Origin of the sequence: Paraburkholderia dipogonis (assembly GCF_046027395.1) — a bacterium.
Classification (GTDB): domain Bacteria; phylum Pseudomonadota; class Gammaproteobacteria; order Burkholderiales; family Burkholderiaceae; genus Paraburkholderia; species Paraburkholderia dipogonis_A.
This window is the reverse complement of sequence record NZ_JAQQEG010000013.1, coordinates 114,542-171,339: the sequence shown is the minus strand read 5'-3', so window position 1 is coordinate 171,339 and position 56,798 is coordinate 114,542. Positions and strand designations below refer to the sequence as shown.

At 63.0% G+C, this 56,798-nt stretch carries 50 protein-coding genes (2 of these 50 running past the window's edge); 31 read left to right on the top strand and 19 right to left on the bottom strand.

What is annotated here, in order from left to right; genetic code table 11:
• Window positions 1–968, bottom strand: the 5' portion of a protein-coding gene (gene dacB, locus PQR32_RS15505; RefSeq protein WP_459252006.1) for a D-alanyl-D-alanine carboxypeptidase/D-alanyl-D-alanine endopeptidase. The gene continues 712 nt to the left of window position 1, outside the view; only the first 968 of its 1,680 coding nucleotides appear in the window; its start codon is at window positions 966–968; its stop codon lies beyond the left edge, outside the window.
• Between the two features lie 221 nt (window positions 969–1,189).
• Here dacB and PQR32_RS15500 point away from each other — a divergent pair, with 221 nt between their 5' ends.
• The 6 genes from PQR32_RS15500 to PQR32_RS15475 all read left to right on the top strand — a co-directional run bounded on the left by PQR32_RS15500 (window position 1,190) and on the right by PQR32_RS15475 (window position 6,974).
• Window positions 1,190–1,852: a response regulator gene (locus PQR32_RS15500; protein WP_115098934.1), complete on the top strand. Its 663-nt coding sequence runs from the start codon at window positions 1,190–1,192 to the stop codon at window positions 1,850–1,852.
• A gap of 4 nt (window positions 1,853–1,856) precedes the next feature.
• Entirely contained in the window at window positions 1,857–3,158 is a 1,302-nt protein-coding gene (locus tag PQR32_RS15495) for an ATP-binding protein (protein WP_408228135.1), read from the top strand.
• Between the two features lie 158 nt (window positions 3,159–3,316).
• Complete coding sequence (locus PQR32_RS15490) at window positions 3,317–4,837, top strand: DegQ family serine endoprotease (RefSeq protein WP_408228132.1); 1,521 nt, start codon at window positions 3,317–3,319, stop codon at window positions 4,835–4,837.
• Window positions 4,838–5,137: 300 nt separating this feature from the next.
• Entirely contained in the window at window positions 5,138–5,635 is a 498-nt protein-coding gene (locus PQR32_RS15485) for a peptidase associated/transthyretin-like domain-containing protein (protein ID WP_408228129.1), read from the top strand.
• A 151-nt stretch (window positions 5,636–5,786) separates the two neighbouring features.
• Window positions 5,787–6,179, top strand: coding sequence for a DUF427 domain-containing protein (locus tag PQR32_RS15480; RefSeq protein ID WP_408228126.1), 393 nt, complete (start codon window positions 5,787–5,789; stop codon window positions 6,177–6,179).
• Window positions 6,180–6,212: 33 nt separating this feature from the next.
• Window positions 6,213–6,974: an SRPBCC family protein gene (locus tag PQR32_RS15475; protein ID WP_408228123.1), complete on the top strand. Its 762-nt coding sequence runs from the start codon at window positions 6,213–6,215 to the stop codon at window positions 6,972–6,974.
• Window positions 6,975–7,111: 137 nt separating this feature from the next.
• Here PQR32_RS15475 and PQR32_RS15470 read toward each other — a convergent pair whose 3' ends face one another.
• Window positions 7,112–8,113 (bottom strand): helix-turn-helix domain-containing protein, encoded by a 1,002-nt coding sequence (locus tag PQR32_RS15470; RefSeq protein WP_408228120.1) that lies wholly within the window; start codon window positions 8,111–8,113, stop codon window positions 7,112–7,114.
• Window positions 8,114–8,281: 168 nt separating this feature from the next.
• On the opposite strand from PQR32_RS15470, the gene PQR32_RS15465 reads away from it, so the two are divergent.
• Complete coding sequence (locus PQR32_RS15465) at window positions 8,282–8,914, top strand: cysteine hydrolase family protein (protein ID WP_408228117.1); 633 nt, start codon at window positions 8,282–8,284, stop codon at window positions 8,912–8,914.
• 137 nt (window positions 8,915–9,051) lie between these two features.
• On the opposite strand, the gene PQR32_RS15460 is transcribed toward PQR32_RS15465, so the two are convergent.
• Window positions 9,052–9,711, bottom strand: coding sequence for a TetR family transcriptional regulator (locus PQR32_RS15460; protein WP_408228246.1), 660 nt, complete (start codon window positions 9,709–9,711; stop codon window positions 9,052–9,054).
• Window positions 9,712–10,141: 430 nt separating this feature from the next.
• Here PQR32_RS15460 and PQR32_RS15455 point away from each other — a divergent pair, with 430 nt between their 5' ends.
• From PQR32_RS15455 to PQR32_RS15445, 3 genes are read left to right on the top strand one after another with little or no spacing between them, the layout of a single operon-like run.
• Entirely contained in the window at window positions 10,142–11,371 is a 1,230-nt protein-coding gene (locus PQR32_RS15455) for an efflux RND transporter periplasmic adaptor subunit (RefSeq protein ID WP_408228114.1), read from the top strand.
• A gap of 18 nt (window positions 11,372–11,389) precedes the next feature.
• Entirely contained in the window at window positions 11,390–14,611 is a 3,222-nt protein-coding gene (locus PQR32_RS15450; RefSeq protein ID WP_408228111.1) for an efflux RND transporter permease subunit, read from the top strand.
• 1 nt (window position 14,612) lies between these two features.
• Window positions 14,613–16,220, top strand: coding sequence for an efflux transporter outer membrane subunit (locus PQR32_RS15445; protein WP_408228109.1), 1,608 nt, complete (start codon window positions 14,613–14,615; stop codon window positions 16,218–16,220).
• Between the two features lie 157 nt (window positions 16,221–16,377).
• Here PQR32_RS15445 and PQR32_RS15440 read toward each other — a convergent pair whose 3' ends face one another.
• Entirely contained in the window at window positions 16,378–17,787 is a 1,410-nt protein-coding gene (locus PQR32_RS15440; protein ID WP_408228106.1) for a nucleobase:cation symporter-2 family protein, read from the bottom strand.
• A gap of 426 nt (window positions 17,788–18,213) precedes the next feature.
• Here PQR32_RS15440 and PQR32_RS15435 point away from each other — a divergent pair, with 426 nt between their 5' ends.
• The 3 genes from PQR32_RS15435 (at window position 18,214) to fghA (ending at window position 21,835) form a co-directional block, all read left to right on the top strand.
• The gene (locus tag PQR32_RS15435; protein ID WP_408228103.1) at window positions 18,214–19,644 is read left to right on the top strand and encodes a xylulokinase; all 1,431 of its coding nucleotides are present in this window, start codon (window positions 18,214–18,216) and stop codon (window positions 19,642–19,644) included.
• A 217-nt stretch (window positions 19,645–19,861) separates the two neighbouring features.
• Window positions 19,862–20,968, top strand: coding sequence for an S-(hydroxymethyl)glutathione dehydrogenase/class III alcohol dehydrogenase (locus PQR32_RS15430; protein ID WP_132373288.1), 1,107 nt, complete (start codon window positions 19,862–19,864; stop codon window positions 20,966–20,968).
• 15 nt (window positions 20,969–20,983) lie between these two features.
• Window positions 20,984–21,835 (top strand): S-formylglutathione hydrolase, encoded by an 852-nt coding sequence (gene fghA / locus PQR32_RS15425; RefSeq protein ID WP_408228100.1) that lies wholly within the window; start codon window positions 20,984–20,986, stop codon window positions 21,833–21,835.
• A 59-nt stretch (window positions 21,836–21,894) separates the two neighbouring features.
• Here fghA and PQR32_RS15420 read toward each other — a convergent pair whose 3' ends face one another.
• The 4 genes from PQR32_RS15420 to PQR32_RS15405 form a co-directional block, all read right to left on the bottom strand.
• Window positions 21,895–22,677: a metal ABC transporter permease gene (locus PQR32_RS15420; protein ID WP_408228097.1), complete on the bottom strand. Its 783-nt coding sequence runs from the start codon at window positions 22,675–22,677 to the stop codon at window positions 21,895–21,897.
• Window positions 22,670–23,593 carry an ABC transporter ATP-binding protein gene (locus PQR32_RS15415; RefSeq protein ID WP_408228094.1) on the bottom strand — a complete coding sequence of 308 codons (924 nt, stop codon included), beginning with the start codon at window positions 23,591–23,593 and terminating at the stop codon, window positions 22,670–22,672. The genes PQR32_RS15420 and PQR32_RS15415 overlap by 8 nt, the downstream gene beginning before the upstream one ends.
• Window positions 23,590–24,546 carry a metal ABC transporter solute-binding protein gene (locus tag PQR32_RS15410; protein WP_408228091.1) on the bottom strand — a complete coding sequence of 319 codons (957 nt, stop codon included), beginning with the start codon at window positions 24,544–24,546 and terminating at the stop codon, window positions 23,590–23,592. The genes PQR32_RS15415 and PQR32_RS15410 overlap by 4 nt, the downstream gene beginning before the upstream one ends.
• 61 nt (window positions 24,547–24,607) lie before the next feature.
• Window positions 24,608–25,102 carry a Fur family transcriptional regulator gene (locus PQR32_RS15405; protein WP_408228088.1) on the bottom strand — a complete coding sequence of 165 codons (495 nt, stop codon included), beginning with the start codon at window positions 25,100–25,102 and terminating at the stop codon, window positions 24,608–24,610.
• 332 nt (window positions 25,103–25,434) lie between these two features.
• Between PQR32_RS15405 and PQR32_RS15400 the strand changes: the two genes are divergently transcribed.
• The 7 genes from PQR32_RS15400 (at window position 25,435) to PQR32_RS15370 (ending at window position 31,852) form a co-directional block, all read left to right on the top strand.
• Complete coding sequence (locus PQR32_RS15400; protein ID WP_408228085.1) at window positions 25,435–26,217, top strand: L-iditol 2-dehydrogenase; 783 nt, start codon at window positions 25,435–25,437, stop codon at window positions 26,215–26,217.
• Window positions 26,218–26,289: 72 nt separating this feature from the next.
• Complete coding sequence (locus PQR32_RS15395) at window positions 26,290–27,612, top strand: ABC transporter substrate-binding protein (RefSeq protein WP_408228082.1); 1,323 nt, start codon at window positions 26,290–26,292, stop codon at window positions 27,610–27,612.
• A 164-nt stretch (window positions 27,613–27,776) separates the two neighbouring features.
• On the top strand, window positions 27,777–28,712 hold the full coding sequence (locus PQR32_RS15390) for a carbohydrate ABC transporter permease (protein ID WP_408228079.1): 936 nt from the start codon (window positions 27,777–27,779) through the stop codon (window positions 28,710–28,712).
• A gap of 38 nt (window positions 28,713–28,750) precedes the next feature.
• On the top strand, window positions 28,751–29,584 hold the full coding sequence (locus PQR32_RS15385) for a carbohydrate ABC transporter permease (RefSeq protein WP_085966707.1): 834 nt from the start codon (window positions 28,751–28,753) through the stop codon (window positions 29,582–29,584).
• A complete protein-coding gene (locus PQR32_RS15380; protein WP_408228076.1) occupies window positions 29,581–30,294 on the top strand; it encodes an HAD family hydrolase in 714 nt (237 codons plus the stop codon). Before PQR32_RS15385 ends, PQR32_RS15380 begins: the two co-directional genes overlap by 4 nt.
• Window positions 30,295–30,388: 94 nt before the next feature.
• A complete protein-coding gene (locus PQR32_RS15375) occupies window positions 30,389–31,498 on the top strand; it encodes an ABC transporter ATP-binding protein (protein ID WP_408228073.1) in 1,110 nt (369 codons plus the stop codon).
• A 57-nt stretch (window positions 31,499–31,555) separates the two neighbouring features.
• On the top strand, window positions 31,556–31,852 hold the full coding sequence (locus PQR32_RS15370; RefSeq protein WP_106284114.1) for a DUF1330 domain-containing protein: 297 nt from the start codon (window positions 31,556–31,558) through the stop codon (window positions 31,850–31,852).
• A gap of 18 nt (window positions 31,853–31,870) precedes the next feature.
• Here PQR32_RS15370 and PQR32_RS15365 read toward each other — a convergent pair whose 3' ends face one another.
• The 3 genes from PQR32_RS15365 to dalD form a co-directional block, all read right to left on the bottom strand.
• A complete protein-coding gene (locus PQR32_RS15365; RefSeq protein WP_408228070.1) occupies window positions 31,871–32,818 on the bottom strand; it encodes a sugar-binding transcriptional regulator in 948 nt (315 codons plus the stop codon).
• Window positions 32,819–32,908: 90 nt separating this feature from the next.
• Entirely contained in the window at window positions 32,909–34,390 is a 1,482-nt protein-coding gene (gene xylB, locus PQR32_RS15360) for a xylulokinase (protein WP_408228067.1), read from the bottom strand.
• A gap of 158 nt (window positions 34,391–34,548) precedes the next feature.
• A complete protein-coding gene (gene dalD, locus PQR32_RS15355; protein ID WP_408228064.1) occupies window positions 34,549–35,961 on the bottom strand; it encodes a D-arabinitol 4-dehydrogenase in 1,413 nt (470 codons plus the stop codon).
• Between the two features lie 386 nt (window positions 35,962–36,347).
• Here dalD and PQR32_RS15350 point away from each other — a divergent pair, with 386 nt between their 5' ends.
• The 8 genes from PQR32_RS15350 (at window position 36,348) to PQR32_RS15315 (ending at window position 45,712) form a co-directional block, all read left to right on the top strand.
• Window positions 36,348–37,325 (top strand): AraC family transcriptional regulator, encoded by a 978-nt coding sequence (locus PQR32_RS15350; RefSeq protein ID WP_408228061.1) that lies wholly within the window; start codon window positions 36,348–36,350, stop codon window positions 37,323–37,325.
• A 113-nt stretch (window positions 37,326–37,438) separates the two neighbouring features.
• Window positions 37,439–38,392 carry an ABC transporter substrate-binding protein gene (locus tag PQR32_RS15345; RefSeq protein ID WP_408228058.1) on the top strand — a complete coding sequence of 318 codons (954 nt, stop codon included), beginning with the start codon at window positions 37,439–37,441 and terminating at the stop codon, window positions 38,390–38,392.
• 63 nt (window positions 38,393–38,455) lie between these two features.
• Window positions 38,456–39,976, top strand: coding sequence for a sugar ABC transporter ATP-binding protein (locus tag PQR32_RS15340; RefSeq protein WP_408228055.1), 1,521 nt, complete (start codon window positions 38,456–38,458; stop codon window positions 39,974–39,976).
• Complete coding sequence (locus tag PQR32_RS15335) at window positions 39,963–40,970, top strand: ABC transporter permease (RefSeq protein WP_408228052.1); 1,008 nt, start codon at window positions 39,963–39,965, stop codon at window positions 40,968–40,970. The genes PQR32_RS15340 and PQR32_RS15335 overlap by 14 nt, the downstream gene beginning before the upstream one ends.
• Before the next feature lie 37 nt (window positions 40,971–41,007).
• Complete coding sequence (locus tag PQR32_RS15330) at window positions 41,008–42,096, top strand: alcohol dehydrogenase catalytic domain-containing protein (protein WP_168795080.1); 1,089 nt, start codon at window positions 41,008–41,010, stop codon at window positions 42,094–42,096.
• Between the two features lie 44 nt (window positions 42,097–42,140).
• Window positions 42,141–43,685 carry an FGGY-family carbohydrate kinase gene (locus tag PQR32_RS15325; protein ID WP_408228049.1) on the top strand — a complete coding sequence of 515 codons (1,545 nt, stop codon included), beginning with the start codon at window positions 42,141–42,143 and terminating at the stop codon, window positions 43,683–43,685.
• Window positions 43,682–44,419, top strand: a complete 738-nt coding sequence (locus PQR32_RS15320) for an SDR family oxidoreductase (RefSeq protein WP_408228046.1) — start codon at window positions 43,682–43,684, stop codon at window positions 44,417–44,419. The genes PQR32_RS15325 and PQR32_RS15320 overlap by 4 nt, the downstream gene beginning before the upstream one ends.
• A gap of 840 nt (window positions 44,420–45,259) precedes the next feature.
• Window positions 45,260–45,712 (top strand): hypothetical protein, encoded by a 453-nt coding sequence (locus PQR32_RS15315; protein ID WP_408228043.1) that lies wholly within the window; start codon window positions 45,260–45,262, stop codon window positions 45,710–45,712.
• Window positions 45,713–46,214: 502 nt separating this feature from the next.
• Here the strand turns inward: PQR32_RS15315 and kynA are convergent.
• Genes kynA through kynB form a run of 3 tightly spaced genes read right to left on the bottom strand, consistent with a single transcriptional unit; the run spans window position 46,215 to window position 49,075 of the window.
• Window positions 46,215–47,147 carry a tryptophan 2,3-dioxygenase gene (kynA, locus tag PQR32_RS15310; protein ID WP_408228040.1) on the bottom strand — a complete coding sequence of 311 codons (933 nt, stop codon included), beginning with the start codon at window positions 47,145–47,147 and terminating at the stop codon, window positions 46,215–46,217.
• A gap of 10 nt (window positions 47,148–47,157) precedes the next feature.
• On the bottom strand, window positions 47,158–48,408 hold the full coding sequence (gene kynU, locus PQR32_RS15305) for a kynureninase (protein WP_408228037.1): 1,251 nt from the start codon (window positions 48,406–48,408) through the stop codon (window positions 47,158–47,160).
• A gap of 28 nt (window positions 48,409–48,436) precedes the next feature.
• Complete coding sequence (gene kynB / locus PQR32_RS15300; protein ID WP_408228034.1) at window positions 48,437–49,075, bottom strand: arylformamidase; 639 nt, start codon at window positions 49,073–49,075, stop codon at window positions 48,437–48,439.
• Between the two features lie 131 nt (window positions 49,076–49,206).
• On the opposite strand from kynB, the gene PQR32_RS15295 reads away from it, so the two are divergent.
• A complete protein-coding gene (locus PQR32_RS15295) occupies window positions 49,207–49,722 on the top strand; it encodes an Lrp/AsnC family transcriptional regulator (protein ID WP_408228031.1) in 516 nt (171 codons plus the stop codon).
• Window positions 49,723–49,853: 131 nt separating this feature from the next.
• On the opposite strand, the gene PQR32_RS15290 is transcribed toward PQR32_RS15295, so the two are convergent.
• Complete coding sequence (locus PQR32_RS15290; protein WP_408228028.1) at window positions 49,854–50,363, bottom strand: flavin reductase family protein; 510 nt, start codon at window positions 50,361–50,363, stop codon at window positions 49,854–49,856.
• Window positions 50,364–50,619: 256 nt separating this feature from the next.
• Between PQR32_RS15290 and msrA the strand changes: the two genes are divergently transcribed.
• Complete coding sequence (msrA, locus tag PQR32_RS15285; RefSeq protein ID WP_408228025.1) at window positions 50,620–51,168, top strand: peptide-methionine (S)-S-oxide reductase MsrA; 549 nt, start codon at window positions 50,620–50,622, stop codon at window positions 51,166–51,168.
• Between the two features lie 27 nt (window positions 51,169–51,195).
• On the opposite strand, the gene PQR32_RS15280 is transcribed toward msrA, so the two are convergent.
• The 3 genes from PQR32_RS15280 to pdxH all read right to left on the bottom strand — a co-directional run bounded on the left by PQR32_RS15280 (window position 51,196) and on the right by pdxH (window position 54,794).
• Window positions 51,196–52,725 (bottom strand): DUF72 domain-containing protein, encoded by a 1,530-nt coding sequence (locus PQR32_RS15280; protein ID WP_408228022.1) that lies wholly within the window; start codon window positions 52,723–52,725, stop codon window positions 51,196–51,198.
• A gap of 71 nt (window positions 52,726–52,796) precedes the next feature.
• On the bottom strand, window positions 52,797–54,011 hold the full coding sequence (locus PQR32_RS15275) for a class I SAM-dependent methyltransferase (RefSeq protein ID WP_408228019.1): 1,215 nt from the start codon (window positions 54,009–54,011) through the stop codon (window positions 52,797–52,799).
• Window positions 54,012–54,152: 141 nt separating this feature from the next.
• Window positions 54,153–54,794 (bottom strand): pyridoxamine 5'-phosphate oxidase, encoded by a 642-nt coding sequence (gene pdxH / locus PQR32_RS15270; protein ID WP_408228016.1) that lies wholly within the window; start codon window positions 54,792–54,794, stop codon window positions 54,153–54,155.
• 227 nt (window positions 54,795–55,021) lie between these two features.
• On the opposite strand from pdxH, the gene tcdA reads away from it, so the two are divergent.
• Window positions 55,022–55,879 carry a tRNA cyclic N6-threonylcarbamoyladenosine(37) synthase TcdA gene (gene tcdA, locus PQR32_RS15265; protein ID WP_408228013.1) on the top strand — a complete coding sequence of 286 codons (858 nt, stop codon included), beginning with the start codon at window positions 55,022–55,024 and terminating at the stop codon, window positions 55,877–55,879.
• Between the two features lie 83 nt (window positions 55,880–55,962).
• On the opposite strand, the gene trxA is transcribed toward tcdA, so the two are convergent.
• Window positions 55,963–56,798, bottom strand: partial view of a thioredoxin gene (gene trxA / locus PQR32_RS15260; protein WP_408228010.1) — the 3' portion only. The gene runs 13 nt beyond the window's last position; 836 of the gene's 849 nt are visible here — the last part of the coding sequence; its start codon lies off the right edge, out of view; the stop codon is at window positions 55,963–55,965.

The following is a 56,798-nucleotide window of genomic DNA, read 5'->3' as shown; positions in this document are numbered from 1 at the left end:
CCCGCAAAAAACGCCGAGTGATCGAGCACCGCGACGTTGATCGTGCGCGGGCCGCAGCGCATCGAATAGTCGCCGTTGAACGAGGCCACGACGGTGCCGTTCGGCTGCGGCGTGACGGTCGGCGAAACCGAGGCCGCATCGCCGCGGCACGGGCCGTTCACGGCGTGCATCTGGTTGTCGATCTGCAATTGCGCGAGCGCGGGCAACACATCGATCGCGACGCTGCCGTCGGGCGACGGCGTCAGTGTGAACGACAGCGATTTGAACGCATACAGAAGCGGATCGGGGCCGACGTTGTACGGCGCGGTGGCGTCGTCGTCGAACGGCGGCAGGTCGCGCGTGGACGGGTCGAAGTAACGCTTGTCGAGCACCAGCGCGCCGTCAATGCCGGTGATGCCCGCCTTGTGGATCTTCTGCACGAGGTCGATCAGTTCTTCCGGCACGAGCTTCGGATCGCCCGTGCCCTGAATGTAGAGATTGCCGTGCAGCACGCCGTTGGCATCGATGGTGCCGTCCGCGTAGGCGCTCGTGCGCCAACGGTAGTCGGGGCCGAGTATCGAGAGGCCCGAGTAGGTGGTGACGAGCTTCATCGTCGAGGCGGGCATCATCGGCTTGCCGGCGTTCAGTGCGAGGATCGGCGTGCGCTCGCCGACTTTCTCCACGACCACGCTGATCGACGACAAGGGCACGTGCGCGCGCTGCAAGCCGACCATGACCGACTGCGGCAATACCGTGGTGACGTTGACGCTCGGATGCGTGGCCTTGACGCGAGCCTGCGTGGCGAGCGGCAGCGACGCGCCGCACACGAGCGCAGCGCAGGCGAGCAGCCAGGCGCTCGCGCGCGGCGCGAACCGGCGCGGCATCCGAAAGGTAGAAGCGGTGGCAGTGGTCAAAGCGGACGAGGAGCGCGGACGCAGGGCGACAGTGTTGATGTGGCGTGCGAGAGAAGACAGAAAAGCGTGCGTCATGGACGGGCAAAAAAGCAAAATGTCAGGGCGTGGAGCACGCGGCAATCCAGGCGGCGCCGATGGATCGCGTTGGCGCGCGAACGGAAACGCCGGCCGCGCGAAGCAAAGCGCCCATTGTAGAGAGTTGCCGCCAGGCTGCGGTGGAAAATGCGCCACGCGGCGCGCGCGCCGGGAGCGGGCGCTAGAATGCGGCATCATCGAACGATTCGGAACGGATAACCATGCGCATCTTGCTAGTCGAAGACGACCGGATGATCGCCGAAGGCGTGCGCAAGGCACTGCGCGGCGAAGGCTTTGCGGTCGACTGGGTGGAAGACGGCGAAGCTGCGCTCAGCGCGGCGGCCAGCCAGCCTTACGATCTCGTGCTGCTCGACCTGGGCCTGCCCAAACGCGACGGTCTCGACGTGTTGCGCACGCTGCGCGCGCGCGGCCATGCGCTGCCGGTGCTGATCGTCACCGCGCGCGACGCCGTGGCGGATCGCGTCAAAGGCCTCGACGCCGGCGCCGACGATTACCTGGTCAAACCTTTCGATCTTGACGAGCTCGGCGCCCGCATGCGCGCGCTGATCCGGCGTCAGTCGGGGCGCAGTGATTCGACCATTCGCCACGGCAACCTGACGCTCGATCCCGCGTCGCATCAGGTCACGCTCGACGGCGCGCCGGTCGCATTGTCGGCGCGTGAATTCGCGCTGCTCGAGGCGCTGCTCGCGCGGCCTGGCGCTGTGCTCTCGAAGAGCCAGCTCGAGGAAAAAATGTACGGCTGGGGCGAGGAGATTGGCAGCAATACCGTCGAGGTTTACATCCACGCGCTGCGCAAGAAACTCGGCGCGGATCTGATCCGCAACGTGCGCGGTCTGGGCTATATGATCGCAAAGGACGCCTGAGCCGATGCGTTCGATTCGCCGTCAATTGCTGGTCTGGCTGCTGGCGCTGGTGTTGCTCGGCGTCGGCATCGCGGGTTGGCTGATCTACCGGCAAGCGCTTGCCGAAGCCAACGAACTCTTCGATTACCAGTTGGAGCAGATCGCCGCGGCGCTGCCGTCGGAACCGTTCTCGCAAGTGCTCGGTTCGCGCGACACCGGCGACGAAGGCATCGTGCTGCAGATCTGGAATCGCAACGGCGTGCTGATGTACTACTCGCGTCCGCGTGCGCCGCTCGCGCCGCGCGCCGAACTCGGCTTTTCGACCGAGCACACGGATCGCGGCGAGTGGCGCGTGTATGGCGCGATCGTTGGCGATAACGTGGTGCAGCTGGCGCAGCCGGTTTCCGTGCGCAACCGGCTCGCCGCGAATGTCGCGCTGCGTACGCTGTGGCCGTTGATCGTGCTGCTGCCTTTGTTGGGGCTCGCGGTGTGGGTGGTTATCGGACGCGGACTCAGGCCATTGCGGCGCGTGACCAGCGCGCTGGACGCGCGTCACCCCGAGGCGCTCGATCCTCTGCCGGATCAGCGTCTGCCGCTTGAAGTGCAGCCGCTCGTGCGCGCGCTGAACGGTCTGCTCGAACGGCTCGCCACCGCGCTCGATATTCAGAAAGCATTTGTCGCCGACGCCGCGCACGAATTGCGCACGCCGCTCGCCGCCGTGCAGATTCAGGCGCAACTGGTAGCGCGCGCGAAGGACGAAGCCGGCCGCGGCGAAGCGCTCGCCGATCTGCAAGCCGGCGTGACGCGCGCCACGCGACTTGCCGAACAACTGTTGGCGCTCGCGCGTTCCGAACCGGACGGCCTCGCCGCCACCGACGCGATCGATCTGCGCGCGCTGCTGCAGGAGTGCGTGGTGGCTTACGCGCCGCTTGCGCTGAATCGCGGCGTCGATCTCGGCATCGAGGCGACGGAATCTGCCACCGTGATCGGCGACGCCGACGCGCTGCGCGTGATGTTCAACAATCTCGTGGATAACGCAACCAAATACACGCCGCGCGGCGGACGTGTGGACGTTGGCCTGCATGTCGAAGAAGGGCACCCGGTCGTGCGGATCGCCGACAGCGGACCGGGGATCGAACCGGCTGAACGCGATCGCGTGTTCGATCGTTTCTATCGCGCGGGCGCCGGCGCGAATCGCGTGCGGACCGACGTGGCGGGCAGCGGCCTGGGTCTCGCGATCGTGCGCCGCATCGCCGTGCAGCATCATGCTGCCGTATCGCTCGACGAATCGCCCGCGGGTGGCTTGCAGGTCAGCGTGCGTTTTTGAAGGCAAGGCTTTCTGTTCGTAAAGAGACTTAAACAAGGCTTAAACAGGCCTAAATAACTGGATGGAAGCGGATCTGTCGCTGCTTAAGACTCTTTTAAGCGATGCCCCGTACGCTTCGAGACATCCAAAGTCTTTTTTCTCCCAGTCAGGAGTACACGATGAACGCGAAAACCTTGTCCCGCAGCGCTGTTGCAGTGGCTGTCGCCGTGGCGCTCTCCGCCGGCTATGTGGCGGGGCATCGCGACGTGCCCGCGCCGCAGGTCATTTCGCCGGCGCAAGCCGCGATGATGCCCGCCGAAGCCGCTGCCAAAACCGGCATTCCCGACTTCTCGGGCCTCGTCGAAACCTACGGCCCGGCCGTCGTCAACATCAGCGCGAAGCACGTCGTCAAGCAGACGGCGCTGCGCGGCAATCCTGGCAATGGCAACGGCGGCGGCAATCAGTTGCCGATCGATCCGAGCGATCCGTTCTACCAGTTCTACAAGCACTTCTTCGGCGGCATGCCGGGCATGCAAGGCGGCGGCGACGGCGGCGATGCGCCCGATCAGCCGAGCGCGAGCCTGGGCTCGGGATTCATCGTCAGCAACGACGGCTACATCCTGACCAATGCGCACGTGGTGGACGGCGCCAATGTCGTCACCGTGAAGCTGACCGACAAGCGCGAATTCCGCGCGAAGGTGGTCGGCGCCGACAAGCAGTCCGACGTCGCCGTGCTGAAGATCGACGCGAGCAATTTGCCGACGGTGAAGATCGGCGACCCGCGCCAGAGCAAGGTCGGCCAGTGGGTCGTCGCGATCGGCTCGCCTTACGGTTTCGACAACACGGTGACCTCGGGCATCATCAGCGCGAAGTCGCGCTCGCTGCCTAACGAAAACTACACGCCGTTCATTCAAACCGACGTGCCGGTGAACCCGGGCAACTCGGGCGGGCCGCTCTTCAATCTGCAAGGCGAAGTGATCGGCATCAACTCGATGATCTATTCGCAGACCGGCGGCTTCCAGGGCCTTTCGTTCGCCATCCCGATCAATGAGGCGATCAAGGTCAAGGACGACATCGTCAAGACCGGCCACGTGAGCCGCGGACGTCTCGGCGTGGCGGTGCAGGGCATGAACCAGACGCTCGCCAATTCGTTCGGGATGCAGAAGCCGCAAGGCGCGCTGGTCAGCTCGGTCGATCCGGGCGGCCCGGCGGCCAAGGGCGGCTTGAAGCCGGGCGACGTGATCCTGTCGGTGAACGGTGAGCCGGTTGGCGACTCGTCGGATCTGCCGGCGCAGGTCGCGGGTCTCGCACCGGGCAGTTCGGCGACCGTGCAGGTCTGGCGCGACAAGGCCACCAAGGACCTGAAGGTGACCATCGGCTCGTTGTCGGATGCGAAGGTTGCCTCGGACAAGGCCGATCAGCCGACTCAGTTGCAAGGCCGTCTCGGCGTGGCGGTGCGGCCGCTGACGCCGGAAGAGAAGAGCGGCGCGTCGGTCTCGCACGGTCTGCTGGTGCAGCAATCGGGCGGCGCGGCGGAAAGCGCCGGCATCCAGCCGGGCGATGTGATTCTCGCGGTCAACGGCCGGCCCATTTCGAGCGTGGATCAGCTGAAGCAGGTGATCGCCAGTGCCGGCAACAGCATCGCGTTGCTGATCCAGCGCGACAATGCGCAGATCTTCGTGCCGGTCGATCTCGGCTGATGAGTCGCGCGGACTGGGCGGACCGATCGTTCGTCCGGCTGGCAGTTTGACCGACGGTCCGCTGATCCGCCCGCGAATTGAAGTAATGCTTGCCGGTCCGTTGCATTTACTGCCAGCGGATCGGCAATTTTCATTTGCGGCGTGGCATTGAAGAAGGGCGCTGTGCGCCACCCGGTGCGGCGCGCGGCGGTTCCAGATGACGCGGCCGGCAGCTTGGCACGCAGGTTGCGTCTGCCCTGATCCGGGCCCATCGCGGGATACTGGAGAAGCAGGGATAAGACCTCAACAAGGAGCAAACCGATGAAAACCCAACGCAATCAGCGAAGGATCGTAGCCGCTGCGGTATGCGCAGCGCTCACGCTCGGTCTGGCGGGTGGCGCGTATGCACAGCAGGCAAGCGACACGACCGGCGGCACGACCACGGATCAAACCAGCGCGGGCAACGACAATGGCGGCGGCCTGCCGCAAATCCAGCAGCAAGGCGACGTCTCGTTCGTGTCGGGCGGCGTCGGTCTCGACGAATCGAAGGCATTGCAGCAGGCGCAAAGCCAGTGGCCGCTGTCGCTCCGCTTCACGGGCCCGGGCTCCGACTTTCTCGCCGACGTTCACGTGCGCGTGGTCGATGCGCACAACGGCGAGGTGCTGAGCACCACGTCGCGTGGACCGTACATGCTGGTCAAATTACGCCCGGGCCGCTACACGGTGCATGCGCAATACAAGGATCGCGACCAGTCCAAACCGGTGACCGTCCCGGCCAAGGGCACCGTCAAGGCCGCGTTCTACTGGAACACGCAGTAAGCGCGGCGCCGTTCTGCGCGGCGTTGTGGTCGGCGCCGCACGCCGTGCAGGAAGGCCGCGCAATCAGCCGGACTTTGGTCGATAATGAAGCCACGGGCACACCCCGTGGCTTTACTGTTTGCACGACCGCACACCATCACGGAGCCGAGACATGAGCGATGCCTTGACACCCCACGGGAGCCCCGGCGCGAGCGCGGGCGGGCACACCATCGCGATCACCGGCAACAATCACCGGGTGCGCGTGATCCACGGCGGCGTGACCATGGCCGATACGCAGGCGGGACTGACACTGTCGGAAACCGGTCTGCCTGACGTGTTCTATTTCCCGCGTTCGGACGTGAACATGGCCCGGCTCGAACGCTCCGAACACACCTCGCACTGTCCGTTCAAAGGCGACGCGTCGTACTTCCATCTGCGGACGGAAGACGGCCTGATCGAGAACGCCGTGTGGAGTTACGAAACGCCGCTCGAGTCGGCGATGAAGATCAAAGGGTATCTCGCGTTTTACGCATCGCGCGTCGACCGCATCGATCAGACATCCTGATCCCGCTGTCGCGCGTTCATCGGGGAGGCTGCCATGGAACTGAACGACGCGTTACGGATTCCGCTTGCGCCGTCCGACGTCTGGGAGGCGTTGCAAGACCTTGCGCTACTGCGCGCCAGCCTCGACAACTGCGAGTCGTTCACACGCTTTGCGCACGGCGAATACGAACTGATCATGACCGTGCCGCTCGGCCCGCTGCGCGCACGCTACCAGGCGCGTGCCCACGTGGCCGGCCAGGATTCCGGACCGGCGGACGCGCAGCGTCGCACCATCAACTTCAAAGCCCGGGCCGAAGGCATCGGCGCATTGCGCGGACAGATCGAAGTGCGCTTGCGCGCGGACGAAAGCGCGCACGCCGCCGACAGGGAGCGCGGCACGCGAATCGATTACACGATCTGGGCGACCTCGTCCGGCCCGCTCGCCGAATTGCCGACGCGGCAACTCGAAAATGCGCTGCATCAACTGGCTGATGACTTTTTCACCGAGTTCGACGCCGTCGTGCGCGCCAAGCATGGGCAAGGTCCGAATCGCGCGCGGGGTTCGGCGGTGCGCCGCCAGCATGTGTTTTTGCGGCCGATCACACTCGGCAGCATGGCGCGGCGCGTGCGGACGGATCACGGCAATGCGCTGCCTGGGCGCGCGGCCAGCGCGTCGCACGGGACCGCACATGGTGTGTCGCATGGGGTCCCGCATCACGAGCCTAGCCCGCACGCGGTCCCGAACTGGGCGTGGGCCGCGATGATCTTTCTGGTCGCGCTGCTGTTGTATGTGGCGCGTTGGATCAGCGAGCATTGATTCTTGAGCTTTTAGGAGTTGTGGCGCGCGCGGCGGGTTGCGCCGCTGTCGCGCCGATGCGACTACGAAATTCCGGTGGCTTGCTACGAAACGTCGTCGGCTGAGTAGCGTTGCACTCGCCGCGCTCACTCTCACACTCACACTCCGCGAAACTCCCTTCTCCATGCCGACGGCGACGTCCGGAACGCCTCCGCGAAATGTTGCCGTAACGAAGCGGTCGAGCCGAAGCCCGCAATCCCCGCGATCGCTTCCACCGACTCGTCGGTGCTCTCCAACAGTTGCTGCGCGCGAGCGAGCCGCTGCGCCAGCAGCCATGCGCCGACGGTCGTGCCGGTGGCGAGCCGGAAGCGTCGGGTGAAGGTGCGGCGGCTCATCAGCGCGCGCCCGGCCAGTGTGTCGAGCGTATGCGGCAGCGCCAGATTGCCGCTCACCCAATCGAGCAGGCCCGACAGCCGGTCGCCGCGCACGTTCGGCGGCATCGGCTGCTGAACGTATTGCGCCTGGCCGCCTTGCCGATGCGGCGGCACCACCAGCCGGCGCGCCACGTGATTCGCGACCCCAGCGCCGCACATCTTGCGCATCACGTGCAGACAGCAGTCGAGGCCGGCGGCGGTGCCGGCCGAGGTCAGCACGTTGCCGTCGTCGACATAGAGCACGTTGGGGTCGAGCCGCACGCGCGGGTAGCGGCGCGCGAAGTCGTCGGCCCACGCCCAGTGCGTCGAGGCCGGACGGCCGTCGAGGATGCCGGCGGCCGCCAGCACGAACGCGCCCAGACAAAGCCCGACCAGTTGCGCGCCGCGCGCATGGGCGGCGCGAAGCGCGTCGAGCAGCGCCGCGGGCGGTGTTTCGGCCGGGTCGCGCCAGCTCGGCACGATGATCGTGTCAGCATCGGCGAGCGCTTCGAGTCCATGCGTGACGGCGATCGAAAAGCCGGCGGTGGTGGTCAGCGCGCCCGTTTCGGCGGCGCAGACGCGAAAGTCGAAGTCCGGCACGCCACCACCGCTGCGGTCTTCGCCGAACACCACGCACGGTACCGAAAGATGGAACGGACTGATGCGGTCGAACGCGACCACCACGACGATGTGGCGGGCCGGTTCGCCGCGTGTCGCGGCAGAGGAAGCGGAAGCGGGCGCGGCCATCAGTCACCTCGTGAATTCCATCGATGGCCCGATTCTAGCGAATCTTGTCATTCGGGTCGCTGTCCTGAAGCGGGCCGTGGAGGAACAATGCAGTCATCGCCGCTGCTCGTGCTGAGTCCAAACCGGACCCGCCCGCGCGGGCCCGTTACCCGACCAAGGAGTCTTGCCATGACCACACCGCGCCGTGCGCTGATCGTCATCGACGTGCAGAACGAATACGTGACCGGCGATCTGCCGATCGAATACCCGGACGTGCAAAGCTCGCTCGCCAACATCGGTCGAGCGATGGATACGGCGCGGGCCGTCGGCGTGCCGGTGGTGGTCGTGCAGAACTTCGCGCCGGCCAGTTCGCCGTTGTTCGCGCGCGGCAGCAGCGGGGCGGAGTTGCATCCGGTGGTGGGTGAACGGGCTCGCGATCATTACGTGGAGAAGTCGCTGCCGAGCGCTTTCACCGGCACCGATCTGGGCGATTGGCTCGCCGCGCGTCAGATCGACACGCTGACCGTGACCGGCTACATGACGCATAACTGCGACGCGTCGACCATCAACCACGCGGTTCACTCAGGGCTTGCCGTCGAATTCCTGCACGACGCGACGGGTTCGGTGCCGTATGAAAACAGCGCGGGTTTCGCCAGCGCGCAGGACATCCACCGCGTGTTCAGCGTGGTGTTGCAATCGCGCTTCGCGGCGGTGGCGAGCACGGACGAGTGGATCGCGGCGGTGCACGGCGGGGCGCCGCTGGAGCGCGGCAATATCTATGCATCGAACCAGAAGGCGCGAGCCACGCGTGCCGCGGCGTAAAAACGTCGCGGGCGGTGGCCGCGTCGAACGGCTGCTATATAAAGATGCGGCACGACGCCGCTGCGCATAAAACAGAGGCGGCCGGGTTGTTCACCCGACCGCCTTTTTTGCATAGGCCCCTTGCGCCAGACAGATAACTAACCGCCGCCTGTCCGCTGTGCATGGCCGTTGCGCAACGCTGGGCTCAGCTTCAGCGCGTCGAACATACCTTCGACCATCTGCACGGCATGCGCGCCGAAATCCGTGGCGTCGGGCAGAAACAGCATGTCGCGCAGCGAGCCGCTGACAAACGCATGCACCATCGCCGCCGCCAGCTTCGTATCCAGATCCGCGGGCAGTTGCCCTTTGGAGATGGCGTTGCGCAGACCGCCCTCGATTTTCTTGAGTCCTTCGCGCATGTTGGTCTGATAGCGGACCATCACCGGGCCCATTTCCTCGACCAGCTCGCATTTCAGAAACAGGATGTCGAACACCCGCCGGCGACGCGGGTCGTTCGCGGTGTCGCGCAGGCAGACTGTGCAGATTTCCATTAGACGCCCAAGCGGATTGGGCTCGTTGGGATCTTGCGAAGCGGCTTTGAGTTCGTCCAGCGGCAAAAGCACGCGGTCGAACATTTCAGTAAACAGATCGCTTTTATGTGCGAAGTGCCAGTAGATGGCACCACGTGTGACGCCGGCGGCCTGCGCGATGTCGGCAAGCGACGTGCGCGATACGCCTTTCTCGAAGAAAACCCGTTCGGCCGCGTCGAGAATGCTGTTGCGCGTCTCCTGCGCCTCTTCTTTGGTTCTTCTGACCATGTTGGAATGACCTGCCCTGATTGTGGGGTTTTCCCGAGCGTTTTTAAGTACGCCCAGTGACAATCCGTCTACCGTTAAGCGAATTGCGAAGCGATCTTGCAAGCCCCCCGCCAGCAAGAGATATAAACGCACTTTTACATGCATTCGTGAATGTATATATAATAGCATCCCACGATCGGATAGCCCAAGCCGTGACGAAACGTTAATATCCGTCACTGTTGCCTTTCAAAACGCTCTTCGCGCCGTGCCCAGACGGGCGGCGCCGTGCGGCATTTCCCCGGTATGGCGCATTTCGCTCAGGATGCCCTGCAGGTTCGGTTTGCGTCCGCGGGTGTCCGGTCAAGCGTCGCGAGACGCATGTGTGCGCTGTCGTCCCCGGGGTAGGGATGCGCGCACTTTTTCATTCTCAGTCTTAGACAGAGGTCGCTCCATGCGCGTCGAACGGGTTCCATTCCGCTTAATCAGTGCCGCGACGGCTGCCGTATTGCTGGCAGCGTGCGGACCAAAACAATCTGCCCCGCCGCCCCAAACGCCCGAAGTTGGCGTCGTCACCGTTCAGCCGACGGCCGTGCCCGTCGTCACCGAATTGCCCGGCCGCACCAGTGCTTTCCTCGTGGCGCAAGTGCGCGCGCGGGTCGACGGCATTGTGTTGCGCCGCGAGTTCACGGAAGGCAGCCAGGTCAAAGCGGGTCAACGTCTGTACAAGATCGACCCGGCGCCGTACATCGCCACGCTGAATAACGCCAAGGCGACCTTGGCGAAGGCCCAGGCCAACCTCGCGTCGGTCACCGCGCAAGCCAACCGTTACAAGGTGCTGGTGGCGGCCAATGCGGTCAGCAAGCAGGACTACGACAACGCGGTGGCCTCGCAAGGCCAGGCCGTGGCTGACGTCGCCTCAGGCAAGGCGGCGGTCGACACGGCGCAGATCAATCTGGGCTATACGGATGTGATTTCGCCGGTGAGCGGCCAGGTCGGCATCTCGCAGGTCACGCCGGGCGCCTACGTGCAGGCGAGCGCCGCCACGTTGATGGCCACCGTGCAGACACTCGACCCGGTCTATGTGGACCTGACGCAATCGAGTCTCGACGGTCTGAAACTGCGCCGCGACATGCAGGAAGGGCGCCTGAAGACCACGGGTCCGGACGCCGCCAAGGTGTCGCTGATTCTCGAAGACGGCCGCACCTATTCGGAGAAAGGCAAGCTGCAGTTCACCGACGTGACGGTGGACCAGGGCACCGGTTCGGTCACGGTGCGCGCAATCTTCAAGAACGCGGACAAGGTGCTGCTGCCGGGCATGTTCGTGCGTGCGCGCATCGAAGAGGGCGTCAACGAAAACGCGCTCGTCGTGCCGCAAGTCGGCGTCACGCATGACCAGAAGGGTCAGCCGACCGCGCTGGTCGTCGGTAACGACAACAAGGTCGTGTTGCGTCAGCTGGTCACCTCGGGCACGTACGGTTCGAACTGGGTCGTCGAAAGCGGCCTGAATCCGGGCGACCGCGTGATCGTGCAGGGTACCGACAAGGCGAAACCCGGCACGCAGGTCAAGACCGTTGCCGCGCAACTTCCCGCCACACCCGCTTCCGGCGCAGCTGCTCAGGCCGCGCCGGCCGCCAGCGGTGCGCAGACAGCACAACCTGCCTCCGCCGCATCGGGCGCGTAATAACAGGGAGCCCGCCTCATGGCAAAGTTCTTCATTGATCGCCCGATTTTTGCATGGGTGATCGCCATTATTCTGATGCTCGCGGGTATCGCGTCGGTCTTCACGTTGCCGATCGCGCAATACCCGACGATCGCGCCGCCGGCCGTGCAGATCAGCGCAACGTACCCGGGCGCATCGGCGAAGACGGTGGAAAACACCGTCACGCAGGTGATCGAGCAGCAGATGAGTGGTCTCGACCACTTGCTGTATCTGTCGTCCACGTCGGACGACTCGGGTACGGCAACCATCACGCTGACGTTCGCGGCCGGTACCAATCCTGACATTGCGCAGGTGCAGGTGCAGAACAAGCTGCAGCTCGCCACGCCGCTCTTGCCGCAAGCCGTGCAACAGTTGGGCACCAAGGTCACGAAGTCGAGCAGCAGCTTCCTGCTGGTCATGGCGTTCGTGTCCGAAGACGGCAGCATGAGCAAGTACGACCTGGCGAACTACGTCGCGTCGAACATTCAGGATCCGGTCAGCCGTATCGACGGCGTGGGCACGGTGACGCTGTTCGGTTCGCAGTACGCCATGCGGGTCTGGCTGGACGCGAACAAGCTTACCAACTTCGGCTTGACGCCGGTGGATGTGGAAGCCGCGCTGACGGCGCAGAACGTCCAGGTCGCGGGCGGTTCGCTCGGCGGCACGCCGTCGGTGCCGGGCCAGGTGCTGCAGGCCACCATCACGGAAGCCACGCTGCTCAACACGCCTGAACAGTTCGGCAACGTGCTGCTGAAGGTGAACCCGGACGGCTCGCAAGTCCGCATCAAGGACGTGGCGCGCATCGAGCTGGGTGGCGAAAACTACAACTTCGACACCAAGTACAACGGTCAGCCGACGGCAGGCTTCGGTATTCAGCTCGCTACCGGCGCGAACGCGCTGGCCACCGCCAAGGCGGTGCGCGCGAAGGTCGCCGAACTGTCGAAGTACTTCCCGCACGGTCTGGTGGTGCAGTATCCGTACGACACCACGCCGTTCGTGCGCCTGTCGATCGAAGAAGTGGTCAAGACGCTGCTCGAAGGTATCGTGCTGGTGTTCCTGGTCATGTACCTGTTCCTGCAGAACCTGCGCGCCACGCTGATCCCGACGATCGCCGTGCCGGTGGTGCTGCTGGGCACGTTCGCGATCATGGGTCTGGTGGGTTTCTCGATCAACACGCTGTCCATGTTCGGGCTGGTGCTAGCCATCGGCTTGCTGGTGGACGATGCGATCGTGGTGGTGGAAAACGTCGAGCGGGTGATGCAGGAGGAGGGCTTATCGCCTCGTGACGCCACCCGCAAGGCGATGGATCAGATTACCGGCGCGCTGGTCGGCGTGGCGCTCGTGCTGTCGGCGGTGTTCGTGCCGGTGGCGTTCTCGGGCGGCTCGGTCGGCGCGATTTACCGGCAGTTCTCGCTGACGATCGTGGCGGCGATGGTGCTGTCCGTGCTGGTCGCGTTGATTCTGACGCCGGCATTGTGCGCGACGATCCTCAAGCCGATCGAAAAGGGTCACGAGGAAAAAACCACCGGTTTCTTCGGTTGGTTCAACCGCACCTTCAACAAGAGCCGCGACAAGTATCACTCGGGCGTGCACCACGTGATCAAGCGCTCGGGCCGTTGGCTGATCATCTATATGGTGGTGATCTTCGCGGTCGGCCTGCTATTCGTGAAGCTGCCGAAGTCGTTCCTGCCTGACGAAGACCAGGGCACGATGTTCGTGCTGGTGCAAACGCCGTCGGGCTCGACGCAGGAAACCACGGCGCGCGCGCTGAAGGACGTGTCCGACTACCTGCTCAATACCGAGAAGAGCATCGTCGAATCGACTTTCACGGTGAACGGCTTCAGCTTCGCCGGTCGCGGTCAGAACGCGGGCCTCGTGTTCGTGCGGATGAAGGATTATTCGCAACGTCAGCACTCGGATCAGAAGGTGCAGGCGCTCGTGGGCCGTCTCTTCATGCACTTCGGCAGCTACAAGAACGCGCTGGTATATCCGGTGAATCCGCCGTCGATTCCTGAACTCGGCACGGCCGCGGGCTTCGACTTCGAATTGCAGGATCGCGCGGGCGTCGGTCACGAAAAGCTGATGGAAGCACGCAATATGTTGCTGGGCATGGCGGCGAAAGATCCGACGCTGGCTCAGGTGCGTCCGAACGGCCTGAACGACACGCCGCAGTTCAAGGTGGATATCGACCACGAGAAGGCTTCGGCGCTCGGCGTGTCGCTGGCCGCGATCGACCAGACGTTCTCGATCGCGTGGGCGTCGCAGTACGTGAACAACTTTCTCGATACCGACGGCCGGATCAAGAAGGTGTATCTGCAAGGCGATGCTCCGTTCCGTATGAAACCGGAAGACCTGAACGTTTGGTACGTGCGCAATACCGCGGGTGGCATGGTGCCGTTCTCGTCGTTCGCCAGCGGCACGTGGACCTACGGTTCGCCGAAGCTGGAACGCTACAACGGTATTTCCGCGGTGGAAATCCAGGGCGCGGCGGCACCGGGCAAGTCGACCGGTCAGGCCATGACGGCGATGGAAGCGCTCGTGGCAAAGCTGCCGGCGGGTGTCGGCTACGAGTGGACGGGCCTGTCGCTGCAGGAACGCCAGTCCGGTTCGCAGGCGCCGATTTTGTACGGCATCTCGATCCTCGTCGTGTTCCTGTGTCTCGCGGCACTGTATGAAAGCTGGTCGATCCCGTTCTCGGTGATCATGGTGGTGCCGCTCGGCGTGATCGGCGCACTGCTGGCCGCTACGCTGCGCGGGCTCGAGAACGACGTGTTCTTCCAGGTGGGTCTGTTGACCACGGTCGGTCTGTCGGCGAAGAACGCGATTCTGATCGTGGAATTCGCCCGCGAGCTGCAGCAGGGTGAAGGCATGGGGCCGATCGAGGCCGCGCTGGAAGCAGCGCGTCTGCGGTTGCGTCCGATTCTGATGACGTCGCTCGCGTTCATTCTCGGCGTGATGCCGCTCGCGATCAGTAACGGCGCCGGTTCGGCCAGCCAGCACGCGATCGGTACCGGCGTGATCGGCGGGATGTTGACGGCGACCTTCCTCGCCATTTTCATGATCCCGATGTTCTTCGTCGTGATCCGCGCGAAATTCGGCGGTGAGAAGGAAGACCCGGATGAGGCGCTCGCACACTACAACCAGCACCATCCGCATGACGGCCAAGGCGGCGGTTCGGCTGGCGGGTCGGCTGATGAAGGCTCGGGCAAGGACGGACATTGAGATGCAAAAACACTCTCTGATTGCAGTGGCGGTCGCGCTGTTCGCCGCGGGTTGCACGATGGCGCCGAAGTACGAGCGCCCCGCCGTGCCCACGACGAGCACCTTCCCGACCGGCGGCGTGTACGACACGCAGCCGGGCGCGACCCAACCGGGCGCGAGCCAGACCGACGCGACCCAGGCGGGCAAGCAACAGCCCGGCGCGACCCAGGCGGGCAAGCAACAGCCCGGCGCGACAAATGCCGCGCGTAGCGCGAACGGCCAGGCCGCGGCGGATATCGGCTGGCGCGATTTCTTTGTCGATCCGCGCATGCAGCGGCTGATCGAGATCGCGCTGAAGAACAACCGCGATCTGCGCGTGTCGGTGCTGAACATGCAGGCGTCGGCGGCGCAGTTCCGGATCGTTCGTGCCGGCTTGTTCCCGACGCTCGACGCTTCGGCTTCGCAAAGCAAGTCGCGTACGCCGAAAGACCTGTCGTTCTTCGACCAGACGATTTCCAACTCGTACTCGGTCGGTCTGAACGCGTCGTGGGAAATCGACTTCTTCGGGCGGATTCAGAGCCTGAAGGATCAGGCGTTGGCGCAGTACCTGGCCACGGCTCAGGCGCGCAAGGCGGCGGAAATCTCGCTAGTCTCGCAGGTGGCGAACCAGTACATGACGGTGCTCGAACTCGACGATCTGTTGAAGGTCACCGAGAACACGTTGAAGACCTCGCAGGAATCGTATCGGATCGCCAAGCTGCAGTTCGACAACGGCACGGGCTCGGAACTTGATCTGCGTCAGTCGCAAACGGTGGTCGAGCAGGCTTCGGCCAACCTGCAGCAGCAGCAGCGTCTGCGGGCGCAGGCGGATAACGCACTCGTGCTGCTGGTCGGCGAGCCGTTGCCGGACGACCTGCCGCCGGGCATGACGTTGGACAACCAGAATCTCCTCACGGATATTCCGGCGGGCCTGCCGTCCGATCTGCTGACACGCCGTCCGGACATCATGGAGGCCGAAGAGAATCTGCTGGCCGCCAACGCGAACATTGGCGCGGCGCGCGCGGCGTTCTTCCCGAAGGTCTCGCTGACTGGCAGCTTCGGTACGCTGAGCCCGTCGCTGGGCGGTCTGTTCAAGCCGGGTTCGGCGGCGTGGAGCTTCGCGCCGTCGATCACGCTGCCGATCTTCGAGGGCGGACAGAATCTCGCCAACCTCGATCTCGCCAACATCCAGAAAAAAGTCCAGATCGCCACGTACGAAAAAGCGATCCAATCGGCCTTCCGCGATGTGGCGGACGGACTGGCGGCACGCGGCACGTACGATCAGCAGATCCAGGCGCTGGAGCGCAATACCTTTGCGGAACAACGCCGGCTGGATCTGTCGAATCTGCGTTACACGAACGGCGTCGACAGTTATCTGGCGGTGCTGATCGCGCAGACCGATCTGTATCAAGCGCAGCAGTTGTTGGTGGTTGCCCGGATGGAACGTCTTCAGAACCTTGTGACGTTGTATCAGGCACTCGGCGGCGGCTGGATCGAACACAACGGCGAGCAGCCGCGTCCGGCCGATGCACCGGTCGACTACGGTGCGGCGAGCGCGCCGGTGGCGGCTTCGGCGGCCACGGCGGGTTAAGACGGGTAGCCTCGGGCGCGTAGAGCGGTTTTAGTTTCAGCAGAAACCGCCTTGCGCAGTCGAACATAAAAAACGCCACGGCATGCCGTGGCGTTTTTTTATCCGTAGCGCTCGCGCGATCTCTCGTTCGCGCGGGTGCCTAAGCGTTGCGTGCCGCTCAGTGCAGATCCGCTGCGCGCAGCATCTCGTCGCGACGCGGTTCGTTGCCGCCGCGTCCGTCGAAATCATGGCCGGCGCTGCGAATTTCGCACTGCGCCTTCTTCTCGCTCTTCACGCCGTTGAAGATCAGGTTCAGCACGACCGCCGACACGGAGGCCAGCAGAATCCCGCTATGCAGCAGCGGCGTCAGGGCCGGCGGCAGGCGCGAGAAGAAGTGCGGCGACACCACCGGCACAAGACCCATGCCGATACTGACCGCTACGATGAACAGATTGTGGTGGTTCTTCACGAAGTCCACCTTCGCGAGCACCTTGATGCCGTTCGCCGCGACCATGCCGAACATCACGATACCTGCGCCGCCGAGCACGAACGCCGGCACCGACGCCACCACTTGCGCCATCTTCGGGAACAGGCCCAGCAGCACCAGGATGACGCCGCCCATCGCGCAGACAAAGCGGCTCTTCACGCCGGTCACGCCGATCAGGCCGACATTCTGCGAGAACGAGGTATGCGGAAACGAGTTGAAGATGCCGCCGATCAACGTGCCCAGGCCGTCGACACGCAGACCGCGCACCAGCGCTTTCTGATCGACCGGACGATCGACCATGTCGCCGACCGCGAGGAACATACCGGTCGATTCGATGAAGGTGACGAACATCACGGTGACCATCGTCGCGATCGACAGCGGATCGAAGTGCGGCAGGCCGAAGTGGAACGGCATGACGAAGCCGACCCACGGTGCGTGCGTAACGCCGTCCATGTTGACGCGGCCGAGCGCCAGCGCGATCACGAAGCCCGCGACGATGCCGAGCAGCACCGAAATATTGGCGAGGAAGCCCTTGGCGAACTTGTTGATCAGCAGAATCAGCATCAGCACGATCAGCGACAGGCCGAGATAGATCGGATTGCCGTAATCGGGATTGCCCACGCCGCCGGCCGCCCAGTTGATGCCGACTTCCATCAGCGACAAACCGATCACCGAGATCACCACGCCGATCACGACGGGCGGGAAGAAGCGCAGCAATTTGCCGACCGCCGGCGCGAGCAGGATACCGACCACACCGGCCGCGATCGTCGAGCCGAAGATGTCGAGAATGCCGAGCGAGGGATTGGTGCCGATCGCGACCATCGGCCCGACCGCCGCGAACGTGCAGCCCATGATGACCGGCAGACGAATGCCGAAAATCCACAGCCCGAGCGTCTGAATCAACGTGGCGATGCCGCAGGAGAACAGATCGGCGCTGATCAGGAACGCGATCTGGTCTTTCGGCAACTTGAGCGCCGCGCCGATGATCAGCGGCACCGCGACTGCACCGGCATACATCACCAAAACGTGCTGAATGCCGAGGGTGAGCAACTGGCCTGCGGGCAGTCGCTCGTCGCACGGGTGAACCGTGTTCGATTGCATATCGTCTGTCTCCACCATCTGGGTTTTTGGGATGGCTCCAAGGTATCGGGGACGAAAAAGCACAACAAGACCACTGGGGCCTATTCCGGCATTCCCGGGGACGATATGCGCGGGGGTCGTTTGAAAGCCAAAAGAAATATGCGGGACTGGTCCATCGGCGGTCAGCCCCTTGCAGTGGCGATGCGAGGCTGTGCATCGCGCGAGTCCTGTTTGACGCGATATGTGTGAGAATCAATGAGGTGTATCTCGCTCATCGCATAGTCCTGTTTTGATGTGGCTCGCGGCGCAGGCGGGTTAACCCGCGATTCGGGATTTTCGGCGTGCGTTTGCGTGCGTTTCCCAGGCGCTGCGACGGCGCGGAAAAATGCGCTTTTCGGGCAGCTTTCGCGCGCTCATATCCTTCCTCCATTTGACGCTCTATCGCCCATGAGTTTTCTCGGCATCGACCTCGGCACCGGTTCCCTTAAAGTAGCAATCGTCGACGAAAACGGTCGCGAGCAGGCGGTGGCGAGCGTCGCTTATCCAATCGAAACGCCGCACACGGGTTGGGCGGAGACCTCGGTGCAAACATGGTGGCGCGCGCTATGTGAAGCCGCCGCACGTTTGCCCGACGGATTGCGCCGCGACGTGCAGGCCATCGGCTTTTCCGGGCAGATGCACGGCGTCGTGTTGATCGATGAAGCGGGCGAGGCTGTGCGGCCCGCGATGCTGTGGCCCGACACGCGTGCGCTGGCTTTGCTGGCTGCGTGGCCCGAGCCGCAGCCGAATCCGGTTGCGCCGGGTATGGCTGGTCCGCTGCTGCGATGGATCGTGTTGCACGAACCGCAGTCCGCGAGCCGCACGCGCTGGGCGCTGCAACCGAAAGACTGGCTGCGCGTCGCGTTGGGTGGCGCGGTGGCGACCGACCCGTCCGACGCCTGCGCGACCGCGCTCGCCGATCCGGCCGGCGTGTGGGACGTAGCCCTGCTCGATCGACTCGAAATTCCGCGTGAATGGTTTGCGCCGCTGGCGCCGTCTTATGCCGCGGGTGGCACGTTGTCGGAGAAGGCGGCGCAGGCGCTGGGTTTGCGCGCCGGCATCGTGCTCGCGACCGGCGCTGCCGACACGCCTTGCGCCGCACTCGGCAGTGGCCTTGCGCGCGACGGCGACGCGTTGCTCACCACCGGCACCGGCGGACAGATCGTCGTGCTTGCCGAGCACGCGCCCGCGGCGCTCAAGGGCTTGCATCGCTATCGCGCGGCGAGCGATCACTGGTATCGCATGGCGGCGATGCAGAACGTCGGCATTGCGCTCGAACGTGCGCGCGGGTGGCTGTCGTATGAATGGGCCGATGCGTATCGTGATGCGTTTGCCGATGCATCGGTGGCATCCGGACTCACGTTCCTGCCATACCTCACCGGCGAACGCACGCCCTGGCTCAATCCGACGGCGCGCGGCGGCTGGCTCGGCCTCGCCCTCGATCACACGCGTGGCACGATGATGCGCGCCGCGTTCGAAGGCGTCGCATTTTCATTGCGCGCAGGGCTCGATGCGATTCGCGCGAGCGGCGCGACGGTGATCACATTGAAGCTCGCAGGAGGCGGTTCCGTCGACGCCCGCTGGCGGCAGTTGCTTGCCGATGCGCTGAATGTCGAACTCCACGCGGTGGATTGTCCGAACGCGGCGCCGCGTGGCGCGGCCATTCTCGGTGGCCTCGCAAGCGGGCACTGGCACGCGCGCGATCTCGCCACGCTCGCGCCGGGCGCGACGCGTGTCGCCGGTCCGCAAGGCGACGCGGCGCTCGCCGAGCGCTACGCGCGCTTTCTCGATCTCTACGGACGAGTCGAAACATGGTTCACGGACACGCCGTCGCGGTGAGCGGAAGGCCATGTCAGGTTCAGACATGCCGTGACGCACTTTGCAATACCATGACGTTTCTCGCGCGCCAAGGTATGGCTCGGCACATTGCGCCGCGTGGCAATGACGCCCTCAAGGGCGCCCGAATCAACCGCAGCACCGAATTGCAACACAAGCGCGCCGCAACGCAGTCCGCCGCGACGCGCCTTGCCTTGACAGACTCACAGGAGCATTCACGATGAAGACCAAAGCAGCAATCGCATGGAAAGCCGGCGCGCCGTTGACGATCGAGGAAGTCGATCTGGAAGGGCCGCGCGCCGGTGAAGTCCTGATCGAAGTGAAGGCCACGGGCATCTGCCATACCGATTACTACACGCTCTCCGGCGCGGACCCGGAAGGCATCTTCCCGGCGATTCTCGGGCATGAAGGCGCGGGCGTGATCGTCGATACGGGCCCGGGCGTCGGCACGCTGAAGAAGGGCGATCACGTCATTCCGCTGTACACGCCGGAATGCCGTCAGTGCAAGTTCTGTCTGTCGCGCAAGACCAATCTTTGTCAGGCGATCCGTTCCACGCAAGGCAAGGGTTTGATGCCTGACTCGACCTCGCGTTTCTCGCTCGATGGCAAGCCGCTGTTTCACTACATGGGCACGTCCACGTTTTCGAACTACATCGTCGTGCCGGAAATCGCGGTCGCCAAGGTGCGTGAAGACGCGCCGTTCGACAAGATCTGCTACATCGGCTGCGGCGTGACGACGGGCGTCGGCGCGGTCGTGTATTCGGCGAAGGTCGAGGCGGGTGCGAACGTCGTGGTGTTCGGTCTCGGCGGCATCGGGTTGAATGTGATCCAGGGCGCGAAGATGGTCGGTGCGGACAAGATCATCGGCGTCGACATCAATCCGGGCCGCGTCGAACTCGCGAAGAAGTTCGGCATGACGCACTTCATCAACCCGAACGAAGTCGAGAACGTGGTCGATCACATCGTGCAGTTGACCGATGGCGGCGCGGACTACTCGTTCGAATGCATCGGCAACACCAAGGTGATGCGTCAGGCGCTCGAATGCACGCACAAAGGCTGGGGCCAGTCGTTCATTATCGGCGTGGCGGCTGCGGGCGAGGAGATCAGCACGCGGCCGTTCCAGTTGGTGACGGGGCGCGAGTGGAAAGGTTCGGCATTCGGCGGCGCGCGCGGCCGCACGGACGTGCCGAAGATCGTCGACTGGTACATGGAAGGCAAGATCAATATCGACGATCTGATCACGCACCGTCTGCCGCTCGAACGCATCAACGAGGGCTTCGATCTGATGAAGAAGGGCGAGTCGATCCGCTCGGTCGTGCTGTACTGAACCAGGAGCCTCGCCATGCTCGAACTCTTGTCATCGCATGCCTGTCATGGCGGCGAGCAGCGCATCTATCGGCACGACTCGCAGACCATCGGCCTGCCGATGCGCTTCTCCATCTATCTGCCGCCGCAGGCTTTGCAGGCCAATGCGAACGTGCCCGCGCTGTTCTATCTCGCGGGTCTCACATGCACCGAAGAGACCTTTCCGGTCAAAGCCGGCGCGCAACGTTTCGCCGCGCAGCACGGCATCGCGTTGATCGCGCCGGATACCAGTCCGCGCGGTGCGGGCGTGCCGGGCGAAAGCGCGGCGTGGGACTTCGGCGTGGGAGCGGGCTTTTACGTCGACGCCACGCAGCAGCCGTGGGCGCAGCATTACCGGATGTACTCGTACGTGCGGGACGAACTGCGCGAAACGGTGCTCGCGAATCTGCCGGTGGACGGCGCGCGTCTGGGCATCTTCGGGCATTCGATGGGCGGTCACGGCGCTTTGATGCTGGCGCTGAGCAATCCGGAGATCTATCGGTCGGTGTCGGCGTTCGCGCCGATTGCTGCGCCTTCACAGTGTCCGTGGGGCATAAAGGCATTCAGCGGCTATCTGGGCGAAGACCGCGAAGCGTGGAAACAGTACGACGCGAGCCTACTGGTCGCGCGTGCGTCGCGCAAGTTCCCGGAAGGGATTCTGGTCGATCAGGGACTCGCGGATCAGTTCCTCGCTGAGCAACTGAATCCGGATGTGTTCGAAGCCGCTTGCCAGGCCGCGGGTCAGCCGCTGACGCTACGCCGTCACGCGGGCTACGACCACGGGTATTACTTCATCTCGACGTTCATCGAGGATCATCTCGCGCATCACGCGAAGGTGCTGGTCGGCTGAAGTCTCGCAGGATGATGGCGGTGGTGTGCGGATGCGCCGCCGCCCTCATCCTCGGCAGTTCAATGCCGTCTCAACAAACTCCCGCCATACACCAGCGCGGACAGCACGGTGATCCAGAAGCTCGTCGGCCAATCCGTGTAGAACGCGAGCGTCAAACCGAGCCACGCTTGCAGCAGCGCAAACACAGCGGCAAGCACGAGGCCCGCTGATAACCGAGTCGTCACGTTTTGCGCGGCGGCGGCCGGGCCGACCATCAGCGTGAACACCAGCAGCACGCCGACGATCTGCGTACACGCCGCCACAGCGAGCGCGGCAATCGCGAGAAACAGCACGGACACGAGGCGCAGCGACACGCCCTTGGCTTCGGCCAGTTCCGGCTGCAACGAAGCGAACAGCAGCGGCCGCATGATCGCCGCGAGCGCCAGCAAACTCACGACGCCGAGACCCGCCAGCACGCCGAGCGTCGACGCATTCACGCCGAGCACGTTGCCGAACAGCAGCGCGGTGACCTGGGTCGCGTACGCGGTGAAGAAGTGCAGGAACAACAAGCCGAAGCCAAGCGACAGCGAGAGGATCACGCCGATCGCCACGTCGCGTCCCGCGAGGCGCTCACCGAGCGCGCCCATGCCGACGCCCGCCGCGAGCGTGAAGCCGATCATCCCCCAGATCGGCGAAATGCCGATCAGCACCGCGCCGGTCGCGCCGGTGAAGCCGACGTGCGAGAGCGCGTGGCCCGCGAAGGTCTGTCCGCGCATCACCAGAAAATAGCCCACCACGCCGGCCAGCACCGCGACGATCCCCGACGCCGCGAATGCGTTCACCATGAAATCGTATTCAAACATCGTGCGTGTGTCCGTCGCGTGAGTCGTGCTGATGTGAGTGGCTGTGCGAGTGGCCATGCGAATGGGAATGCGAGTGGCTGTGGCCGCCGTTCTCGTCGTGTTCGTGCTCGTGATCGTGCTTTTCCACTTCGACGTCGCCCGACATCACGAAGATGCGGCCGTTCACGCGCATCACGTCGATGGGCGAGCCGTAGAGCCGCGACAGGACCGGCCGCGTGATCACTTCGTCGACGGTGCCGAGCGCCGCCACGCCGCTGCCGAGATACAGCACGCGATCCAACGCGTGCAGCAGCGGGTTCAGTTCATGCGCCGAAAACAGCACGGCGATGCCGAGTTCCTGCTGCACGCGCCGCACCAGTTCGACCACGCTCTTCTGATGATGCGGGTCGAGGCTGATCAGCGGTTCGTCGAGCAACAGCAGTTTCGGGTTGCCGAGCAGGCATTGCGCGAGCAGCAGCCGCTGACGCTCGCCGCCCGACAGTTCCGACAACGGCCGCTCGGCCAGCTTGCGGCCGCCCACCAGATCGAGCACGCGCTCGACATCGGCGCGCGTGGCGGCGTCCGCATGCGGCAAACCCCAACGATGGCCGTCGGCGGCCATCGCGACGAAATCGCGGCCGCGCACGCGGCGTCCGGCGAGCGCGCTGCGCGTCTGTGGCATATAGCCGATCGACGCATTGCCGCGCTCGACCGGTTGTCCCAGCACGCGGATCGTGCCTTGGGCAGCGGGCACGAGACCGAGCACGGCGCGCATCAGCGTCGTCTTGCCCGCGCCGTTCGGCCCGAGCACGCCGATGAATTCGCCCTGGTTCACCACGAAGCCGGTGTCGCGCAGAATCGTGCGGTCGCCGAGTTCGAGCGTCACGTGCTCGAGTTCGAGCACGGGCGCCGGCGCGCTGCGGCCAGTTTGGGTCATTGGGTTTTTCCTTTCGCGCCTGAAGCCGCTGCGTTCGCGTCGCCCGCTGCCAGTGCCGTGCCCAGCGCGTCGAGCTGCGTCAGCATCCACGTCTGATAGGTCTTGCCGGCCGGTTCGGTCTCGGTGACGCTCATGGTCGGCACCTTCGATTGCTGCGCGAGCTTCAACATGCGTTGGGTCAGGGCCTCGGTTGCCTGGCTGTTATAGATCAGAACACGGACGCGCTTCTCACGCAGATCGCGTTCGAACGCGGCGATATCGGCCGCGCTGGCTTCGGTGTCGTTCATGGTGGCGAGCTGGAAGCGCAGATTGCGCATGGTCAGGCCCACCGCGTCGGACATGTAGCCGAACACCGGTTCGGTCGCCGTGACCGGCACGCCGGCGTAGCGGCCATGCAGCTCGGCGATCTTGGCGTCGACCGGTTTCAGCGAATCGAGAAACGTCGCGAGGTTCGCATCGTACGCCGACTTGTGCGCCGGGTCAGCCGCGACGAGCGCCTCGCTCACCGCGCGCGCCACTTTCGGCATGGTCGCCGGGTCGTACCAGAGGTGCGGATTGTCGCCGCCCTTCTTGCCGGTGAGATCGGCGGCGACGATCGTGACACGCTTCGCGCCCTTCGACGCCGCCAGCAATTTTGCCATCCACGGGTCGTAGTCGGCGCCGTTGTAGACCACAAGGCTCGCATGCTGCAGCGCACGCGCGGTCTTAGGGCTGGCTTCGAACAGATGCGGGTCCTGGTCCGGATTGCTGAGAATGCTTGTCACGTCGACGCGATCGCCGCCGAGTTGCTGCACGACGTCGCCGTAAAAATTCTCCGCCGCAACCACCGGAATTTTTGCGTCCGCAGCCATCGCGGCGTGGCCGAAGGCGAGCACGGCGGCGCTCACGACAACGTACTTCGACAGCTTCAGCGCACGCTGCGCCTCGTTCAACATCGAGCCGAAATTCTTCATTGTTGTGTCCTGCTGCGTGAGAGTTGAATGAATCACCAACGTGAGGAAGGGCGCGCCGGATCTACGCCGGCTTTGTGCCGACGGAAGCACCCGCAGGCCGTGCTGCGCGGGCACACAGCGCGCACAGACCGCTCAGTTCGACCACCTGCCGATGCACCTCGAAACCATGCGCCGGCGCGCTATGCGACAACTGTTCGGCGAGGTCGTCGCCTGGAATCTCGACGGTCGCGCCGCAGCCGTCGCACATCAGAAACTGGCTGCGATGCGGCACGCCGACTTCGCAGCAGGCGACGAACGCATTTTTCGATTCGATCCGATGCACGAAGCCGTGCGCGAGCAGAAAATCCAGCGCGCGATAGACGGTCGTGGGCGGCACGCGGCCGCGTTGCGGCTCGAGCGCGTCGAGCAGTTCGTAAGCGCCGACCGGCCGCTCGCTGGCGACGATCGCCGCGTACACCTGACGACGCAGCGGCGTCAGCGCGAGCCCGTGCAACGTGGCATGCGCTTCGGCATGCGCGAGCCGCACGGCATGGTGTTCTGCAATCGATGTGGCCATCGGCGAGGTGCTCCTGACGAAATGGCAAGCAAGCGAAATAGCGATCAAGCGGCTTCGAAGCGAAGCAAGGTCGCAATGATATAACGTATCTCGAATTTTTGTCAGAGGGGCACGCAGAAAGCAAATTGGCTGTCTTCGATTTCTCGTATTAGTGTTGTTCGACGCAGGCGAGGAGTGCCGGCGTCCTGCCGCGCTGCACCATCGAAATCTGCTCGGGCGCCTTGACATGACCCGGTGCGTATCCGATCATTCGATCACTAACAGAGCAATTGTTCGCGCAATGAGCGTTCGCTCACCGCGCCTCAAGAAGCGAAACGAACCGGAGACAAGCAGTGGCGGCACGATTGCAAGACAAGGTGGCCATTCTGACTGGCGCGGCAAGCGGAATCGGTGACGCCGTGGCCCGCCGGTATCTGGACGAAGGCGCGCGCTGCGTGCTGGTAGACGTGAAGCCGGCGGACAGTTTCGGCGACACATTGCGTGCCGCTTACGGTGAGCGCGTGTTGACCGTGACCGCCGACGTCACGCGCCGCGACGATATCCAGCGCATCGTAGCGAGCACGCTGGAGCGTTTCAGTCAGATCGACATTCTGTTCAACAACGCGGCGCTCTTCGACATGCGCCCGATCCTCGACGAATCCTGGGATGTGTTCGACCGCCTCTTCGCGGTCAACGTGAAGGGCATGTTCTTCCTGATGCAAGCCGTTGCGCAAAAGATGGTCGAGCAGGGGCGTGGCGGCAAGATCATCAATATGTCGTCGCAAGCGGGACGGCGCGGCGAGGCGCTCGTGTCGCACTACTGCGCGACCAAGGCGGCCGTGCTCAGCTACACGCAATCCGCGGCATTGGCGCTTGCGCCGCACAAGATCAATGTGAACGGCATCGCGCCGGGCGTCGTCGATACGCCGATGTGGAACGAAGTCGACGCGCTCTTCGCCCGCTATGAAAACCGGCCGCTCGGCGAGAAGAAACGCCTTGTCGGTGAAGCGGTGCCGCTCGGCCGCATGGGTGTGCCGGACGATCTGACCGGCGCCGCCCTGTTCCTCGCGTCGGCGGATGCCGACTACATCACCGCGCAAACCCTGAACGTCGACGGCGGCAACTGGATGAGCTGAGTCCGCGCCGTTCATCGTCATTTTCGTAGAACAAACGCTGCACTACATAACGTACGAGAAAGGAGACAACACATGAAGCCAGCTCTCAAATCCACGCTAAAGGCGGTCAGTGCCGGCGCTGTCGCATGCTTTGCATTGAGCGCGTCGGCGGCCACGGTGACGATCGCCACGCTGAACAATCCGGACATGATCGAGCTGAAGAAGCTCTCGCCCGAATTCGAAAAGGCGAATCCGGACATCAAGCTGAACTGGGTGATTCTCGAAGAAAACGTGCTGCGTCAGCGCGCCACCACCGACATCACGACCGGCAGCGGCCAGTTCGACGTGATGACGATCGGCGCGTACGAAACGCCGCAATGGGGCAAGCGCGGCTGGCTCACGCCGCTCACCAATCTGCCTGCTGACTACGATCTGAACGACGTCGTGAAGACGGCGCGCGACGGCCTCTCTAACGGTGGCCAGTTGTACGCGCTGCCGTTCTACGTCGAAAGCTCGATGACGTACTACCGCAAGGATCTGTTCGCGGCCAAGGGTCTGAAGATGCCCGATCAGCCGACCTACGACCAGATCGCGCAATTCGCCGACAAGCTCACCGACAAGGCCAACGGCATTTACGGCATCTGTCTGCGCGGCAAGGCGGGCTGGGGCGAGAACATGGCCTACGGCACGACGGTGGTGAACACCTTCGGCGGCCGCTGGTTCGACGAGAAGTGGAACGCGCAGCTCACCTCGCCGGAGTGGAAAAAGGCGATGACCTTCTACGTCGATCTGCTGAAGAAGGACGGCCCTCCGGGAGCGAGCTCGAACGGCTTCAACGAAAACCTCACGCTGATGTCCTCCGGCAAGTGCGGCATGTGGATCGACGCCACGGTTGCCGCCGGCATGCTCTACAACAAGCAGCAATCGCAGATCGCGGACAAGGTCGGTTTCGCCGCGGCACCGATCGCGGTCACGCCGAAGGGTTCGCATTGGCTGTGGGCCTGGGCGCTGGCGATTCCGAAGTCGTCGAAGCAGCCTGACGCGGCGAAGAAGTTCATCACGTGGGCCACGTCGAAGCAATACATCGAACTGGTCGCGAAGGACGAAGGCTGGGCCTCGGTGCCGCCGGGAACGCGTAAATCCACCTACGCGCGCCCGGAGTACAAGCAGGCCGCTCCGTTCGGCGACTTCGTGCTGAAGGCGATCGAAACGGCGGATCCGGAGCATCCGACGCTCAAGCCGGTGCCGTACACCGGTGTGCAGTTCGTCGGGATTCCTGAGTTCCAGTCGTTCGGTACCGTGGTCGGTCAGAGCATCTCCGGCGCGATTGCCGGTCAGATGACGATCGATCAGGCACTGGCAGCCGGCAACGCCACTGCGGATCGCGCGGTGAAGCAGGCCGGTTACCAGAAGTAAGCCACGGTAGTTACGTGGCCCGCGCCGGCTGACGCCCGTCAGCCGGCCCACGCAGCACAGCGGGCCGTCCCCGCCGCGCATGCGCCGCGACATCGCAATGTGTCGCCGCGGCTTTCATGTGGCTTCGGGCGGCGGTCCGCGCATTACCGAACAGGTGGTCAATCATGCGTCCTCTGCGCCTACCTATCATGCATGCCCATCCCCAGACAGAAAAAGAACGCGAAACCCGTAAGGCCAATTCCGCCCGCTGGCTAGTCACGCCTTCGGTCGCGGTACTCGTGCTGTGGATGGCAATTCCGCTCGCGATGACGATCTGGTTTTCGTTCTCGCGCTACAACCTGTTGAATCCGGATCTGAAAGGCTTCGCGGGTTTCGACAACTATAAATACCTCGCCAGCGATCCGTCGTTCGGCCCTTCGATCGGTCACACGCTCGAACTGATCATCTCAGTCCTCGTGATCACGGTGGTCGGCGGCGTGCTGATGGCGATCCTGTTCGACCGCAAGTTCTACGGCCAGGGAGTCGCGCGGTTGCTCGCCATCGCGCCGTTCTTCGTGATGCCGACTGTGAGCGCGCTGATCTGGAAGAACATGATCCTGCATCCGGTGTATGGCCTGATCGCGCAGGGCATGCGCGCCATGGGCATGACGCCGATCGACTGGTTCGCGCAATATCCGCTGACGGCGGTGATCATGATTGTCGCGTGGCAGTGGCTTCCGTTTGCTTTCCTGATTCTGTTCACGGCGATCCAGTCGCTGGATCAGGAGCAGAAGGAGGCGGCGCGCATCGACGGCGCGGGTCCGTTCTCGATGTTCTTCTACATCACGCTGCCTCACCTGAAACGGGCAATTGCGGTGGTGGTGATGATGGAGACGATTTTCCTGCTGTCGATCTTCGCCGAAATCTATACGACCACGGGCGGCGGTCCGGGCACCGCGACCACCAACCTGTCGTACCTGATCTATTCGCTGGGCCTGCAACAGTTCGACGTCGGTCTCGCGTCGGCGGGCGGCATTCTCGCTGTCGTGCTGGCCAATATCGTGTCGTTCTTCCTGGTGCGGATGCTCGCGAAGAACCTTAAAGGGGAGTACGAAAAATGAGCCACGTTGCCTCTACCCCGGTGTCGAACTCGACTGCCATGACGGTGCCGGCGAAGTCGCCGTTCGCCGCGATCCGACGCGGCATTCCTGGCGTGATCGCCTGGCTCGTCGCCCTGCTGCTGTTCTTTCCGATCTTCTGGATGACGATCACCGCATTCAAGACGGAGCAGCAAGCCTATGCGTCGTCGCTGTTTTTCATCCCGACGCTCGATAGCTTTCGCGAGGTATTCGCGCGCAGCAATTACTTTTCGTTCGCGTGGAATTCGATACTGATCTCCGCGGGCGTGACGATTCTGTGCCTGATTCTCGCGGTGCCGGCTGCATATGCGATGGCGTTCTTCCCGACCCGCCGCACGCAGAAAGTGCTGCTGTGGATGCTGTCGACCAAGATGATGCCGTCGGTCGGCGTGCTGGTGCCGATTTATCTGCTGTGGAAAAACAGCGGGCTGCTGGATTCGGTGTCGGGCCTCGTGATCGTCTACACCCTGATCAATTTACCGATCGCGGTGTGGATGTCGTTCACGTACTTCGCTGAAATTCCGCGCGACATTCTCGAAGCCGGGCGGATCGACGGCGCCGCGACCTGGCAGGAAATCGTCTATCTGCTGATGCCGATGTCGCTGCCTGGGCTCGCATCGACGGCGCTGCTGCTCGTGATCCTGTCGTGGAACGAAGCGTTCTGGAGCATCAACCTGTCGAGTTCGAATGCCGCGCCGCTGACCGTGTTCATCGCGTCGTATTCGAGTCCTGAAGGTCTGTTCTGGGCGAAGCTGTCCGCCGCTTCGCTGCTGGCGGTCGCGCCGATCCTGATCGTCGGCTGGCTGTCGCAGAAGCAACTGGTGCGTGGCCTTACCTTCGGGGCGGTCAAATGACGGCAGGCACGAGTGGAAGCACGCTCGCCGGCAATTTCGCACTGATCTGCGATTGCGACGGCGTGCTGATCGACAGCGAAGCCGTGGCGGCGCGCATGCTGGTGCACGAACTCGAAGCGCGCTGGCCCGACACCGACGTCGAACCGGTCGTGCTGCCGCTGCTCGGACTGCGCATCGAGAAAGTGCTGCAAGGCACCGCGGCGCAGCTCGGCAAAAGCCTCAGCGTCGACGATATCGATGCGATCCGCGGCGCGGTGGAAGCAGCGGCGATGCAGGCGCCGACGGTCGAAGGCATCGAAGCCGCGCTGGCTCAGGTGCCGCTCACCAAAGGCTGCGCGAGCAACAGCTTTCGCCCGTATGTGGAAACGGTGCTGACGCGCACGGGCCTCGTGAGGTTTTTCGGCGACCGCCTGTTCTGCGCCGATGCGGTGCCGAATCCGAAGCCCGCACCCGACGTCTATCTGGCGGCGGCCAAGGGTCTCGGACTCGCGCCCTCGGCGTGCCTCGTGGTGGAGGACAGCGTCACCGGCGTGACGGCGGCGAGCGCGGCGGGCATGACGGTGCTCGGCTTCATCGGCGGCGGTCATGCGAGCGATGCGCAGATCGACAAGCTGCATGCAGCCGGCGCGCGTCACGTATTCGACGACATGCAGCAGTTGCCGGAACTGGTCGCGCAATGGACGCTGAGTGCGACGGCGGCCGCGCCGTGAGCGGCATCGAAATGCGAATCAACGTAGCCGCCTGGAAAACTCAGGCAACCGAAACATCGGACAAGCAACACACAGCATTACACGGAGACACATCATGGCAAGCGTAACTCTGCGCAACATCAGGAAGGCGTACGACGAAAACGAAGTGATGCGCGACATCAACCTCGATATCGCGGACGGCGAGTTCGTCGTGTTCGTGGGCCCGAGCGGTTGCGGTAAATCGACGCTGATGCGGATGATCGCCGGCCTCGAAGATATCAGCGGCGGCGATCTGACCATCGACGGCATGCGCGTGAACGACGTTGCACCCGCCAAGCGCGGCATCGCGATGGTGTTCCAGTCGTACGCGCTGTATCCGCACATGACGCTGTACGACAACATGGCGTTCGGCCTGAAACTGGCCGGCACCAAGAAGCCGGAAATCGACGCCGCCGTGCGCAACGCGGCGAAGATCCTGCACATCGACCATCTGCTCGATCGCAAGCCGAAACAGTTGTCGGGCGGCCAGCGTCAGCGCGTGGCGATCGGCCGCGCGATCACGCGCAAGCCAAAGGTGTTCCTGTTCGACGAACCGCTGTCGAATCTCGACGCAGCCCTGCGCGTGAAAATGCGCCTCGAATTCGCGCGTCTGCATGACGAACTGAAGACCACGATGATCTACGTGACGCACGATCAGGTCGAAGCCATGACGTTGGCGGACAAGATCGTGGTGCTGTCGGCGGGCAATCTGGAACAGGTCGGCAGCCCGACCATGCTGTATCACGCGCCAGCCAACCGTTTCGTCGCAGGATTCATCGGTTCGCCGAAGATGAACTTCATGGAAGGGGTGGTGCAGTCGGTCACGCACGACGGCGTCACGGTGCGTTACGAAACCGGCGAGACGCAGCGCGTCGCGGTGGAACCGGCGGCGGTCAAGCAGGGCGACAAGGTGACGGTCGGCATCCGCCCCGAGCATCTGCATGTCGGCATGGCCGACGACGGCATCTCGGCCCGCACCATGGCAATCGAATCGCTCGGCGACGCGGCGTATCTGTACGCGGAATCGAGCGTCGCGCCGGATGGACTGATCGCGCGGATTCCGCCGCTCGAGCGGCATACCAAAGGCGAGACGCAAAAACTCGGCGCCACGCCGGAGCACTGCCATCTGTTCGACAGCGCAGGGAAAGCATTCCAGCGTAAGATCGTCGAAGTGCTGGCCGCGTGATGATTGGGAAAGCGGCGTGCGCGCCGCTTTTCTTTCAATCACGCTCCGGAAACGCTCATGGCCGCCTACGTTGTCATTACGCGCGAGAAAACGCTCGACCCTGCCAAACTGGATGAATACAAACAGGTTGCACCTGCAACCTTCGAGCAGCATCCGGTGATGATGCTGGCGAGCCACGGGCGCAAGGAAGTGGTGGAAGGTCCGCCGATCGACGAAATCCTGATCCTCGAATTCGCCAGTTACGACGAAGCGATTGCCTGGTATCGCAGCCCGGAGTATCAGGCCGTCAGCGAGACGCGTCTGCAGGGCGGGGAATATCGGATCATCATCACCGAAGGCCTGACGGCGATGTAGAGCGGCAAGACCGCCCGCTCACGCCTCGAGCGCGGCCCTCGCGCACGATTCATCAGTCACCAGTCCCGAAAGCCAGCCGCCTTTGAGCACCGCGATCAGCGCTTCACGCTTGCGTTGGCCGCCGGCGAAACCGATGGTCGGGCGCCGCGGCGGCGAGTCGAGCGCGATACTCGTCACGCGCCGGCCGGTTGGCGATTCGACGTGCGCGCCCGCTGCATCGATCGGCAGTCCGAGCATTTCAGCCACTGCGCCGTTCTGCATCAACTCCTTCACTTCCGCCGACGTAATGAAGCCGTCTTCGTGCAGCGGACATTTCGGCCCGATATTGCCGATGCCGACGAACGCCACGTCGGCCTGCGCCGACAGCGATTCGACGATCCGATACAACCGGTGATTGCACCACTGTGCGCGCTCCGCTTCGCTATCGGCGAGCAGCGGCGCGGGCAGCAGAAAATGCTTGCCGCCCGTCTTCTCCGAAATGTGCAGCGCGACGTCATAGCGGTTCGAGGAGCCGTCCTGGGCGATCGCCCCGACCATCGACACCAACCGGTGCTGCGGACGGTCCAGTTGCGCGATCTGATCGACCGCGGCCTTCAGCGTGCGGCCGCTGCTCACCGCGACCACCATCGGTTTTTCCTCGCCGAGATAGCGCTCCATCACCTGCGCGCCGGCCACTGCCAGTTTGCGGTCGACTTCCTCGGACGTATCGCTGTCGATCGGCACCACTTCGCACATGCTCAGGCCGTAGCGCTTGGACAATTGATCGGCGAGCGCGAGGCAATCGGCCAATTTATGATCGACGCGCACGCGAATCAGATTCTTTTCCACCGCGAAGGCTACGAGCCGTTGCGCGACCGGGCGCGATACCTGCAGCTTTTCGGCGATCTCGTTCTGGGTGTTGCCGGCGACGTAGTAAAGCCACGCAGCGCGGGTAGCAAGGTCTAATTTTTCTGTGGACTTGGGCACGGTGACGGTTCGCTTGAAGTGCGCCGATGATAGCAGCCGGTCTTCGCGCTTTAACTAAGCCCAGCGCGGAAACCGGCCGCGGATTGCCGGTCAGGCAAGCGGTTGCCGCGCGGGGTCGAACAGCGGCCGCACGTGGCGGTAAAGCGCGCGATAGGCTTCGAGCCGCGCGCGCAGTTCGGCATGGCGGCGCGGGTTCGGCGTGAATTCCTTGGCGATCGGCGGCTTGGTCAGCACCGTGGCCGGATCGCCGCCAGCGGCCAGCCAGCCGAGGCGCGCCGCGCCGAGCGCCGCGCCCGTCTCGCCGCCGCCGTGCTTGCGGGTGGCGGTGTCGAGCGCGTCGGCGAGCAATTGAGCCCAGTAGTCGCTGCGGGCGCCGCCGCCGAGCAGGGACAGCGCCTTCGCTTCGGTGCCGGCCGCGCGCAGCGCGTCGAGGCCGTCGGTGAGCGCAAGCGTGACGCCTTCGAGCACCGCGTAGCCGAGCAACGCGCGATCGGTCGCGTGAGTCATGCCGAAGAACACGCCTTGCGCGTACGGATCGTTGTGCGGCGTACGTTCGCCGGACAGATAGGGCAGGAAAAGCGGCGCGGTGTTCAACGAGTCCGCGGGCAGCGCTTCGATTTCGGCGAGCAGGGTCGGCTCGTCGGTGGAGGTGAGCTTGCAGACCCAGCGCAGACAACTTGCGGCGGAGAGCACCACGCTCATCTGATGCCAGCGATCCGGAATCGCGTGACAGAACGCGTGCACGGCCGAAGCCGGATTCGGCCGGAAGCTGTCGCCGACCACACAAAGCACGCCCGACGTGCCGAGCGAGACGAAGCCGTCGCCGGGTTGCGTCGCGCCGATGCCGATCGCGCTGGTGGCGTTATCACCGCCGCCGGCCGCGACGATCACGCCGTCGCTCAAACCGAATTCGCGCGCTACTTCGGGCAGCAGCGTGCCGGACGGCTCGCTGCCTTCGCACAGGATCGGCATTTGCGCGCGCGACATGTTGCAGGCCGCGAGCAGCGAATCGGACCAGTCGCGTTTGGCGACATCGAGCCACAGCGTACCGGCCGCATCCGACGGATCGGACACCTTGCCGCCGGTCAGTTGCAGGCGCAAGTAGTCCTTCGGCAACAGCACGCAGGCGGTCTGCGCAAAAATCTCGGGTTCGTGGCGCGCGACCCACAGCAGCTTCGGGGCGGTGAAGCCTGGCATGGCGAGATTGCCGGCCACGCTGTGCAGCTCCGGCGCGCGCTCGGTCAGTTCCGCGCATTCCTTGTCGCTGCGCATGTCGTTCCACAGAATTGCGGGCCGCAGCACGCGGTCTTGCGCATCCAGCAGCACGGCGCCGTGCATCTGACCCGACAGGCCGATGCCGCGAATTTGCGCGAACTCGTCGGGATGTTTGGCGCGCAATGCGGCGAGCGCAGTGCGCGTGCCGGACCACCAATCTTCGGGATTCTGCTCGGCCCAGCGCTGATGCGGGCGCGAAACGGTGAACGGTGAGCCTGCGGTGCCGATCACGCGTCCGTCGGAGGCGAGTAGCAGAACTTTTACTTCGGACGTGCCGAGGTCGATGCCGAGATACATGGGCGCGGAACCTTCGTCGTTGGAGATGCGCTACTTTAGCCGCACATGGCGCGCGGTGCCATGCGCATTAAGCCTGGCTGAGCCTGGCTTGGCGTGGCACCCGCGCGCTTCGATGCCGCGCGGTGCGCGGCGCTTCTGAATCGTGAAGTGAGTGGCGCTCAAACCGCGCCGCGTTTGGCGAGCCATACATCGACGCGCGCCAGTGCGCCTTCCAGCGCGGATTCCAGTTCCGGCGTCTGCGCCATGCTGCCCCACAGCAGCCGGTCGGCGGCGAACGCTTTCAAGGGATCGGGCGCCTCGAAGAAGGCACGCGCGACGCGCTCATCCATCACGCCGTCCTGATACGCGTAGGGCAACTCGCCGGCGTTCCAGCGATCGAGAAAACGGAAGAACAGCGCGGGCAGCATGGCAGTCGCCGCGGGCGTGACGCCGCGCTCGAAACACTCCGACAACGTCGGCGCGATAAAGCCGGGCAGCTTCGAGAAGCCGTCCGCCGCGACGCGCTGGTTTGTGTCCTGGATATAAGGATTGCTGAAGCGCTCGAGCACCACGTCGCGATAGCTTTCGAGATCGAGCGGACTCGGCGTGAGACACGGAATCACGTCTTCGGTCACGTATTCGTAGGCGAATTTGTTGATGTCGGCGTCGAGCGTGCCTTCGTGAATGTAGTTCAGCCCGACCAGCGTGCCCGCCCACGCGATGCAGCTATGCGTCGCGTTGAGAATGCGGATCTTCGCTTCTTCGTACGGCATCACCGAGTCGACCAGTTCCGCGCCGACCTTTTCCCATGCCGGACGTCCCGCGACGAAGTTGTCTTCGATCACCCACTGGATGAATGCTTCGCCCATTACCGGAGCGGCGTCGTCGACGCCCGTGGCAGCCTTGACGCGTTCACGCACGTCAGGCGTGGGACGCGGCGTGATGCGGTCGACCATCGAGCTAGGACTCGCGGTGTTGTCGTCGAACCACTGCGCCAGTTCGATCGCGCCGCGCCGCTCGAGAAACTCGCTCATGCCCGCATGGAAGCGCTCACCGTTGCTACGCAGGTTGTCGCAAGTCTGCAGCGTGACGGGACCTGCGCCGCCTTTCATGCGCGCGTCGAGAATCGCGGCCAGTGCGCCGTAAATGGTGGTGTGGCCGCCTTTGAGGTCGGCGGCGAGATCGGCGTTGGCAGTGTCGAGTTCGTCCTGCTCGTCGAGGTAATAGCCGCCTTCGGTGACCGTGAACGCGATGATCTTGCACGCCGGATCGGCGCCTGCTTCGATCAGCGCGTCGAGGCTTTCGGTCCACGGCACGACGCGCTCGATCGAGCGAATCGTTTCGTACGCGCGTTCACCTTGAGGGGTGACGGTCTCGAGCGTGTAGACGCCGTTTTGCGCGGCGAGCGCTTCGAGCACCGCATTCATGTCGCTGCGGATATTGCCGACCGTGAGCGACCAATGCGGCTCGCCAGGTACTTTGGCCTCGTTCAATCGATGGAGATACCACGCCTGATGGGCGCGATGAAACGATCCCGCGCCGATGTGCAGGATCACGTGTGCGGCCGCGCCGCTGTCTTGCCCGCTGTTCATGTGCGTCTCCTGAATGTCCTTTGCTCGCACGGCTCGTAGCGTGCGTTTCTTCTTGAGATGGAGCATTTGCTCTGCATGTGAGCGAATGATCGTACCCGGCGAAACGAAAGTCAAGGCGACCGCGTACGGTTTTTTGTGGCGCAGCGCGGCGTGGCGCGGCTTTTCGGCGTGACGCGCGGCGCGCCGTGGTGTGATGGCGGCGCGTTGCCGCGCGTATTGCATTGCATCAAATTTGACTTTTAGCGCGCCAGGACTAACCCGAATGCAAAAAAGTATTGGTCCGCGGTCTCATTTTTAGTGGTGGATCACGCGTTAGAAGACTACTTTTCGCTATACAAGACGAAAGACCAGCGGCGCTCCAAGTGGCCGCTTCATGGAGACAGACAGTGCAACCCGATCTCGAACTCGTGGCCGTACGTCGTGACGAATCGTTCAAAGTATGGTCGCACGGCTATCCGTACCGTACGGTGCGCTGGCACTTTCATCCGGAATACGAAATTCATCTGATCGTGGCGACGACCGGCAAGATGTTCGTCGGCGATCACATCAGCAGCTACACGCCGGGCAACCTCGTGTTGATGGGGCCGAACCTGCCGCACAACTGGGTGAGCGACGTGCCGGAAGGCGAGACCATCGCGCAGCGCAATCTGGTCGTGCAGTTCGGGCAGGAATTCGTATCGAGCTGCATCGACAGTTTTCCCGAGTGGCGCCAGGTTGAAGCGCTGCTCGCCGATTCGCGTCGGGGCATCTCGTTCGGCGCGCAAACGAGCGCGTCGATCCAGCCGCTGTTCCTCGAATTGCTGGCGGCGCGCGGGCTGCGCCGGCTGGTTCTGTTCATGTCGATGCTCGAAATCCTGATGAACGCCGAGGATCGCGAGACGCTCGCGAGTCCCGCTTATCAGGCCGACCCGACCAGTTTCGCGTCGACGCGCATCAATCACGTGCTGTCGTATATCGGCAAAAACCTTGCGAACGAATTGCGCGAGTCGGACCTCGCGCAGCTCGCGGGCCAGAGCGTCAGCGCGTTCTCGCGGTATTTCCGCCGTCATACGGGGCTGCCGTTCGTGCAGTACGTGAACCGCATGCGTATCAACCTCGCGTGCCAGTTGCTCACCGACGACGACCTGAGCGTGACCGATATCTGTTTCAAGGCAGGCTTTAACAACCTGTCGAATTTCAACCGGCAGTTTCTCGCGGTGAAGGGCATGGCGCCTTCGAAATTCCGCCACTATCAGCAACTGAACGACGCGAGTCGCGACGCCTCCGAAGAAGCCGCGGCGCGCGGCGTAGGCATCGACGACGCGCCCGCCATCGTGCTCGCGCCGGGTCTGCCGCGCAGCGCCGCCGCTTATCCACCGACGTAGTCCCGAGCCCAGGCTTCCCGCCGAAGCGTTTTATTTCACCTGCGTTTCAACACGTATCGCGCTGTCCCACGACAGCGTGAGGGACGTGCTCACTTTTAATAATGGAGACAACCATGACGCAATCCCTTTCGAAGCCGACTTCGTTGAAAACTTTCGCGCGTAGCACGGCAGCACTGGCGACGCTCGCCTTCGGCCTGTCGTTCATCACCGCGCCGGCTGCACAAGCCGCGCCGCTGAAAATCGGCATGACGTTTCAGGAGCTGAACAATCCGTACTTCGTGACGATGCAGAAAGCGCTCAACGACGCAGCCGCTTCCATCGGCGCGACGGTGGTCGTCACCGACGCGCACCACGATGTCAGCAAGCAGGTCAGCGACGTGGAAGACATGCTGCAGAAGAAGATCGACATCCTGCTCGTGAATCCGACCGATTCGACCGGCATCCAGTCGGCGGTGACCTCGGCGAAGAAGGCGGGCGTGGTGGTGGTCGCCGTCGATGCGAACGCCAACGGTCCGGTCGATTCGTTCGTCGGCTCGAAGAACTACGACGCGGGTGAGATGGCTTGCGAGTATCTGGCGAAGTCGATCGGCGGCAGCGGCGAAGTGGCGATTCTCGACGGGATTCCGGTCGTGCCGATTCTTGAACGTGTGCGAGGCTGCAAGGCGGCGCTCGCGAAAGTGCCGGGCGTGAAGCTCGTGGACACGCAGAACGGCAAGCAGGAACGCGCGACCGCGCTGTCCGTCACCGAGAACATGATTCAGGCGCATCCGAATCTGAAAGGCGTGTTCAGCGTGAACGACGGCGGCTCGATGGGCGCGCTCTCGGCGATCGAATCGTCGGGCAAGGACATCAAGCTGACCAGCGTCGACGGCGCGCCGGAAGCGATTGCTGCTATCCAGAAGCCGAATTCGAAGTTCATTGAAACATCCGCGCAATTCCCGGCTGACCAGGTGCGCATCGCTCTCGGCATCGCGCTCGCGAAGAAGTGGGGCGCCAATGTGCCGAAGACGATTCCGGTCGACGTGAAGATGATCGACAAGAGCAATGCCAAGGGTTTCAGCTGGTAAGCCGAATGTCCGTTGTCGCGCTGAGCAAAAAAAGCGCGGCGACGGACAGCAGAGGAGGGCCCGATGGACACGATACTCAAGCTCGACAACATTACTAAAAGTTTTCCAGGCGTGAAGGCGCTGCAAGGCATTCACCTGGAAATCGCGCGCGGCGAGATTCATGCGCTGCTCGGCGAAAACGGCGCGGGCAAATCGACGCTGATGAAGATCCTGTGCGGCATCTATCAGCCGGATGAAGGCACGATCACGATTGAAGGCGAGGCGCGACATTTCACCAACTATCACGACGCGGTGGCCGCGGGCGTCGGCATCGTGTTTCAGGAATTCAGCCTGATACCGTATCTGAACGCGGTGGAGAACATGTTTCTCGGCCGCGAATTGAAGAACGGGCTGGGCCTGCTCGAACGCGGCAAGATGCGGCGAGCGGCGGCGGGGATTTTTCAGAGGCTCGGCGTGACGATCGATCTGTCGGTGCCGATTCGCGAACTCTCGGTGGCGCAGCAGCAGTTCGTCGAAATCGGCAAGGCACTCTCGCTGGAGGCGCGCATTCTGATTCTGGACGAGCCCACCGCCACGCTCACGCCCGCCGAAGCCGAGCATCTGTTCGCGATCATGCGCGAGTTGAAGCAGCAGGGCGTCGCGATGATTTTTATCTCGCACCACCTCGAAGAGATTTTCGAAGTATGCGACCGCATTACCGTGCTGCGCGATGGCCAATACGTTGGCATGACGGAGGTCGCGCAATCCGACGTGGGGCGTCTCGTGGAGATGATGGTGGGGCGCCGCATCGAAAACAGCTTTCCGCCGAAGCCGCCGCTGCGTGCCGATGCGAAGATCGTGCTCGATGTCGACAAGCTGCAGTTGCTCAAGGACAGCCCGGTGTTGAGCTTCACGTTGCGTGAAGGCGAGATTCTCGGGTTCGCGGGACTGGTCGGCTCGGGGCGCACGGAAACCGCGCTCGCCGTGATCGGCGCGGATCCGGCCTACGTGAAGGAGATTCGCATCAACGGCGCGGCGGCGAAGCTGTCCGATCCCGCCGATGCGTTGCGCGCCGGCGTCGGCATTCTGCCGGAAAGCCGCAAGACCGAAGGCCTGATCACCGACTTCTCGATCAAGCAGAACATCTCGATCAACAACCTCGGCAAATATCGCTCATTGCGTTTCTTCATCGACCAGCGCAGCGAAGCGCGCGCGACCGCCGACATCATGAAGCGCGTGGGCGTCAAAGCGCCGACCATGCATACCGAAGTCGCGACGCTCTCCGGCGGCAATCAGCAGAAAGTGGTGATCGCGCGCTGGCTGAATCATCACACCAACATCCTGATCTTCGACGAACCGACGCGTGGCATCGACGTCGGCGCCAAAGCCGAAATCTATCTGCTGATGCGCGAACTCACCGCGCGCGGCTACTCGATCATCATGATCTCGTCCGAACTGCCGGAGATCGTCGGCATGTGCGACCGCGTCGCCGTGTTCCGGCAGGGCCGCATCGAAGCGATGCTCGAAGGCGACGCGATCGACTCGAACGCCGTGATGACCTATGCAACTGCCGGCTCTCGTGGAGCAACACATGAACACGCCTAATCCTTCTTCTTCACCCAAGACATCTACTGTCAGCAGCGATACGCCGGGCGCGCCGGTGCGCTTCACTTGGGCTGCTTTGAAACGCTCGACGCTGTTCTATCCGTTCATCGGCTTGCTGGTGGTCTGCATCGTGATGGTGTTCGCGAGCGACAGTTTTCTCTCCGGGGCGAACATCGAGAACGTGCTGCGTCAGGTGTCGATCAACGCGATCATCGCCGTGGGGATGACGTGCGTGATTCTGACCGGCGGTATCGATCTGTCCGTGGGCTCTGTCATGGCGCTGGCGGGCACGCTCGCCGCTGGTTTGATGGTGGCCGGCATGAACGCGGTCGCTGCGCTGGCGATTGGCGTCGCGGTCGGGCTCGGCTTCGGCGCGGCGAACGGTTTTTTCGTAGCGTTCGCCGGCATGCCGCCGATCATCGTCACGCTCGCAACGATGGGCATCGCGCGCGGCCTCGCGCTGATCTACACGGGCGGCTATCCGATCGACGGCTTGCCGGACTGGGTGAGCTTCTTCGGCAGCGGCAAGATTCTTGGCGTGCAGGCGCCCGTCGTGATCATGGTGGTGATCTACGTGATCGCGTGGGTACTGTTGGAGCGCATGCCGTTCGGCCGCTATGTCTATGCGATCGGCGGCAACGAACAGGCGACGCGTTTATCCGGCGTGCGCGTGGCACGCGTGAAGCTGATCGTCTACACGATCGCCGGCTTGACGTCCGCCTTCGCCGCCATCGTGCTGACTGCGCGTTTGATGAGCGGCCAGCCGAATGCCGGCGTCGGCTTCGAACTCGACGCCATCGCCGCCGTGGTGATGGGCGGCACGTCTATCTCCGGCGGCCGTGGCTCGATCATCGGCACCCTGATCGGCGCGCTGCTGCTCGGTGTGCTGAACAACGGCCTGAACATGGTCGGCGTGAATCCGTATGTGCAGAACGTGATCAAGGGCGGAATCATTTTGCTCGCGATTTACATCAGCCGCGACCGCAGAAAGTAACTCTCCACTGACTTCCACTTTTTAGCAGGACCATGCAATGACGACTCAATCCGACAAGCAGAACATGACAGCCATCGTCTGTCATGCACCGAAAGACTACCGCGTCGAGCAGGTGTCGAAGCCTCGCGCGGGCGCGCACGAACTCGTGATCCGTATCGCCGCGTGCGGCATTTGCGCGAGCGACTGCAAGTGTCATTCGGGCGCGAAGATGTTCTGGGGCGGCCCGAGCCCGTGGGTGAAAGCGCCGGTGATTCCGGGCCACGAGTTCTTCGGTTTCGTGGAAGAAATCGGCGAGGGCGCGGCCGATCACTTCGGCGTGAAGATGGGCGACCGCGTGATCGCCGAACAGATCGTGCCTTGCGGCAAATGCCGCTATTGCAAATCCGGCCAGTACTGGATGTGCGAGGTGCACAACATCTTCGGCTTCCAGCGCGAGGTCGCCGACGGCGGCATGGCCGAGTACATGCGCATTCCGCCGACGGCGATTGTTCACAAGATTCCCGACGGCATTTCGCTGGAAGACGCCGCGATCATCGAGCCGCTCGCCTGCGCGATTCACACCGTCAACCGTGGAGAAGTGCAACTCGACGACGTGGTGGTGATCGCGGGCGCCGGTCCGCTCGGTCTGATGATGACGCAAATCGCGCATCTGAAAACGCCGAAGAAGCTGGTGGTGATCGATCTGGTCGAAGAGCGGCTAGCACTCGCCCGCGAATACGGCGCCGACGTCACGATCAACCCGAAACAGGACGACGCGCTGGCGATCATCCACTCGCTCACGGACGGTTATGGCTGCGATGTGTATATTGAAACCACTGGCGCGCCGATCGGCGTGAATCAGGGCATGGACCTGATTCGCAAGCTTGGCCGGTTTGTCGAGTTTTCGGTGTTCGGCGCGGATACGACGCTGGACTGGTCGGTGATCGGCGACCGCAAGGAACTCGACGTGCGCGGCGCGCATCTCGGACCGTACTGCTACCCGATCGCGATCGATCTGCTGGCGCGCGGGCTGGTCACATCGAAAGGCATTGTCACGCACGGCTTTTCGCTGGAAGAATGGGACGAGGCGATCAAGATCGCCAACTCGCTCGATTCGATCAAGGTGTTGCTGAAGCCGCGCGCCTGAACGTCGAACATAGAGGGCACGAGCGGCATATAAACGGAGACAGTATGGATTACGTCATCGGCGTCGATATCGGCACGCAGAGCACCAAGGCGCTGCTGGTCGATCAGCACGGCGCGATCGTCGCGCAGCATGCGTCGAGCTATCAGCCGGATACGCCCAAGCCGCTGTGGGCCGAACAATGGCCCGCGGTCTGGTTGAAGGCGGTGGTGGAGTGCATCGCCGCGTGCGTTGCCAAAGCGAAGGGGGCGGGCGTCGCGGCGAAGTCGATCAAAGCCGTGTGCGTGAGCAGTCTGTATGGCGGTTCCGGCATTCCGGTGGATAGCGATATGCGGCCGCTCTATCCATGCTTGATCTGGATGGATCGACGCGCCACCGAGCAGGTCGAGTGGGTGCGCAACAATGTCGATCTCGAACGGCTTTATACGATCACCGGCAACGGCGTGGATAGCTATTACGGCTACACGAAGATGCTGTGGCTGCGCGATCACGAGCCGGACGTGTGGTCGCATACGCGCTATTTCCTGCCGCCGAATGCGTACGTGATCTACATGCTGACCGGCGAGGTGGCAGTCGATCATAGTTCGGCGGGCAATATCGGCGGCATTTACGACATTGGCAAACGCGACTGGTCCGATGAAGCGCTCGACATGCTCGGTATTCCCGCGACGATGATGCCCGAGCGGCTAGTGGAATCGTCGGAAGTGGTGGGGGGCTTGCTGTCGCAATGGGTCGAGCAGCTCGGCCTCGACGCAGGCACGGCGATCGTCGCGGGCGGTGTGGATGCCGCGATGGCGACGTTCGCGGCCGGCGTCACGCGCGCGGGCCAGCATGTCGCGATGATCGGTACCAGCATGTGCTGGGGCTATATCAACCAGAGCGTCGACGCGCGGCATGGGTTGATCAGCATGCCGCATGTATTCAACGGTCAGCACGATATCTACGTGTTTGGCGGTGCGATTACGGCGGGCGCGTCGGTGACCTGGTATCGCGAGCAGTTCTGCCAGGCGGAGATCGAGGCAGCTCGCGCGACGCCGCATGGCGATCCGCATCGCTTGCTGGAAGATTCCGCGGGGAAAGTGCCGGCCGGCTCGGATGGCGTGATGTTCCTGCCGTATCTGATGGGCGAGCGCAGTCCGGTGTGGGACGCCAAGGCGAGTGGGGCGTTCGTCGGGCTGAGCCTGTTTCATACGCGTGCGCATTTGTATCGCGCGGTGCTGGAGGGTGTGTCGTTCGCGCTGAAGCACAACATTGAAGCGGGACGTAAGGGCGCGCAATCGCTGGATGACAAGTTGATCGTGGTGGGCGGTGCCGCGCATTCGGATTTGTGGATGCAGATTATCGCGGATATCACCGGGTATCCGGTCTATACCATCGAGCAGGACGTGGAGGCGGCGATGGGGGCGGCGTTGCTGGCGGGTGTCGGTGTCGGACTGGTTTCGCGTGAAGAGGCGCAGCGCGGGTGGGTCACGTTGGTCGAACGCGCGCAGCCGGACGCGGTGCGGATGGCGTTGTACGAGCAACGGTTCGGCGTTTATACGGATTTGTATCCGGCGTTGAAGCCGGTCATGCATCGGTTGCAGACATCATGAATGCTACTTTTGATTTTTCTGGTCGGTCGATTCTTGTGACGGGTGCTTCGAGTGGAATTGGACGCGCGACGGTTGAGGCGTTGTGTGCGTCTGGAGCGAATGTCGTCGCTGCGGCGCGGAATGTGAATGAGCTTGCGCGGTTGGCGGAGGAAACAGGCTGCGAGCCGTTGGTGCTCGATGTGAGCGATGAGGCTGCTATTGATGACGCGTTGGGGTCGCTCGATGTGTTCGATGGGCTCGTGAATTGCGCGGGGATTGCGTTGCTTGAGCGGGCCGTGGATACGACTGGTGCGAGTTTTGATCGTGTGATGGCGGTGAATGCGCGAGGCGCGGTGCTGGTTGCCAAGCATGTGGCGCGGGGGATGATTGGTGCTCAGCGGGCCGGCAGTATCGTTAATGTTTCTAGTCAGGCTGCGCTTGTGGCCTTGGATGATCATTTGAGTTATTCGGCTTCCAAGGCTGCGCTTGATGCTGTGACGCGGGCTTTGTGTGTTGAGTTGGGGCCGTTTGGGATTCGGGTTAATAGTGTCAATCCTACGGTTACGTTGACGCCTATGGCGGTGCTGGCATGGAGCGATCCGGTTAAGCGGGAGCCTGCGCTTAAGGCTATTCCGTTGCAGCGGTTTGCTGAGTCTGCTGAGGTTGCTGCGCCTATTTTGTTCTTGTTGAGTAATGCGGCTTCTATGATTAGCGGAGTTTGTTTGGCTGTTGATGGGGGGTATACGGCTAGGTAAGCTTCTCTTTCTTTCGCCGTGATCGGTTTGTCTGTGATCCTAAGGTTTTGGCCGTTCCTTGAATTCTTGGTGGTCTATTAGCGTTGCCCCTGTGCGGGGCGGCACCTACTTCTCTTTGCCGCCGCAAAGAGAAGTAGGCAAGAGAAAGCGGCTCAAACCGCTAGCTCATAAGCGGGTCCCCCGCACAGTCGCGGTAGTGGTGCATCTGGAATCTGTGTTCTCGCACATTCCGCGTGAGTGACAAGGCCATCATTCTTCCCGCCTCGCACTGCGTGCTCGCCGGAACGGTCCGCCTGAAACCAGTGGGTGCGTTTGTGCGTGGCGGGGCCATCGGCTTCGCCTCGGCAATGCCACACAACGGCGCTCGTTTAAAGGTGTCTTGGGCGCTGGGCTGATCTCGCGCGCGAGCATGACCGTCATACGCGCCAAATGGCCAGTCGCGCTATTCAACAATCAATGCGTTTTTGCGCTGATGCTTCTTTGGCGCTGTAGTCTTTTATTCGCGCGGATGTTTGAGAAATTTCAGAAATGGATATCGTGCGCGCGCTTTAGCTTGTTTGGGTGATCACCCGCGGAGTGATGTGGTTAAACTCATTCTGTCGTGTACCTCACGACAAACGGGTATAGCAGCCTGTTAGCATTTTGCCCCGCACGCTTGCGCACGCCGGTATGCGGCTGCCTCAGCACGTCTGATTTCCATGGGCGGGCCTTGGCGGGGGAGCCTCGCGGCTCGCCGGTTAGTGGTGAAATGCACCGGTCTGCTATTCCCGTCAATGTGCCCGCTCACCACCTTGCAAGCGCGTGTCGGGCGATCCAGTCAAGGTTCAGGGAGATCGCGCCATGAGTAAATCCGCCAAGCATTCACGAACGACGTCGCGCCCACCCGTTGACGCGCTTCAATACGAGAAACTCGCGTTGTCCGCATTCGGACTGATCGAGCGGCGACTAAGCCAACTGGACAAGCTGGTGACGCTTTTGGGCTCGATAGTTAGGAGTCCGGCTGTGACAAGAGGGGAGCGACAACAACAGCGAAAATTGCTGAAACTGCTGCTGGACACCAGGGAGGATTATCAGCGCGAGGTTGAGATTGACCGTGAACTGTACCAGGTCATCGCGCTGGACGCGAAGGGGATCGCTCAAAGCCGCATCACGGCGCGCCATGCAGCGGACCTATTGATGAAGGCCAAGAGGGCGGCATCAGAAAGCCGCGAACGTATTGGCGCAACGAGAGCGATGCAGAACCGACCGCGTCGCTTCGAGACGACCGTTCGACCGACAGCGACGGCGCATTGAGATAAGCTCATTGCACGGCACGGCACGGCACGGCACGGCACGGCACGGCACGGCACGGCACGGCACGGCACGGCACGGCACGGCACGGCACGGCACGGCACGGCACGGCACGGCACGGAGGCGGCTAATAAAACCAGAAGGATTTGACGGCATTTCGCCGAGGCGAAGCCGACGGCCTCACCGCACACAGAAAAGCCCAAAGGTTTTGAGCCGCCCGTTCCGGCGAGCACGCAGTGCGAGGCGGGAAGAATGATGGCTCTCACTCACGCGGAATGTGCGAGAACACCGATTCCAGATGCACCACTACCGCGACTGTGCGGGGGACCCGCTTACGGGCTGGCGGTGTGAAGCCGCTTTCTTTGCCTACTTTCTTTGCGGCAAGCAAAGAAAGTAGGTGCCGCCCCGCACAGGGGCAACGCTAATAGACCACTAAGAATTCAAGGAACGGCCAAAACCCTTAGGATCACAAAAAAAACCAAGCGCTGCGAAAAAAACAACGCCATTACAACATAGTCCTAACATGCCAAAGCTCCGGAAACAAAACCACATCCAACATCTTCCGAAGATAAGGCGCCCCACTGGTCCCACCAGTCCCCTGCTTAAACCCAATAATCCTCTCAACAGTAGTGACATGCCTAAACCGCCACTGCCGAAAAGCATCCTCGAGATCAACAAGTTCCTCAGCCATCTCATACAACTCCCAATGCTGCGAAGGATTCCGATAAACCTCCAACCAGGCCGCTTCAACAGAAGCATCATGAGTAGTAGGCTGACTCCAATCCCGCTCCAACCTGGAAGATGAAATCGCAAACCCCCGCCGCGCGAGCAACCGCACAACTTCATCATAAAACGAAGGCGCGTCCAACGAAGCCTTGACCTCGGCAAACACATCAGCCCGATGCGCATGCGGCTTCAGCATCTGTTCATTCTTATTCCCAAGCAAAAACTCAATCTGCCGATACTGATAAGACTGAAACCCGGAAGAACTCCCCAGATAAGGCCGCATAGCTGTGTACTCAGACGGCGTCATGGTCGCGAGAACACTCCAGGCCTGCACCAACTGCTCCATAATCCGCGACACACGCGCCAGCATTTTGAACGCCGGCGGCAACTCATCCCGATGCACAGCCTGCAGCGCCGCCCGCAACTCATAAAGCGCGAGCTTCATCCACAACTCACTCGTCTGATGCTGAATGATGAACAGCATCTCGTTGTGATCTGGCGACAAAGGATGCTGCGCATCCAACACGGTCCCCAGCGACAGATAATCGCCATAACTCATCGAGTCAGAAAAATCGAGCTGCGCATCATGCCAGCCATCGCCTGAATCGGCGGCAGGGGAGGCCGCATGAGCCGCCACACTCCCATGCCCAAACGGACATCCCTGCGCCGGCTTTTCTTCCGGCAACCCCGGGGTTTGCATGTGATCGTTCATCGCGCGCTCCTCAGGTCACTGCGCCGCGTGCGGCGAATTCAGGTGCCCGCCAGGTTTCTTTCACGAGCACCTCGCGCAACGTTTCCACGGCATCCCACACATCGACAAAGCGCGTGTACAGCGGCGTAAAACCAAACCGCAACACATGCGGCTCGCGATAATCGCCAATCACCCCACGCGCGATCAAGGCCTGCATCACCTCATACCCATGCGGATGTTCGAAACTCGCGTGCGACCCACGCTGCGCATGCTCACGCGGCGTAACGAGCTTCAGCGGAAATTCGCTGCAACGCGCTTCGACCAGTTCAATGAACAGATCAGTCAGCGCCAGCGACTTCTTGCGAACCGCCTGCATATCGGTTTGCAAAAACACATCGAGGCCGCATTCGACGAGCGACATCGACACCATCGGCTGCGTGCCGCACAGAAAGCGGCCGATACCGTCATCGGGCTGATACGCCGGGTCCATCTTGAACGGCGCGCGATGTCCCCACCACCCGGACAGCGGCTGCGCAAATTCGTTTTGATGGCGCTTTGGCACCCACACGAACGCAGGCGAACCCGGACCGCCATTCAGATACTTATACGTGCAGCCAACCGCGTAGTCCGCGTCGACGCCGTTCAGATCGACCGGCACCGCGCCCGCCGAATGCGCGAGGTCCCACAACGCGAGCGCGCCCTTGTCGTGAATCAGCTTGGTGAGCGCGGCCATGTCGTGCATATAGCCGGTGCGGTAGTTCACGTGCGTGATCATCGCAATAGCAACATCATCGTCGATCGCGGCAGGCAATTCGGACGGATCGTCGACGAGGCGCAGTTCATAACCACGGTCGAGCTGCTCGATCAACCCTTGCGCGATGTACAGATCCGTCGGGAAATTCGAGCGCTCGGAGACGATCACGCGACGCTTCGGATCGCGTGCATTCGCAACCCGCACGGCAGCCGACAGCAGTTTGAACAGATTGATCGAAATCGTATCGGTGACGACCACTTCGTTTTCGGCCGCGCCGATCAGCGGCGCGAGCTTGTTGCCGAGCCGGCGCGGCAGCTCGAACCAACCGGCAGTATTCCAGCTACGGATCAGCCCCTCGCCCCATTCGGCGCCGATCACGGTTTGTGCGCGCTGCGCTGCGGCCGCGGGCGGCACGCCCAGCGAATTGCCGTCGAGATAGATGGTGGTCGACGACAGCGCGAACTGGTCGCGCAACGTCGCGAGAGGATCGGCGCTGTCGAGCGCCAGTGCTTCGTCACGGTGGTTCATGGTGATTCCGTCAGTCAGATGGAGATGTTCATTGCGATTGGGGCAGCGCGCGCAGGATCGCGCGCACGGGGCTTGCATCGAGTGTGGTCAGCTTGAGCGGCAGCGCGATCAGTTCGTAGTCGCCGGGTGCGACTTCGTCGAGCACAATGCCCTCAAGAATTGCCATGCGATGCGCGCGGATCCGATGGTGAGCGTCCATCGTCTTCGACTCCTGCGGATCGAGCGACGGCGTGTCGATGCCGATCAGCTTCACGCCCCGCGCGGCCAGCAGGTCGATGGTGTCCGGCGCGACCGCGCAGAACGCGCTGTCCCACATGGTTGTCGGTGCGTTTCTGTAAGTGCGCAGTAAGACTCGCGGCGGCAGGTCATCGAGCGAGCCGCTCAGGTGTTGTGGCGTCACAACAGGGAATGCGCCGATGCAATGAATCACGCGGCATCGGCCGAGGTATGCGTCGAGCGGCACTTCGCCGATTGCGGCACCGTCGGCGTCGTAGTGCAGCGGGGCGTCGGTGTGCGCGCCGGTGTGTGGCGACAGCGTCAGCCGCGCGACGTTGACGGGCGAGCCCGCCTCCATGCGCCACACGCGCTCGATACCCACGGGCGTGTCGCCCGGCCAGACGGGCGTGGCGGTATCGACGGCGGGGGTGATGTCCCAGAGTATTGGCATAGTCGCAGCGAGGATTGGGTGTCTATCCGGGAATGATAGGTGGCTTGTCGCGAAATGTGATTGCGAAAAAATCTCCTTCTACGCCGTGTCTTGGAACATAATTTGAGATAAATGGGAAAGGGAGACCGAATATGAACGCGATCTCGCTCGACGCCACCGATTGCCGTATCTTGACGGTGCTTCAGCAAGAAGGACGGATCAGCAATCTCGACCTCGCGGAGCGCATTTCGCTCTCGCCGTCAGCCTGTCTACGACGCCTGCGCCTGCTCGAAGAGCAGGGCGTCATCGAACATTACCGCGCGTGTCTGAACCGCGAAGTGCTGGGTTTTGAACTGGAGGCGTTCGTGCAGGTGTCCATGCGCAACGACCAGGAGAATTGGCACGAGCGTTTTGCGGAAGCGGTGCGCGACTGGCCGGAGGTGGTCGGCGCGTTCGTCGTGACCGGCGAGACTCACTATCTGCTGCGAGTCCTCGCGCACAACCTCAAACACTATTCGGATTTCGTGCTGCAGCGTCTCTACAAGGCGCCGGGCGTGATGGATATCCGTTCGAATATCGTGCTGCAGACGCTCAAGGAAGATTCGGGCGTGCCGGTGTCGCTAGTGACGAAAACCGGTGGACACAGCGCCGCGCATAACGATCGCTGAGAGAGAGCGATGGCGACCGCGCCCACAAAAAGGGCGCGGGCGATTTGTTTTCTGCCGGCAATGCCCGTCTGCCGTATGTCATTGCTAAACCGCTTGAACCGCTTGCGTCGCCTCCAAATACGGCGGCGCATTCAAAGCGGTTCGAGTCCGTGAAACTGGCCGTTCTGAAAAACCAGCGGCGAGATCTTCGCGGCATTCTCGTGCACGCCGCAGCGCTCCACTTCGCCGACAAAAATCACGTGGTCGCCTTCTTCGTAGCGACTGCGGTTATGGCATTCGAACCAGGCGAGCGCGCCGTCGAGCACCGGCATGCCGGTGTCGCCTTCCGCGTGCGACACGCCTTCGAAGCGATCGCCCTTCACGGTCGCAAAGCGCTTGCACAGATCGAGCTGCGATGCGGCCAGCACATTGACCACGTAATGACTGTTGGCGCGGAAGACCGGCATCGACGCCGAGCGCGTGGCCAGACTCCACAACACCAGCGGCGGATTGAGCGAAACCGAATTGAACGAACTGGCCGTGATACCGATCAGTTGGCCGGACGCCGCGCGCGTCGTAATGACGGTGACGCCGGTGGCAAATTGGCTGAGCGCCTGTTTGAAGGCATTCTGGTCGAAGTTGGGCGGGCTGGCGTGCTTCATCGGGCGCAAGTCCCTGGCGCAGACCGGGTGAATTCCGGCATGAACCCATCGCGCGCGCTGCTGGAAACAAATGATTCGAAAGTCATAGTGAAAATCGTCGATTTGTCCCAATTTTAACTGCAATCGCGGCGGATTGGCCGCGACCCCAGCCGGTGAGTGAAAAAGCCGCTAAGCTGGAAAGCTCGATAGTGGCATGAGCGTTGCGGCGAACCGTGGACCGGCATCGGCCGACTATGAGTTTGAAGGAGCGAGCAGCATGAGTCAGACAGGCGAAGTCGCCACCCTCGGTGGCGGGTGTTTCTGGTGCCTCGAAGCGGTGTACCTGGGCGTCGACGGCGTGAACGCGGTGGAGTCGGGCTACGCGGGCGGCCAGACCCAGCGTCCGACGTATGAGCAGGTGTGCGACGGCGTAACGGGCCACGCCGAAGTCGTGAACGTTGACTTCGACCCGGCGAAGATCAGCTATCGCGAGATTCTCGAGATTTTCTTCGCGATCCACGATCCGACGCAGTTGAACCGGCAGGGCAACGATGTCGGCACGCAATACCGTTCGGTGATCTTCACACATGCCGAAGCGCAGCGGGAAACGGCGTTGCAGGCGATCCGCGAGATCGGTGAGCAGGGCATTTACGACGGTCAGATCGTCACGCAGGTGCTGCCGCTCGACGGTAATTACTGGTCTGCCGAGGCCTATCACCAGAACTATTTTGCGCAGCACCCGAATCAGGGCTACTGCTCGTTCGTCGTGGCGCCGAAGGTGGCGAAGTTTCGTCAGAAGTTTGCTCACCGGATCAAGGCGAGCTAGCGGGATGAGCGGCCGCTTGCGCGAGTCTCAAGCATCGGAGTCGGGCGGCTGCTCATTCTCGTCAGAGGACGGAGGCTGATTCTCGTCAGATGGCCGAGGCTCGTGCTCTTCAGATGGCGGGAATTCATCCTCATGCCCATGTTCATGAGCAAGCCGCGCATACGCCTCGATAATCGCCCGCGCCAGTTCCACGCAACTGAGCGGCGCCGATCCTTCCGCTTTATTGTTGATCGCAATCACCACCGGCTGCCCGGCCAGCGCGTAGCGCGCGGCCAGTTCTGCGAGCGATGCGCGCGTCGCCGGGTCCTGATCGACCAACTGGTTGAACGGTTCGTACTTGGCCTTTGCCTGTTCGTATTTGAAGCCGCCGTGCAGACTCCAGCGCACGATCAACGGTCCGGCCGGTTCGCCGTCGAGCAACGCGAGCGCCGCGGCCTGGCGCAGCGGGTCGGGCATGCGCGCGTGAATGCCCACGCAATAACGCACGCCCGCCGTTTTGAGCGTCCGGATGAAGCGCGGCGTGAGCAGACTCCCATCGCGGATTTCGATCGCGTAGCAGGCGCTCTCCGGCAGCTTGGGCAGAGCCATCAAAAATTCGGCCAGCCGTTCGATGAACACCGCCGGCTGCGCGAGCATCTGATCCGGCAGCGGCGAGAGCTGGAACACGAGCGCGCCAGCCTTAACGCCAAGTCCTTCAAGGCAAGGCGTGACGAAGTCGTCGATCGCCATTTGCGCGTTCAGAAAGCACGGGTTCATCGAGACCGGCTCGCCGCGTTCGGCGCGCACGGTGGCATCGGTGATCGTCATCGGCGCCTTGACGATGAAGCGGAAGTCCTCGGGCACTTGTTGCGCGTAGCGCAAATACTCGGTGACGGTGAGCGCCTGGTAAAACGACCGGTCGATACTGACTGTCTTCAGCAACGGATGCGCCCCGTAAGCCGTGAGACCTTCGCGCGAGAGTTTGCTGTTGCTGTACTCATCGCCGTAGACGATGCCGTTCCAGCCCGGAAACGACCACGTCGAGGTGCCGAGGTGGATTTGCGGCGGTAGTTGCGCGGCGAGCGCGAGCAGTTCAGGCGAGGGCGGGGCGGCGAGGATTTCGCGCGTGCGGCGTTTTTTGGAGGTGTCGGCCGGGATAGCGTTGGCTTCGGGCGAGGCGCTGGCCTCATCTGGCCCATGCGCTTCCTCTTGCCCATCCTCCCATAAGGAGCTGATGCCGGCGGTCTTCGCGCGCGACTGACGCCGGCGCTCGGGCTGTATCGCGGAGCCGGGTGCGGCGGTTGCATCGCCGCACGAAGTTGCCCGCCCCCCTGTCTGCTGAGCGGCGTTCGCGTTTGCCCCGGCGGTCCCGGTGGCGGTTGCAACGCCAGCGTCTCTCGTCGTCTCAACGGCTCCCGCGGGCCCGCCCGTCCCATGCGATAACTTCGCCCCGCCATCGCCTTTCGCCGTCGCCGCGTCCACCGGCATCCCGAACAGATCGAACTGCACGCCCTCACCATCGGCGCCGAGATCGCCTTCGATCGGCTGTTCAACTTCGCTTGTTCCGCTCTGGACCATCGGTGTTCGACCTGCTATTCAAAGGTTGCGCCGCGTCGCCCGCTCTTGCCCGGCGCCGCGGCGCAACCGTATCACAGCGGTTTGTCGTACATATAGCGGCGCGACCACGGCAGGGCTTTCGCGCTGCGGCCGGCTTTGCGGCAGACCACCTGGTAGATGGAGACGTCGTCGGTTTCGAACGCGTAGGCGCAACCGGCGAGGTACAGGCGCCAGATGCGGAATTTTTCGTCGTCGACGAGCTTGCGGGCTTCCTCCGCATGCGCTTCGAAATTTTCCGCCCAAAGGTCCAGCGTGTGCGCATAGTGACGGCGCAGGCTTTCGACGTCAACCGCTTCGAGCCCGCCGCGCTGCATCGATTCGAGCGCAAGGCTGATATGCGGCAGCTCGCCGTCCGGAAACACATAGCGGTCGATGAATTCGCCGCCGCCGAGCGCGGTTTCGCCACTGTCCGAATCGCTCGACGTAATGCCGTGATTCATGGCGATGCCGTCGTCGACCAGCAGATCGTGAATCTTCTCGAAGTAGCCCGGCAGATTCTTGCGGCCCACGTGCTCGAACATGCCGACGCTCGTGATGCGATCGAATTGCCCTTCGACGTCGCGGTAATCCTGCAGACGAATCTCGATCTGGCCTTCCAGGCCCGCCGCTTTGACGCGCGCGGTGGCGAGGTCGAACTGGTTCTGCGAGAGCGTCACGCCCACACACTGCGCGCCGAACTTCTGCGCCGCGCGCAGGACGAGCGCGCCCCAGCCGCAGCCGATATCGAGCAGGCGCTGCCCCGGTTGCAACTGGATCTTGGTGAGGATGTGGTCGATCTTCTTGATCTGCGCGGTGGCGAGATCCTCGTTGCCGTTCTCGAAGTACGCGCACGAGTACACCATGTTCTCGTCGAGCCACAGCTTGTAGAACTCGTTCGAGACGTCGTAGTGATACTCGATCGCCTTCTTGTCCGACGCCTTCGAATGACTGAAGTAGCGCCGCACGCGCGCCAGCTTGCCCGCGCTGGTCACGGTATTACGCGCCAACTGGTAGCCGATATTGATGATGTCCGACAGCTTGCCTTCGATGTCGATCTTGCCCTTCACGTACGCCTCGCCGAGATTGTCGAGGCTCGGTTCGAGCAGATAGGGCAGCGCCGTGGCGCTTTTGACGTGTAGCGTGACCTGAGGCGCGGCGAACTGCCCGAAGTCATGTTGCTGACCGTCCCACAGCACGAGGCGTGCGGGAACGTTAGCCCTGGTTTTTACTTCTTCCACCCACTGCGCCAGCTTCTTCTCCCAGAACATGTGATCTCTCCGTGTCCGTTGAATTAAAGCAAAGCCTGTGTGGATCGCAACTCAATGCGGCGCGACTCCCATGCCGCGAGGTGCCATCCGGCCGCCGCGCGCTGCTGCGTTGGCAACGCGGTGGCGGCGTTGTATTCCGATTCAAGGCGATAGGCGGGAGATTTGCCAGTCGCTGTGTTCGCCTGAACGCGTGTAGAGCAAACGGTCGTGCAAACGCGACGGCCGGCCCTGCCAGAATTCGATTGCTTCGGGCACCAAACGATAACCGCCCCAGTGTGGAGGACGCGGTGGCTGGTCGCCGTATTGCAGACTGATTTCGCGTTCGCGTGTTTCGAGCTGCGAACGGCTTTCAATTACCTGACTCTGATTCGATGCCCACGCACCGATGCGCGAACCGAGCGGGCGCGACGCGAAATACGCGTCGCTTTCTTCCGCGCTGGTTTTGACGATGCGGCCTTCCACGCGCACCTGGCGTTCGAGTTCGATCCAGTAGAACAGCAAGCTGGCGTAAGGATTGGCGGCCAGTTCGCGGCCTTTGCGGCTGTCGTAATTGGTGAAGAACACGAAGCCACGCTCGTCGACGCCCTTGATCAGCACGATGCGCGCCGACGGCCGGCCGCGCGAGTCGACCGTGGCCAGCGTCATGGTATTCGGCTCGGGCAGTTTGGCGTCGACCGCTTGTTGAAACCACGTATCGAATTGACGAAACGGGTTGCGGTTGATATCGGCAACGTCCAAAGAACCCAGCGAATAGTTTTTTCGAAGTTCGGCGAGTGAGGTCATGTTCTTATGCGAACGCTACAGTTCAATCAGTATAGCTAAGCCGCTAATTTTTTGCCCGCAGCCACATCAAGGTCCCGCGCGGTGCGTTCATGCGTGCCGGCGTATGTGCCTCTCGGTGCTGCGCCTTTCGCCGCGATGCAACCTGGCGGGTTCAGGCAAAATACGGGGTTGCGTACGCCCTTGCGTCGCCACTTCGTGTTTTTGCCTGACCACCGAGCCCTGCCATCATGTCCAGCACCACCGCACAATCCGATCTTACTACCAGCCTCGACGGGAAAGAAACCGCTGACCGTGAGCGGCGCTTCGGCGGCATCGCGCGACTGTACGGCGTGCCGGCGCTCGCCGCGTTCGAAGGCGCGCACGTCGCGGTGATCGGCATCGGCGGCGTGGGCTCGTGGGTAGCCGAGGCGCTGGCGCGCAGTGCGGTCGGCACGCTGACACTGATCGATCTCGACAATGTCGCCGAGAGCAACACTAACCGGCAGATCCACGCGCTCGACGGCAACTACGGAAAACCGAAGGTCGAAGCCATGGCCGAACGCATCGCGGCGATCAATCCGTTTTGCGACGTGCGTTTGATCGAAGACTTCGTCGAGCCGGATAATTTCGACGCCACGCTCGGCGGCGGCTTCGATTACGTGATCGATGCGATCGACAGCGTGCGCACCAAGACCGCGTTGATCGCGTGGTGCGTGGAGAAAAAGCAGCCTTTGATCACGGTCGGCGGCGCAGGTGGCCAGCTCGATCCGACGCGCATTCGCATCGACGATCTTGCGCTGACGATTCAGGACCCGTTGCTGTCGAAGGTGCGCGGGCAACTGCGTAAACAGCACGGTTTTCCGCGCGGGCCGAAGGCGAAATTCAAGGTGAGCGCGGTGTATTCCGACGAACCGTTGATCTACCCGGAAGCCGCCGTGTGCGATATGGACGAGGAAGCCGAGCACGTCACTACGTCGCCGGGCCACACGGGGCCGGTCGGTTTGAACTGCGCGGGATTTGGTTCGAGCGTGTGCGTGACGGCGAGCTTCGGTTTTGCCGCGGCTGCCCATGTGTTGCGGGCGTTGGCGAAGCAGGCTACGGCTTGAGGTGATTCACGCCGCGGTAGATGCCGCGGCGCATTCAGGCGCTGCTGGGACGCCGCGCCTGAATGCCGATCAAGCCAATCAGATCAGAACAACGAAGCGCTCAGCTTGCGCCGCCATTGCGACACCAGCTCCGGCTGATGCGCGGCCAGATCGAACACCGACAGCATCGTCTTGCGGCCGATATCGTCGCGGAACGTGCGGTCGCGTTGCACGATCGCGAGCAGTTGTTCGAGCGCTTCCGCGTATTTGCGACGAGCGATGAACGCGCTAGCCAGATCGAAACGCGCTTCGAGATCAGCCGGATCGGCGGCGACCTTTGCCTCCAGCGCATCCGTGGGCGGCAGGTCGGCTGCGGCATCCACGGCGTCGAGGCGTGTCTTGATCGCGTTGAAACGCGCGTCGATGCCTTGCGTCGTTTTCGGCGACAGCAGATCGACTTCGTTGCGCGCTTCGTCGATACGGTTGTCTTCGAGCAGCATTTCAATGCGGTCCATGCGCGCTTCGTCGAAACCCGGGTCGTAGGCAAGGGCGGCTTGCAGCGCGTCGTACGCATCTTCGCGGCGTCCTTCGGCCAGCGCGGCTTGCGCCTCGAGGCGCGCGGCGTCCGCGCCTTGCGGCACGAGCCGCTCGATAAACTCGCGCAACTGGCCTTCAGGCAGCACGCCGACGAACTGATCGACCGGCCGCCCGTCGGCAAATGCCATGACGTGCGGAATGCTGCGCACCTGGAAGTGCGCGGCCAGTTCCTGGTTCTCGTCCACGTTCACCTTCACGAGCTTCCATTTGCCGGCGGCTTCGGCTTCGAGCTTTTCCAGCATCGGGCCGAGGGTCTTGCACGGGCCGCACCAGGGCGCCCAGAAATCGACCAGCACGGGGGCCAGTGTCGACGCCGTGATGACGTCCTGTTCGAAAGTGGCCA

What these genes read in the sequence shown, in the direction of transcription:
- PQR32_RS15295 (WP_408228031.1), top strand. Translation starts at nt 49,207, where the DNA reads ATGAACGCGATCTCGCTCGACGCCACCGATTGCCGTATCTTGACGGTG.
- xylB (WP_408228067.1), bottom strand. Translation starts at nt 34,390, where the DNA reads ATGTATCTCGGCATCGACCTCGGCACGTCCGAAGTAAAAGTTCTGCTA.
- PQR32_RS15500 (WP_115098934.1), top strand. Translation starts at nt 1,190, where the DNA reads ATGCGCATCTTGCTAGTCGAAGACGACCGGATGATCGCCGAAGGCGTG.
- PQR32_RS15370 (WP_106284114.1), top strand. Translation starts at nt 31,556, where the DNA reads ATGGCCGCCTACGTTGTCATTACGCGCGAGAAAACGCTCGACCCTGCC.
- PQR32_RS15450 (WP_408228111.1), top strand. Translation starts at nt 11,390, where the DNA reads ATGGCAAAGTTCTTCATTGATCGCCCGATTTTTGCATGGGTGATCGCC.
- PQR32_RS15440 (WP_408228106.1), bottom strand. Translation starts at nt 17,787, where the DNA reads ATGCAATCGAACACGGTTCACCCGTGCGACGAGCGACTGCCCGCAGGC.
- PQR32_RS15485 (WP_408228129.1), top strand. Translation starts at nt 5,138, where the DNA reads ATGAAAACCCAACGCAATCAGCGAAGGATCGTAGCCGCTGCGGTATGC.
- PQR32_RS15275 (WP_408228019.1), bottom strand. Translation starts at nt 54,011, where the DNA reads ATGTTCTGGGAGAAGAAGCTGGCGCAGTGGGTGGAAGAAGTAAAAACC.
- PQR32_RS15345 (WP_408228058.1), top strand. Translation starts at nt 37,439, where the DNA reads ATGACGCAATCCCTTTCGAAGCCGACTTCGTTGAAAACTTTCGCGCGT.
- PQR32_RS15495 (WP_408228135.1), top strand. Translation starts at nt 1,857, where the DNA reads ATGCGTTCGATTCGCCGTCAATTGCTGGTCTGGCTGCTGGCGCTGGTG.
- PQR32_RS15475 (WP_408228123.1), top strand. Translation starts at nt 6,213, where the DNA reads ATGGAACTGAACGACGCGTTACGGATTCCGCTTGCGCCGTCCGACGTC.
- PQR32_RS15340 (WP_408228055.1), top strand. Translation starts at nt 38,456, where the DNA reads ATGGACACGATACTCAAGCTCGACAACATTACTAAAAGTTTTCCAGGC.
- PQR32_RS15330 (WP_168795080.1), top strand. Translation starts at nt 41,008, where the DNA reads ATGACGACTCAATCCGACAAGCAGAACATGACAGCCATCGTCTGTCAT.
- PQR32_RS15375 (WP_408228073.1), top strand. Translation starts at nt 30,389, where the DNA reads ATGGCAAGCGTAACTCTGCGCAACATCAGGAAGGCGTACGACGAAAAC.
- kynA (WP_408228040.1), bottom strand. Translation starts at nt 47,147, where the DNA reads ATGAACGATCACATGCAAACCCCGGGGTTGCCGGAAGAAAAGCCGGCG.
- PQR32_RS15395 (WP_408228082.1), top strand. Translation starts at nt 26,290, where the DNA reads ATGAAGCCAGCTCTCAAATCCACGCTAAAGGCGGTCAGTGCCGGCGCT.
- msrA (WP_408228025.1), top strand. Translation starts at nt 50,620, where the DNA reads ATGAGTCAGACAGGCGAAGTCGCCACCCTCGGTGGCGGGTGTTTCTGG.
- kynU (WP_408228037.1), bottom strand. Translation starts at nt 48,408, where the DNA reads ATGAACCACCGTGACGAAGCACTGGCGCTCGACAGCGCCGATCCTCTC.
- PQR32_RS15320 (WP_408228046.1), top strand. Translation starts at nt 43,682, where the DNA reads ATGAATGCTACTTTTGATTTTTCTGGTCGGTCGATTCTTGTGACGGGT.
- PQR32_RS15315 (WP_408228043.1), top strand. Translation starts at nt 45,260, where the DNA reads ATGAGTAAATCCGCCAAGCATTCACGAACGACGTCGCGCCCACCCGTT.
- fghA (WP_408228100.1), top strand. Translation starts at nt 20,984, where the DNA reads ATGCTCGAACTCTTGTCATCGCATGCCTGTCATGGCGGCGAGCAGCGC.
- PQR32_RS15405 (WP_408228088.1), bottom strand. Translation starts at nt 25,102, where the DNA reads ATGGCCACATCGATTGCAGAACACCATGCCGTGCGGCTCGCGCATGCC.
- PQR32_RS15415 (WP_408228094.1), bottom strand. Translation starts at nt 23,593, where the DNA reads ATGACCCAAACTGGCCGCAGCGCGCCGGCGCCCGTGCTCGAACTCGAG.
- tcdA (WP_408228013.1), top strand. Translation starts at nt 55,022, where the DNA reads ATGTCCAGCACCACCGCACAATCCGATCTTACTACCAGCCTCGACGGG.
- PQR32_RS15455 (WP_408228114.1), top strand. Translation starts at nt 10,142, where the DNA reads ATGCGCGTCGAACGGGTTCCATTCCGCTTAATCAGTGCCGCGACGGCT.
- PQR32_RS15470 (WP_408228120.1), bottom strand. Translation starts at nt 8,113, where the DNA reads ATGGCCGCGCCCGCTTCCGCTTCCTCTGCCGCGACACGCGGCGAACCG.
- PQR32_RS15385 (WP_085966707.1), top strand. Translation starts at nt 28,751, where the DNA reads ATGACGGTGCCGGCGAAGTCGCCGTTCGCCGCGATCCGACGCGGCATT.
- PQR32_RS15380 (WP_408228076.1), top strand. Translation starts at nt 29,581, where the DNA reads ATGACGGCAGGCACGAGTGGAAGCACGCTCGCCGGCAATTTCGCACTG.
- PQR32_RS15390 (WP_408228079.1), top strand. Translation starts at nt 27,777, where the DNA reads ATGCGTCCTCTGCGCCTACCTATCATGCATGCCCATCCCCAGACAGAA.
- PQR32_RS15410 (WP_408228091.1), bottom strand. Translation starts at nt 24,546, where the DNA reads ATGAAGAATTTCGGCTCGATGTTGAACGAGGCGCAGCGTGCGCTGAAG.
- pdxH (WP_408228016.1), bottom strand. Translation starts at nt 54,794, where the DNA reads ATGACCTCACTCGCCGAACTTCGAAAAAACTATTCGCTGGGTTCTTTG.
- PQR32_RS15445 (WP_408228109.1), top strand. Translation starts at nt 14,613, where the DNA reads ATGCAAAAACACTCTCTGATTGCAGTGGCGGTCGCGCTGTTCGCCGCG.
- PQR32_RS15280 (WP_408228022.1), bottom strand. Translation starts at nt 52,725, where the DNA reads ATGGTCCAGAGCGGAACAAGCGAAGTTGAACAGCCGATCGAAGGCGAT.
- PQR32_RS15290 (WP_408228028.1), bottom strand. Translation starts at nt 50,363, where the DNA reads ATGAAGCACGCCAGCCCGCCCAACTTCGACCAGAATGCCTTCAAACAG.
- dalD (WP_408228064.1), bottom strand. Translation starts at nt 35,961, where the DNA reads ATGAACAGCGGGCAAGACAGCGGCGCGGCCGCACACGTGATCCTGCAC.
- PQR32_RS15435 (WP_408228103.1), top strand. Translation starts at nt 18,214, where the DNA reads ATGAGTTTTCTCGGCATCGACCTCGGCACCGGTTCCCTTAAAGTAGCA.
- PQR32_RS15465 (WP_408228117.1), top strand. Translation starts at nt 8,282, where the DNA reads ATGACCACACCGCGCCGTGCGCTGATCGTCATCGACGTGCAGAACGAA.
- PQR32_RS15460 (WP_408228246.1), bottom strand. Translation starts at nt 9,711, where the DNA reads ATGGTCAGAAGAACCAAAGAAGAGGCGCAGGAGACGCGCAACAGCATT.
- kynB (WP_408228034.1), bottom strand. Translation starts at nt 49,075, where the DNA reads ATGCCAATACTCTGGGACATCACCCCCGCCGTCGATACCGCCACGCCC.
- PQR32_RS15480 (WP_408228126.1), top strand. Translation starts at nt 5,787, where the DNA reads ATGAGCGATGCCTTGACACCCCACGGGAGCCCCGGCGCGAGCGCGGGC.
- PQR32_RS15335 (WP_408228052.1), top strand. Translation starts at nt 39,963, where the DNA reads ATGAACACGCCTAATCCTTCTTCTTCACCCAAGACATCTACTGTCAGC.
- PQR32_RS15325 (WP_408228049.1), top strand. Translation starts at nt 42,141, where the DNA reads ATGGATTACGTCATCGGCGTCGATATCGGCACGCAGAGCACCAAGGCG.
- PQR32_RS15420 (WP_408228097.1), bottom strand. Translation starts at nt 22,677, where the DNA reads ATGTTTGAATACGATTTCATGGTGAACGCATTCGCGGCGTCGGGGATC.
- PQR32_RS15490 (WP_408228132.1), top strand. Translation starts at nt 3,317, where the DNA reads ATGAACGCGAAAACCTTGTCCCGCAGCGCTGTTGCAGTGGCTGTCGCC.
- PQR32_RS15430 (WP_132373288.1), top strand. Translation starts at nt 19,862, where the DNA reads ATGAAGACCAAAGCAGCAATCGCATGGAAAGCCGGCGCGCCGTTGACG.